This is a genomic window from Vibrio sp. 1401 (assembly GCF_033340295.1).
On sequence record NZ_JAWOWF010000014.1, the window covers coordinates 57,672 to 102,129 of the forward strand.

Below are 44,458 nucleotides of genomic sequence, written 5' to 3' on the forward strand. Positions count from 1 at the left end.
TTAATAAAATTTAATAAAAAGTCACATTTGGCTGGAGATGATGCTACAAACATGGTTATCAATCGATTAAGTAACAGGGAATGTCCTAATGCTACCAAAGCCAAGTTTTTGTCAGTAGTTAGGCACGTAAAAGAGTTCGGTTCAATCAGTGATTTGGATCTGTGTAAAATCTTCGGAGAAACAATATGGAGTGATGGGAGGGAATACCATTCAGCCGCGTTCTCATTCAAGGTTGATAGATACACAGGTAACTGTGAAATCTCACAATACAAAAACCAATAAGGCTTAAGAATTTATAAAGCGGAGTCAGGAAACGGACTCCGCTTTTTTGATCATGGCAATCGTAAAGTCGTGCTCGGAGTACCCCTCAATCAATCGTGTATTCGGACACAGCAACCGACAATAGCGAAAGACACCTTCTTTATTGTGCGACGCTAACATTTTCATGCTGGGTAGTTTGGATTCATCCAACAAGTTAAACACACAACCTTTCTCTGTCGCTCGGAACATTTTATCAATCATTTCAATGGCATGATTTGGGTTGGTGGATTGATAGTTCAATGATCCGGAAGCAAAAACAAAATCGCAACGAGGCAATACCAACGTTGAAAAGTCGCCACATATAAACTTACTTTGCGTACGAAAATCTCGTTTTCTGGCTTCAGAGATAAATTGTTTTTGCTGATCAATGCCAATATAGCTTTGAGGAAGCCCCCCCGTAAGTTCGATAAACGCTAACAAGTCTCCGTAGCCGCACCCAATATCTAAAATACTTGAACCGTCTAACGTTAACCCTCGACACAACGCCTCAAAACGGCTGATCTGACTATACTTATCTGCCCATCCCAGAGTTCGGGCTCTGTCTTTACCAAACTGTCTATATCGCTTTCGATGATAGTGGGCAATCTTAAGTCTATCGAAAAATTTCATCTTTCTTATGCATAAATCGGCAAACTGCCATTTCCTTTCACTTGTCTAATCGCCAGGTGGGTATGAATATCTTTCACATTTTCTAATCGCTGTAACTTTCTAGTAAATGTTTCATAACCAGCGAGATCTTTACTGACCACCTCTAACAGGTAATCATAGGCCCCTGATACGACATGGCATGAGATCACTTCATCCATCTCAACAACGGCATGTTCAAACTCATCAATCGAAGAAGCTTGGTGGTTATTTAAACTCACTTCAACAAATACAGTCATCGCGATGCCTACAGTGTCTCTGGACACAATAGCTCGATAACCACTTATTACACCTTCCTGCTCCAAACGCTTAATGCGTCTTGCACAAGGTGATGCCGATAGCCCTACTTGGTCAGCAAGTTCTGCAGTTGTCAGAGTGGCATCCTTCTGCATTAGGTTGATAAGTTGCCTGTCAATTTTATCCATTTATTCTTCCGTGCCTTTAATCACTAATAATTAACATTTATACGCAATTTATCACCAACATCAAGCCTAATTACGTCAAACTTTGCCTCCCTTTGGCAAGAGTTTTATTCAACAATTAACACATCATTTACAAATGGATATGTCGATAATGATCTTGGGATACGCAGCTATATTAACGACCTTACTGCTTTGGTCTGGTTTCTTTATTTCTTTAAAAGGGGGCGCAATTTCTGCCTTGCAGCCAGCCGATATCGCGTTAGTTCGCTTTCTAATCCCAAGTATAATTTTATTACCATTTGTGATTAAGCATAAACAGTCGCTACGCGTAGTGCCTAAACGCTACCTGGTTGGTGTTGTGGTTGGAAGCGGCCTTCCCTATCTTCTGGTCGTCGGAACGGCTATGCATTTCGCTCCCGTGGCGCACGGCAGTGCATTAGTACCTGGCACTTTGCCATTGTTTGTTTCTGCTATCGCGGTACTTTGTTATCAACAGTCGCTGAGTGCTCACCGCTTAATCGGGCTTTCTACGGTGTTGTTAGGGATTTTCGTATTCCTTCTTTCTAATAGCGGCGCAGAGTACAACTGGTCTCAGTTGCAAGGGCATATCCTGTTTCTAACTGGCAGCATCATGTGGGCTGCTTTCACCATCAGCGCTCGTGTCGCTAATCTTAATGCACACGTCTGTGCAGGATTCGTTGCAATCGCGTCTTTGGCTCTACTCATCATCGCCGTTGGTTTCGGGTGGGTAGACAGTTATTTGGTGGTAACACCGTTCAGCCAGTGGCCATGGAAGGAGTTATTTGGCCACGCGATGCTACAAGGTGTTGGCGCAGGTTTAATCGCTTCTTTCACTTTCATTTATGCAATTAGGATCATCGGTGCCGAAGCCAGCGCAGCTTTTGGTTCATTAACTCCAGTCGTCGCGACACTTCTTGCCGTTCCAATTTTTGGTGAACAACCAGATTCTCTCACTTGGTTAGCGCTGATGTTGGTCACATGCGGCAGTATTGTGGCAAGCCAAATCTTTATGAAAGGTGGAATGAGCCAAACTTATCGCCCACCACTTCACAGATAGCGATGATTTTACAAAAACTTATGCCTTACTATCTTGAATAACAAAATGGCGTTTTGATAGCCTCAGCTTAACTAAAAATTAAAACGCCAATGTGATGCCAGCCACTCATACTAAAGATGAACTGCATAGGTTTCTCAAACCGGGAATGAAACTTTCTACTAATTTCGAATTTGGGCCTAAGGATCAATATACGTATTCCACCACTTATCTTGGGATGAAAGAAAATGCTTATTTGATTCTTGATATACCAATGCGTTTGCTTGAAGAGCAAGTGATGAGAAAACTCCCCAACGCCGATATCATCGTGCGTGGAGTATCAGATACGGAGTTAGGCCATGTCATTGCGTTTAAGTCCAGCGTGCTGACGACGACCGTTCGACCATCCCCCCTTTTGTTTATCCGCATTCCAGGAACATTTGCAACCAAACCAGTTCGGGAACATGAGCGTTACAAGTTGCAAATGGACTGTAACGTTATTCATGCAGGGAATGTCTACGACGGTAGCCTTATCGATTTTTCTCTAGCAGGTGTTGGTATATCAACCTTGATTGAGCCCGAATTCAACGTGGGTGAGAGTGTTACCATCGAATGCCCGTTAAGCCACTATATCGGAGAAGAAAATCGATGTGTCATTGCCAACATTAAGAAATTGGTGAAGGGATGGGTAGTTGGAATTAAGTTTGCCAGTCCCATTGCGATGACTCACGAACTAAAAACAGAGTTACTGGAGCAATCCTTTCTAACCAGTAACGTCTGAACTTACTGCTCGCTAAAGCGCGTCGCCTCAAAGCTGTTGAGTATTCTGTGAACCGTATAGGTCACAAGCAGCGTCGCAACAATAGCAAACAAAATACTGCTCACGCGATACAGCGCACTGAACATTAAGTCACCATCCGGAGTAAGATATTGGCCGAACAAAATGCCTAATGTGGTTAAGCCGCCAAATCCGGCTCCCGAACCGCTAGACTCTTTCACGTGCATATAGCTGAACATCATAGCCCCAATCCAAAGCAATGGGACGATAAACAATAAGGTATCCGACCAATCGTATAATACAAGTTGTCCGACGATACCAAAGGTCACCCCCATCAAGGTCCCCATTGCTCTTTTTCGCGCATACCCTAAAGCACCGTTCCAATGCATAGGAAACAATAAAAGCAAGGTTGTCGCCTGAGCAGACATAGAGTCACTGAGGTCAAATAGCTGGAATACAAGGAAAGACATTGTAGCGATACTCGCCCCCATAAGGGCTTCATGACGCATGCGATGACTCTGTTTAGGCTGCGACGGTTTCGCTGGTGGCTGACGAGGTTCCGCATCGGGAATCAAAAATGTCACCACATAAGCAACGATCACTGAAATAACATTCGCTTGCAGATTGCTAAATATTAGGTCATTTAAGTCAGTGGTTGGATAACTCGCAAAATGCAGCATGATGCTTAAGCTCAGTACGCTGTTCGCTCCAAATAAGAATAAGCTCCCTTTTGACATACAGGCGAATTTATACAGAAACAACCCGAATGCAATGATTGTCATCATGCCAGGGTGCCCACCAAATAACCCACCAAGAACACCAACTTCTAATCCACACACAACCGCTGAAAAAATCAGTTGTCGTGCGGCATGTAGACTCATGACTGGCACCATTCCAAGTAACAGCATCGGGGTTACAGTAAAGAATACGCCATAGTTCCAACCAAATACTTTACATAAAGTGAAACCAATGGTCGCACCAGTTGCAATGCGCAAACACTGACGGAAGTCGTTTTCCGACATGGGGTGGTCCCATAACTTCATATCGCCTCCTCGTTAATAAATATAATGAAGAAGACTCAAGAATTGGATCTGGCACCTCGCTAACCAGCCAGATAATGCGTTTTCTGGCAACAACTGCACGGTTGCTCGTGCCCCTGCTGGAAATGCGCGCTGCTGAGGTTCATCGATAGCTAAATGTAAACGTAAGCGCTGCGCGTCTCTCACCCAACGGTTTGAGTCAGTTGGTGTTGCTAAGCGACCATCCGCATCGAATTGACCCGAGCTGACCCCGGCATCCACACTCGTAATACGAGCTTCAAATACATCACCAGGTAAGCTATCAAAAGCCACTAACGCACGGCTGTTCTGATTAAAGTGTCGTAAACTCTTTTCACGAAAGTCGGCAATGATATCCACGTCATCGGAGACTAAAGCGACAAGAGGTGTACCAGCTGCCGCATAGGCCCCCGTCTCCAGCTGCAAGTTAGCGACAACGCCATCATGTTCCGCCGAGACTTGAGTGTAAGACAGATTAAGTTCCGCTTGTTTTAGCTGGTTTTGCGCCACGCGGATATTCACATTCGTTGCGCCTAAATCACCGCGGTTTACTTCCAACTCTTTTAAACGAGCACGTGCGGCCAGTAAGTTCGCTTTAGCTGCCGTTGCACTGCTCTGTGCGTCATCGCGCTGCTGTTGCGAAGTACCATTACGGTGAAACAGGGTATTAAGACGTTTTGCTTCGCGAACTTTTTGTTCCGCCACGATTTTGCTCGCTTCAACGTCTGCTTTTGCCGCAGCAATAGAAGCATCAAGTTGTTCGTTGTTTTGAATCACACGCTCAAGGTTAAGTTGAGCCTTTTCTACGGCGAGCTGATAAGGCTGGGGATCAATCTGAAATAGTAGATCGCCTTGGCTTATTTCTTGGTTGTTGGCAACATAAAGATGCGTAATCTGCCCACTCACACGGGGGGCCACTTTAGTTACCACACGCGTTGCCATTGCCTGAGGCGTCAACGGCATGGCGAGATCTGCAACTAGAAAATAGGCAAAGACAAGGACAAACGCGACGCAAGAATATTTGATCCAACGTGCGAATTTTTGATCTGGAGTCATAGGCGTTTACTTCTCTTTTTATTCGGTTTTCTGACTTATTCGCTAAGTGAATCAAGCGCATTGTGAGCAATCTGATCAAGAATCAATGAAAGCTGCTGAAGTTCCTGGTCGTTGATGTCCGTTAGGAGCTTGCTTCGAACTTGAAGAATTCGAGCCTCCATTTGCTTTAGTAGGGTTTTCCCCTCTTCTGTGAGGCTAACAATACGTGCTCGCTTATCGTGTTCACAGCAATGGCGAACGATCAGAGATTGCTCTTCTAATAATTTTAATGTTCGCATCAACGACGCTAACTCGATCTCAAGCGCTTCAGCCAAATGCTTCTGACTGATGTTGTCACCCATTCGATAAAGCTTCCATAACGCAGTCCAACGCGGATACGTTAGGTTTAAAGGCTCTAACTCGCGATCTGCAACCATTTTCCACAAACGAGCAACACGAGATAATTTTTCAGCCAGAGAAAGGTCTCGCAAACTGTTGATGTCTTGAATCATAAGATCTACTCAATTACTTAGCGTGCTAAGTAATATAAAATAGTTAGCACGCTAAGTAAATATCTTTTTGTGATTGAAATCACGTTGGGTGTGTCAGTGAAGGGGCAGAAATCTAAGTAACACAACACTATGTTTGAACTTGAAATGCAGCGATGTACACAACAAACGTCGAGACCAATAAAGTCTGATTTGTATAAGAGTAAAAGGGTCAGATACAAAAAAGCACAACCCACTGTCATGGTGTTGTGCTTTTCAGATAATGAATAATTGGGTTATCTCGTAGTGAGCCAATTCCTTATGTTCGCTCAACTAAGAACCGCTGCTTAAAATCCACAAATGCTTCATGGAGCGCATTTTCTTTAATCGGCTTGAGAAGCACGTAATTCGCACCCGATTCCATAAAGGCGTCACTGGTTTCTTTCGCGGTGTCAGCAGTACACGCATAAATTGGCGTGCCTAGTTTTAGCTTTTGTCGGATCTCTTTGGTCGTTTCAATTCCACCAAGATGCGGAAGTTGGTTGTCCATCAGTATCAAATCGTAAGTATGATCTTTTAAGAATTCCATTGCTTCTAACCCATCTTTCGCCCAATCAACCTGCATTTTGTACTTGTTACAAAACGCTTTTAGAATGAATGCGTTAGTATGGTTATCCTCTACCAACAACACTTTGAGACTCTCTGCAAATAGTTCACCTGGCTTAACTCGCAAACTCGAATCAAGAGGGGTGAGTACTCGCTCACGATCTTTCACTGGCATTGTAATGACAAAAGTCGTTCCTAAGCCTTTCTGACTGCGGACTTGAACATCACCTTCCAGCATGTCGACGAGGCTCTTCACAATGGTCAGCCCTAAGCCACTGCCGCCGTATTCTCGAGTCGTTGTTGCTTCTTCTTGAACAAAAGGCTCGAACATTTGGTCGAGTTTGTCAGACTCGATGCCGATACCTGTATCCGTAATTTCCACGACCAGCACGCTATTGTCAGCGCCATAGAACTGCTCAAGTTCAGCATGCAAGCGCACGCTACCCGAGGGCGTAAACTTTACTGAGTTACTGACTAGGTTGAATAAAATTTGGTTCAGACGAACTTGGTCAGTAAAGATTTCAACATTGGGATCTATTTTGTTTTCAATGACAAGGTTGACGCCTTTACTTTCACAAATAGGACGATAAATGTTTTCTAACGTTCGAATTGTATCAGTGAAAGAAAACGGGTGCTTTTGGATATTAAACTTACCCTGCTCAATCTTCGAAAAGTCCAAAATATCATTCAAAACAGCAAGTAAGTGCTCACCACTATGTCGAAGTACGTCAATTTGGTTATTCTGCTCTTCTGTTTCCACAGAGTCTTTTAGCAATTGAGCAACCCCTAAAATTCCATTGATTGGCGTTCGGATCTCATGGCTCATTTTAGCCAGAAAGTCGGCACGGGCTTGAGCAGATTTCTCTGCTTCTTTGCGCGCCAAGTTACTCTGTTTTTCCGCCTCAATTAGCGTGGTAATATCCTGACCTTGAACAATAATACCGCTAATATCTCCATCAACTCGAATCGGCGATAAGTTCCAGCGATATACTTTGTCTCCAATTGGCACATTAACGCCTGTCAACGTAGCTCCCTGAGCCGCCATGCGAAGGTGTGGCATCAACTTTTCTTTGAAACCTTTGAACACTGGGTGCATGGTTTCAACATCGTTTTCCATGACTAACTCTTTGCGTGCTGCCGGATTGATTTGGACAAGCACACCCGATTCAGACCACACCATAATAGGTGATAACGCAAAGTTAAACAGGTCGCGGAAAGAGCGCTTTTGTGCTTCAAGCTCTTCAAAAGTGTTTTCTAGTGTCGAACCAATATGATCGAATTCCTCAATATCTGACCCCTCAAAACGCTCAAATCCTTTTTCTTCACGAGCCGAGCGGGTATATGCCATCAGGGATCCTAACTCTTCAACTACTCGATTCTCGATCCATTCTTTAGTCATTAGCGCAATCATGACCATACCGATAACTGAGGCTAGCATTGCTAGCAGGTGTTGGATTTGCAATGTCACCACGCTCTGATTGTCTTGCACAGTAAGCAAGCACAAGTCAGTCTCGGCGGCATTTACCTCAATAGGGGTTTTGATGATCAATAATTGGTCAAGCTTGTGCTGGGACTCTCGTCGTTTGAGTACGTCAAATATTTGATAAGCCTCATCTCCTACTAATGAGCTTGCCAATGGTGTGTTGTTAGCGACCAACACAACATTGTCGACGTTGCCTTCATTTTTTAACCTTTCCATCAACCCAAAGTTATTATCTAAAACAACAACATTGTAAGAGTACCCCATCACTTCACCGGTTTTAGGTTGTAAAACGGGTACGCGACGAAGTAACAGATGGCGAGTTCCCATCGGGGTCTGTGAGGGTAGATAATACCAGTTGTTGCTAAAGGTCACCTGACTGGCAAGTCGGCTAAGTATCAGATTGTTGATGCCATAGAAATGCGCGTTGCCATCGTCCCAAATAATACCTTGATGATCGGTTAGGAAACGAAACTCTGGTGTATGGGAAGGATCACTCTGGTCAATACTCATGAAAAAGTAATTGAGTGCCTCTTCATCACGTTCTGTATAAAAATCCAATACAACATCACTTTTCGAATTGCTGTTGTGATGAATCTGAATCGCTGCAAAATGGCTATCAAAAATGTTCAGGATCAGGGCAGAGGTCTGCTGCTTGGTTCGGTCGACTTCCTGCCAAATAATCTGCTTCGAGAAGTAATAACTCTGAACAAAGATGCCTAGAATGATCGGAGCAAGTACGAGAATAATTATTTTGGTAATAAGCGTCGACAGTGAGCGACGCTTTCTTGTTTTTGATGTAGTTGTCATCAATTATCTGAGTATCTAAATGCACGTTTTCTTAATGCTTCAATTCTTTCTGGAGAGTCCGATTTGGTAACGACTTCAAAATCACCAGAGTAAACGGTGGGAACTGGCTTTCCTTCTAAATCCCACTTAATGGCCTCAGCCATTGCAATACCTGTATCATCGTTCATACGCATAACGGTAACGTCTAACTCCCCTTTAGAAAGCGCCTCTAACTCTGCTGAACCGCCGCCCCAACCATTGATCATGACATCATCACGACCTAACTCTTTAAGAGCGTCAACAGCACCTAATGCTACATCGGTAGAACACGCGTAAATGAAGTCAACGTCCGGATACTTCTCCAAACTGGCTTTTGCAGCTTCATACCCAGATTGCTTTGTTGCTTTGGTGTAGTAAGCAGATTGTAGTTCAAATTGATTATCGCGGTTCACTTGGTTGATAAAAGTGTTGCCTCTGATGTCACTAATGTAGCCCTCTGAGAAGTAGAGAACACTATAGTGGCTATGTTTAGGGAAACGCTTGCCAAACTCAACGGCCAATTCACGACTTCCTTCTGCGTGGTCGAAACCAACATAAAGAAACGGCTGATGATGTTCCCAATCCCTAACAGGTGTGGTGATATTTTGTAAAATTAACTTGGTTTTCTTTGAATCTAAGACATGCTCAACAAACTTACGATGTCTTGTGGTATCTAGAGTAAAGATCAAGTAATCGGAGTTGCTTTTCAGCGCCTCCATTAAAGACAAACTTTGCTGCTTTATATCTGCATTAGGACGAGTAAACACTTGATTTAGTTGATAGTCGATATCAAGCTTATCTAGGCGTTTTTCAAACGCATCGATGTTTCGAATCCAATAATCAGAGATCTGCTGCCCTGGATAAACAACAGAAATTTTCAGTGGACGCTTTTTGTCTTTTGCTACGGGTACAGGGGTTTCTCTTACCACTTCAGCCAACGCACTAGTTAGCTGCTTCTGTTGTGGAAACTGGTCTAAAAATTCTTGATATGCCCAATACCCATTAAGAACTTGGGTGGCCTGCACATTCGGCGTAAAAGCGGCCATTGAAATCAGGGAGAATACTAACGCTTTTTTCATCTACTGCTCTTTTAGCTTTTTTATGAGCCTAATTCAGCTCTATTCATTACCTAGCCGAGTCATCCTATACTCTTGTAATCTACCTTCCTCTTAGTGTCTGTTTCAATAGTAAATTGGTTCTTGGTCTGAGTGGATGCAAATAAAGTACATTGAGTCGCTTCCTTTGTCTCGATGACGTAGAGACATTTCGCGCTTTTCATACTCGGGACCTTTAAACAGAACACCAGCCCATTATGCGTCAGTTTATTCCTACATGGTACTCCAAAAACAAAAAGAAACCGCCAATGTGACATAGGCGGTTTCCGTGTATCTTTGCGTAGCAAGGGCTTATCAGAGTGCCACTATCTCTAACATCATTTGTTGATGTTCGTCGACGACAATATTTGCTTTTGACATAACGAGCAGCTCTTTTTTCGCTTTAGTTAGTTGCTTAATATAGTACTCTGCTCGCATGGCAAGCGTCTTTGAGTCAAAATCCGATGACCATTCCAATACCAAAGGGCCTTTTCCCTTCAAAGCTTTCGCTCCTTTCCCGGTTTGGTGCTGATTGAATCTTCGTTCAACATCATTGGTAACACCACAATACAACGCGTTGCGGTTATTTCGTATCAGGTAGACACTCCAACGCTGCGTTGTATTTTCCATCATGAAAGCAGTGACTCAACCTTAGCTTTTAATTCATCCAGCTCTTCTTTCAGCTGAGCGACTTCGAGCTCTAGCTGACTTACTCGATCGGAGCTCGAGCTTGAAGCAGACACAGGCGCTGCAAGTTCGGACGCATCAACATCACCACAGAACAAATGCATATAACGCGACTCCCGCTTACCAGCCTCACGTGGTAATTTGACCACTAATGGTCCTTTCTCTTCGCTTGCTAAATGCTCAAGGACCGTTTCCACTTCTTTTACATCATGAAATGTCGCGAGACGATTAGTACGAGTACGAATTTCCCCAGGTGTTTGAGCACCGCGCAAAAGCATACAGCATACAATGCCCTTCTCCTGCTCTGTCAGCTTTAAATCACCAAATTCCGTATTACAGAAACGGTGTTGATACTTGCTGACGCGGCTGTTGAACGCACTTTCGTCACTGACGAGCCTGCGCTCAATAAGAGCATCAACGGCATCGAGTACGTCTGACTCAGAGAGTGACATCACGGGATCACGGTTGCTTTTTTGATTACACGCGTTGGTTAATGCGTTCAGGCTGAGGGGGTAAAGATCTGGGGTAGTGACTTCTTTTTCGATCAAGCAACCAATAACTCGTGCTTCAATTGCCGTTAGCTCAACTTTCATAATGCATTTCCTTATTATTTTTGCATTTGACTTTGTACCTAAATCGCTTCGAAATCATACGCCATAAATTCACACAGCAGTGCAAGAAGCGTTAGCGGTTCAGGTGTTGGTGTCAGGCTAAAGCATAGCGTAAGACCTGACACCCCTTACGAATAGGGTCAGGTATCAATGCTCCGAGAGAATCGGCACTCTCGTCAAATTGCCATCTTGGTCGACCATCATTATTTTTGAACGATTAAGCTCAACTTCGATGATTTCGAGTTGCTCGCGAGCGTTGATATACGCCGTTTTTAACTTTTCAGCCACAGAGCGAGTGACTTGCTCATTATCTTGACTATTTACTTGCTCCGCAGTGTTACCAGAGTCCATATCAAGTTCATCATTTTGCATTCAATGGTGTTGATAATATAGTGAAGGCCACGTTATGACAATGAATCGATGGATTCTACAATGTTGGCCAAAACTCGAAGAAAGCAGCACGATTATATGGACACAACGCAATTGGTTGAGAAATGTTCAACTCTGCATTGCTATTGATCTAAAGACTGTTATGCCACTGGATGTTGTGCTTTAATCGAGGAAGATATTCATAAAATTAGGAAAGAGAACTATGAGTAGCGTATTTGAAATCGTTAACCAAGCTCGTCGTAAAAACAAACTAAAACGTGAGCTTCTTGATAACGAGAAGAAAGTTCGTGATAACCGTAAACGTGTTGATCTTCTAGAAAACCTTCTAGACTACATCAAACCAGAAATGACTCACGATGAAATCGTCGCAATCATCAAAAATATGAAAGCAGACTATGAAGATCGTGTTGATGACCACATCATTAAAAGCGCTGAGATCTCTAAAGCACGTCGTGACATCAGCCGTCGCATTCGTGAGCTGACTGAAGAAGACAAGCAAACTAGCGGCAAAAAATAAACGCGTAAGCTAGATTTTCGAACCCCGAGCAAGAATATCTTCCTCGGGGTTTATTTTTGTCTCTAAACTAACCGCCGTGTACAATCAATCTAACTCTTATTCCTAACGCATTCAGCTTTCTATGTCTTCAACTACGACAAGTACACAACCAACGCTTGCAAAACAATTATTTACGATGACCTGGCCAATGCTATTTGGCGTTCTGTCTTTAATGAGCTTTCAGCTTGTGGATAGTGCGTTTATCGGTCAGCTCGGCGTTTTACCGTTAGCCGCTCAAGGTTTCACTCTGCCTTTGCAAATGGTCATTATCGGTATTCAAGTCGGTCTAGGGATCGCAACGACAGCGGTCATTTCTAAAGCTCTTGGGGCGAATGAAAGTCGGTATGCCAAACAACTTGGCGGATTGGTATTGATGATCGGCTCAATTGGTGTCGCTATTTTTGGCGGGCTAATTTGGCTTTTGCGCTACCCCATTTTAGCTCTATTAAGCGCTCCAGAATCTGTTATGCCGATAATCGACAGTTACTGGCCTTGGTGGTTATTAAGCTCATGGACTGGTGCAGTTTTGTATTTTTACTACAGTATCTGCCGAGCTAATGGCAATACAATGTTACCTGGCACAATGATGATGATAACCAGCGGCGTGAACCTTGTGCTCGATCCGCTATTTATTTTCACGTTTGACTTGGGTATTAACGGAGCGGCAATAGCAACCATCGTCGCTTTTGGGTTTGGTATTTTAGTCGTCGCTCCTCGCGTGAAAAAGAATCACTGGGCAACGACACAATGGCAAGATCTTAACGTAGCCAAAAGTGTTGCATCTATCGGTAACATTATGGGCCCTGCGATGATTAGCCAACTGCTGCCACCGTTGTCTTCCATGCTAGCAACAAAATTATTGGCAAGCTTTGGAACCGCAGCAGTCGCCGCTTGGGCGCTTGGTTCACGCTATGAGTTCTTTGCTATCGTTTCGGTCTTGGCGCTGACAATGTCTATGCCTCCAATGGTTGGACGCTTACTTGGGGCAAAGAACTATGAAGATATCCAAAGGCTCGTCAGTATTGCCGTAAAATTCATTCTAGGTTTCCAACTTTTGATTGCTGCCATTACATTTGCCGTCGCAAACCCACTCGCATTATTGATGACAAGTGATGTGCAAGTGGAGCAAGTCTTGGAAATGCATTTACTGATAGTGCCGATCAGTTTGGGTTCATTAGGGGTTTGTATGCTAATGGTTTCTCTTTGTAATGCATTAGGCAAATCTTACACCGCGCTCACTATTTCAGCGCTGCGCTTGTTTGTCTTTTTCCTACCGTGCTTGTGGGTTGGCGCTCAAATGGATGGAATCCGAGGTTTACTCTTAGGCGCTTGTATCGGCAACCTGTTAGCTGGTGTTTCCGCATACCTAACCTATCGCCAAACCATACGCAAACTCGCAGGCGCTCAAGCCAACGCACAACAATGAATAATCAGAACTAAGCCCCTGAAGTGGGGCTTTATCGTTTTGACGCCTTGTCTAAGTTGAAATGTTAGCTAGGCGAGTTTTAATTCACTAAAGAGCTCAAATAACTGGTTCGATTTATACGGCTTAGGTAAATAAGCATCCATGCCTGCCGCAAAACAGTTGTGGATGTCTTCTTCCAAAACACTCGCAGTGAGTGCGATAATCATTGTTTTTTCACGTCCTGCTTTCTTTTCCCAACGACGAATTTCTTTCGTCGCGGTCAGTCCATCCATCACGGGCATCATGCAGTCCATTAAAATTGCATCGAATTCTTCTCCCTTTGTGATGGCTTCTAACGCTTCTTGACCGTTGCTTGTTATCAAATAGTCATAACCTGCTTTATCCAGAAAGAAACTCGCTATTTTCTGGTTCATCAAGTTATCCTCCGCAATTAAGATCCTCCGATGAGAGCGCGACGCTCGATATTCAGAGCTGACAACATTATTGGTGACATTGTCACTTGATATAGTCTTTTCAACCTTAGCTAAATCATCAATGACATGCTTAAATCGATTGCCAAGGAAAGGTAATGTGAGTACGGCATGTACTTTTTCTGCATTTTCGTAGGGAGTGGATAAATGATGCTGGCAAATAATCACACGGCGAAGATCGTAATTAAATGATAGATTATCCAAGATTTCATCGGTATTAGCGTCGTTACTGTGGCACAGAAATATGACATCAAAGTCATCATTTATCGCTTGCACTTCATTCACATTATTAACACCAAAGAGATTGATTTTCGCTAAGCGACACTCTTTTAATACTTGGTCGGCGTAGTCGTAATTTGAGCAGATCAAAAGCCCTTTATTAATTACCTCCGAACGCCAGCCAAACACCGGAATTGCTTCAACCTCAATCGAGAACTCAAAGCATGTTCCCACTCCTTTTGTAGATGTTGCTACGAGCTTGCCCCCCATCATCGACACAAGCTGACAACAAATAGCCAAACCCAACCCTGTGCCGCCAAATTGCCTCGACACTCCTTCATCTTCCTGAGTAAAGGGTTCAAAAATCGTGGTTAACTTATCTTGATCAATGCCTATTCCGGTATCTTCTACTTTAAACTTCAGCACTCCACGTTCTTTCTCAAGTAACTCCTCATAACTAACATCAACGCATACATGCCCACTTTCGGTAAACTTAACCGCATTCGATACCAGATTCGTAACTACCTGTTTGACACGATGATCATCGACCATCACGCGAATGGGGATATTTTCAGCTAAATTAATACCTAACTTTAGCTGTTTAGATGTTGCTTTGGATTGGAATAAAATCATCGACTGATACACGACTTCTCGGATATCCGCTTCTACTAGTGACAGCTCCAATCGTCCAGACTCTATTTTAGAGAGATCCAATATATCGTTAAGTAAAGTAAGCAGTGTTTGAGATGAGGAGTCAATGTCATCAACAACTTCTTGTTGATGCGAAGACAACTCACTTTGAGAGAGTATTTCTGTCATGCCCATGATCCCGTTAAGGGGCGTGCGGATTTCATGTGACATGTTGGCAAGAAACACAGATTTTGCACGATTAGCCGATACTGCTGACTCTTTTGCATGCAGTATTTCTTCAGTTTGTCTCTGCATTTCTTCAACCACTCGATTCACTTGCTGAGCAAAAATGGTCAGTTCATCACTTCCATCAACTTTGACTTTTGTTTGCTTCTCTTCGGAGTTGATCAACGCGTTTAAAGTATGAATGATCGCATCGAGTTTGCTGTTAACGCGGAACCAAGTACTAAATCCGAGCCAACAAAGCAGGATAACCACTAAGGCAACGCCAAAACTGATCATGGCTATATTGGCCTTTTGTTCATGAACCTGCGTGAGAAGCGACTGCTCAGTTTGTTTGGTGAACCCATCGATGAGCACTTGTAAGCGCTGCACACGAAAATCGAGTTCTTTTAAATACGCGGCGTAGTCACTTTGTGACATGTCTCCTGATATTAATTGTCCGCGAGACGCCAAGTTTCTCTGATATCTCGGCGAAGTAAACAAGCCAAGCAATTTATCCACTTGCTCGTATGACCCACCTAAGTTTAAAAACGCATCCAAATTTTGCTGCTGTCGGTCAATCGCCTGATAAAACATGCTTTGACTTAGCCGACTCTTAGGGTCTTGGACTAAACGGTTCGTCAGCCAAGCTTCTTTCTGTGTCCAAAAAGAGAGCTGAGCAAGGTAGGCAATAAAATTTTGCATGCGAATGCCATCGTCACTGCCATACCATTGATGATTTTGCAACAAAGAGCGCGACATATTTTGGAGCTGTTGAAATGTCCAATCACCCAGGTCGTCCATCTCACTCAATCTACCTGACAATACCCCCAGCATGGCTTCTTTCAGTTCATCAGCATACTCAGCAGTATTAGGGTTACTCACAAACTTTTGATGCAAAGAAGAAATAACTTCACCTTGTTCTTCAATATTAATGGCTGCAGAGACTTGAAGATCAGGCTGTCGGCGTACTTTCTCTATGGAGTAAATAAAGTGGGAGGCCTTGGATATCAATTGGAAACCTTGAATATTGCTAACCGTTTGATTGAGACGGCTCACGCGCAACGCATTATCAGAAAACTGCTGAACTGCAAACACCACTATTACCACAGCGGGTAATAGTGCGAGGAGTGCTAAGCGTGTTTTTATTGATAATCTCAACATCCATCAGCCTAATGGTTGATTTCATCCGTTTATTTAATATTAGACTAGTTTCTTGCATTGAAAGGCATATACGACATTGTTACTTTCAAACAACATTCACCTACCTGGATTATGGTTATTGTGAGTATTTTATCATCGGCTAATGAAGTGGAAATTGTGATTCAAGTCATATTTTTTGATCTTAAAGTTGGATGCAAACAATAAAGTTTCACTCACAACTAAGAGTCGCCTCACTTTTCAGGAAATCATCTATTGTATGTTTACCTATTGAGTTGCCTTATCGAGTCAAATCACACAAAAATGCAAAATATCCATTTTTGTCAACAAAACTAATTTGAAAGCAAACGTTATCATCGCAAAAAAAGTAAGTTACTTTCTAAATGTCAATACGTGAAAACCACTGCTTTAGTCACATTAATCCACCACTAACGTCCCCTTAAGTAGTGTTTTACACTGGATTTAATTTTCCTAGCAGAATAAGGACTCCGACCTTAGAATCCGCACACATAACTATTACAACCCGATTACATAACCCACCACACTCTTGCACGCTGCCGAAGAGGCAACAGCAGAGAGTATGGTTAGCCCCCAAAACGTGAAAGGTCTAATACAACAATGAGTCCAGAGAAATATCTCCAAGACTGGCAAACTAGCCAAACGATTGCTGAATCTATTTCCCCTCTAATTGGTAAGCTATATCGTCAAAAAGGAATCGAAGTGGTTCTGTTTGGTAAAACGCTTATTAATGCTACTACTATAGACATTCTCAAAACTCATCGCGTTGCAAGACGTTATACCGGTAACCCACTTTCGCTTGAGCACACGATGCCTATTATTCAAGCGCTTTGTGAAATGAGCATTTCTTCATGCCGTGTCGATGTTGGCCAATTGGCAACTATGTACTGGAATGAACATGACGATACAAGCTCTCTAAACGATTTCCTTATCACTGCACTTGATGGCGCTCGCGACGCAGATTCTTCATTGAAAGCGCGTGATGTGGTTCTTTACGGGTTTGGTCGCATTGGTCGACTACTTACTCGCCTTCTCATTGAGAAAAGTGGTCCAGGTTACCCACTAAGACTACGTGCGATTGTGGTTCGTGGCGGTAAAAAAGGCGATTTGGAGAAGCGTGCTAGCTTGCTGCGTCGTGACTCAGTTCACGGTCAGTTCAACGGTAGCATTGTTATCGATGAAGAGCGTAAAGCACTGATCGTTAACGGCAACTACATCCAAATCATCTACGCAAATAACCCAAGCGAAGTGGATTACTCAGCTTTCGGTATCAATAACGCGCTAGTTGTTGATAACACAGGTGTTTGGCGTGATTCTGAAGGCCTGAGCCAACACTTAGCGTGTAAAGGCGCAGAGAAAGTACTGCTAACAGCACCAGGTAAAGGTGACATCAAAAACGTTGTATTCGGTGTAAATGAGTCGGTAATTAAAGAAGATGACACCATCATCTCTGCGGCAAGCTGTACAACAAATGCAATCACGCCAGTCCTTAAGGCTCTGAACGATAAATATGGTGTTCTTTCTGGCCATATTGAAACCGTGCACTCATACACAAACGACCAAAATTTGATCGACAACTTCCACTCTGGTGACCGTCGCGGACGTAGTGCTTCACTAAACATGGTTCTGACTTCAACAGGTGCGGCAAAAGCAGTTGCTAAAGCATTGCCAGAGCTTGCAGGCAAGCTAACAGGCAACGCGATTCGCGTACCGACACCAAACGTATCTATGGCAGTCGCTAATCTAAACTTAGGTGAAGACGTAGACCGTGATTCACTGAACGATTACTTGCGTGAAATGGCGTTGAACTCTGAGCTTTCGGCACAGATTGACTACACCGATTCAACAGAAATTGTATCAACTGACTTAGTTGGTTCTCGTCATGCAGGCGTCGTAGATGGTCAAGCGACTATCGCACAAGACAAGCGTTGTGTACTTTACATCTGGTACGACAACGAATTCGGTTACAGCTGCCAAGTTGTGCACTGTATGGAACAAATGATGGGTGTTCGTTACCAAACATTCCCTCGATAGGTGAACTTTGCTCCACAACGTTAACCACATAGCGTAGCGGACAATATCTCATATTTGTTCTAAATAATAAGCGCCATGCGCATTACTAATATTTTTCCCCGTTTATACGCCTGATCACCCTCAGGCGTTTTTTCGTTTCATTCATTTGACACTCTCCGGACAAAGTGAACGTCAGCATTCATGTTTTGTTCATGTTCACAGCATTAATCTGAGCACATAAATTACAGAGAGGTCATGATTATGAATCGGATTATTGTAACTGCACTAGCACTGATTACCGGCTTTTTTACATTAGTATTTAGCTTGATTATTGCGATTCCGTTGACCATCGCAGCATTAATTACCGGCAAGCGTATTGAAAAGCGCGTCAAGAAAATGCAGAGAGAAATGCACGAAGAATATGAGTTTAATACAGGTAAAGCAGATGCGATTGAAGGTGAATTTGAAGAGGTTCGCCGGTAAGTAAATAAGATTTAGATGAGTTTCTCTCCCCCGACAGCTCCTGAGAAACTTCTTGCTTTCACCCTGTCCTTAAAATGGCAGGGTGCTTTTTTGAAAAGCACAATATTGAATAAGCACCTAGCGGTTTATTGCTTTATCTTTTTGTTGTAGGAGGCTGTGTAACCAGCCTCCCATAAATCACCATCGACACCAGAGTATGGGTTGGATTCTTTCGGAGCGCCGCTTAGGCAAGCATCTTTGCCTTCCTTCTTAATTTCATCGATGTGATTTAAAACAAAGTCAAAGTGTTTAGGATCAGCCTTTTGTAGTAACCCGTACAAAAGGCCAAAGCCAAGCATCGTAAATACAAACAGTTCAAAAAACACCCAAATGCTCTTTGTTGAAAAGAATATCCAAGCAACGCTGCAAACACTGGTCAAAATTACTACTGGAGCTAAATCTACTATTCTTTGCATATTGCTCTCACCTTCTAAACGGTCATGGAGTCTCTACCCCTTTCATAGGGTAAGTAAGAGGAAAGTCCGTTTTTATCCAATAAAGCACTCTCGACTTAATATGCAACACTGTTAGTATTAACGTTAAGTGGCTATCGTTCTCATTATAACAATGCGTTGGAAAGTAGCTTTCACAGCAAATGAGAATATGAACCAAAGTAACACTATTGATAATATTAATTTTAGCAACGTTTAGCGTCAGAATTACGTAAATTGTGTAAGGGTTACTGAGAGTAGACAAAAAAGCAGCCACACGGGCTGCTTTTAGTATTTCTGTCTTGCGAGCTTGTCTATACCGTTACGACCACTCTAAGAGCCAGCAGCATGAGTACTACCCCTGACAAACGATCAATCAACACTGCCTTAGAGCGAATTCTGTCAACGACTTTAGAGCTCGATAGCACTAGGGTAATAAAGGTGTACCAAAGCCCATCCACAACAAACGGCGTGGCAACAATGATCATCTGATTACTCAAATCATTACCGAGCGCGACAAACTGACTGAATAATGCGATAAAAAACAAAGCAATTTTGGGACTTAAAATCGAGATAAAAAAGCCTTCTCGCGCAGACTGGATTACCGTTGTCTCCTCACCTGACTCCAACTTCGCAGCCACACCACCTTTTGAACGCAAAGCATTAAACCCTAAATACGCAAGATATGCCGCACCCACAAGGCTAATCGTCTTGAACAGCATCGGGCTTTGCTGCAAAACAACAGCGAGACCAATCAAGGTAATAAACGCATATATACCAATGCCAAACGCATGAGCCCAAGCCGTAGCTAATCCATTGATACGTCCACCAGCCAACGAGTGCTTAGCGACAATAGCTAAGCTGGGACCTGGTGACATAGCCCCTAATAAACACACGGTAAAAAGTGATAACCAAACTGTTAGTGTCATAAGAATCTCCCCTCTTTGAAGCTCACTCTATCAACGGAAGAGGTATAATTAGAAATCAAAGTTATTCATACTAATCATGACTTCAAGTCATAGCTAAACGGTGTACGTGTTAGCGAATGGAATATTCAGAAATTTGCATTACTGAGCGAATCTCTTCTCGCACCCATTTATGCGCAGGATCCGTGTCGTATTTGGGGTGCCACATTAACCAATATTGATGAATGGGTGTTTCGAGTGGTAATGCTTTATGGGTTAAGTCCCAATGCTTAGCGAGGTTAACGGCAATATGTTCAGGAGCCACCATCAGGTGCTCACTTGCAACTAAGCGATTGATCGCAGCAGAGAAGAATGGAACCTTAAAGGTAACGTGGCGGGTGTGCCCTAGCTCTTTCAATGCTAAATCAGTGTAGGAATCTTTGTCTCCGCCGCCAGTCACTTTGATGTGTGAATATGAAATCAAGTCTTCAATACTGATCTGGTCCTGCTTTGCTAACGGATGAGAAGATTTCATCAAACAAACTGATGAATCCTCACCAATTTTAACGCTCGACACACTCTGTGGTTTTTCTGGATACATAGAAGACGCGATATGGATGCCCGTCTCATGAAGTTTATCAAGAAAGTTGGGTTGCCACAGTCGGTACGCCATATCTAGCTGTGGCGCTTGTTCACCCAAGTGAGAGGCAATATCGGGCAATACGTATTGCGCCACGTAGTCACTAGAAGCAATAACAAGCTCACCTTGCCACTGCCGCGGCTCAAAAGGTTGGTCATCGAGTAAATGGTCAAACTCAGCCAGTAATGCATCAAGCTTTGATTTTAACGCTATTGCTCGTGGCGTTGGTATCAGTTGATTACCTTGACGAATAAGCAGTGGGTCACCACACAGATCGCGCAATTGTGCAAGCTGTCGACTGACGGCAGACTGCGTAATGTGCAAACGGTCTGCGGTCCGGCTGACATGACACTCCTCTAAAAGTACATGCAAGGATCTAAGTAGATTCAAATTAATGTTGTTTAACATATTCGCTCAGAAGGGTTTTCAACATGGCATCCATTCATGGTCACTTCACAAACAGGTTCCCAGTCGTGTTAAAGAATTCAGCTAAGACGGTATGAGTCATCAGGTTTCGAAGCTCTGGATATCGTTGAATTTGATCTCTGATTTCGTTCAAGCGAGCCATCGTAGGCACTTCGACAAAAACCATCATGTCCGTCTCACCGCTGATCGCATGACACCATTTTACGCCATCAATTTTGTATAACTCGTCCGCGTATGATTCGCAATAATACGTAGAGGTTGATTTATCGAACTTTAAGGCAAAATAGGCGCAAATCGAATCCCCACCCGAAGGTGCAATTTCAGCGTGATACCCTAGAATCACTTTGTCATGCTCTAGCTTACGAATACGGGCCGTTACCGCAGAACGAGAAAGGTTTACTTTATCCGCAATTTCAGTCACCGACAGCCGAGCGTTGTGCCTGAGCAGATCCACAATCTTATGATCAAACTTGTCCATACCGTTACCAAGCTTTCCTTATTTTTCTCATTCTATACCGATTCTAACTGCATAAGAAACCAACATTTTGTTGGAATTATTTAAAACAACCGTCATATTGACGGTTTAGTAAATCATTTTGTTATTAACATTTTGGATATGCTATTTGGCGGGCATGAGATGAGTGCTGTTATCCATTTCAACAGAAAATAGATAACACATTGAAATCAAATTCCCAACTTAAGTACTCAGCACATAAATAGCATCGCTTAAACACATAAAACGAAATAACCAGAAGCCACAAGCTTTTTCGTAATAAGCCTCATAACATTGGATGAATCAATTCGCATGGAAGAGCTCAAAAAAGACATTTCACTCACATCAGGTATCGCACAGTTATCCACCACATTAATGGGAACTGGGCTGTTTATGATCCCGGCTATCGCAGCAGGTATAGCTGGCCATTTTTCACTATGGGCTTGGATTTTATTGTTCATCGCGATTTGTCCTATTGCGCTGACTTTTGCTCAACTGGGTAAACGATACCCCAACGCGGGCGGAACAGCCTTTTTTGTACGCAAAGCCTTTAACGCCAAGCTGGAAAGTAGTGTCGCTTGGCTATTTGTTAGTGTCATTCCGGTAGGGGTTCCGGCCGCGATTGCACTCGCCGCAGGCTTTCTACAACAAATATTGCCAGAGCCTATTAGCAACAATCTGTTTGCACAAGTTCTCACGGTAGTACTTCTTGTGTTCGTCAACTTGATGGGCACAAAATCATCAGGTCATTTACAAACTCTTATTGCTTTGAGTGTCTTCGCACTTGTTGGCGCATTTTTATGGAAAGGCGACGTTAATAGCGCCGATCTTGTGATGCCCGCCATCACACAAGAGTCAATTTGGCCTATTACCGCAGCGTTAGGCGTGATGTTCTGGTGTTTTGTTGGCATAGAGGCTTTTGCCCATATGGGGGAAGAGTTCAAAAACCCTCAAAGAGATTTCCCTATTGCCATTGTGGTCGGTTGTTTTGTAGCAGGGGCTACCTATTGGGCATGCTCTGTCGTTATTTTAAAATTTGGCGCGTATGGCAACGCTCAATTTGATAACGCATCCATCCCCTGGCTTAGTGCCCAACTACTAGGCGATGGAGCCAAATGGATAATCAGCTTGATAGGTTTCTCCGCTTGTTTCGCGAGCGTTAACTTATACACACAGAGCCTAGCGCGAATGGTCTGGGCTCAAGCTCGGGAACATCGTCCTTCTAGTCCACTAGCCAAGATTTCGCGTCGTGGTGTCCCTTTCTCAGCCACCATATTAGTTGGCGGTATATTATTGATATCTTGTGTGATAGGAACCCTATCACAGCTCGATCTGGAGTTTTTCCTAAAACTCGCAAACAGTGTATTCGTTCTGGTTTACATGTTGGCGATGTTAGCCGCTTTTAAATTGCTTCGAGGATTTGGTAAAACACTTGCGGGACTGTCCCTACTGCTTTGTACCGGTGTTTTTATATGTTTAGGCTGGTCAATGTTTTATGCACTTGGCATTTTTACTCTACTTTTACTGCCTTGGAAACAGTGGCGACATAAGCGACAAACACGTGTAGTTGAATAGTCATCGCTTCCCATTTCGAAATATGTGAGCTAAACGTTGGATACCAGCGTCTATGTTCTCTACCGCGATATTGCCGTAACCAAGCACGGCACCATGCCAGTGACGTGCTTGAAAATCTGGGTATTCATAATAGCTCAAAGGTCGCAAGATGATCCCTTCATGCTCTGCTAGTTTCGTAAAACGCTGCTCATCCATACCGTCTTGCCATTTCAACGTAATATGAAGCCCCGCCGCTTGGCTAACGACGCAAACACGGTCGCCAAAATGCTGTTGAATGGATAAATGCATCTGTTCATGCTTAGTTTTGTACAGTCGACGCATTTTTCGAATATGACGTAATAACCCACCTTCAGTAATAAAATCTGCCAATGCTTCTTGTGTATGCGTCGGCGAATCACCACTTAACGCATCCTTAACCACCAAACATTGCTCTACTAAACGTTCAGGAGCTACAAGGTAGCCAAGCCGCAATCCGTTAAACATCACTTTACTGAAGGAACCCACATACAACACACGCTCATCTCGACCCATTTGAGCCGCTAGCCCCTGTAAGCTGGTATAGGGACGATGAGCAAACTGGAATTCGCTGTCATAATCGTCTTCGATGATCCAACGTGACTGTTCGACTGCCCAGTTGATGATCTTCCCTCTTTGCTCAGTATTGAGTGTGGTGCCCATCGGATATTGATTGCTTGGGGTGATATACAGGGCATCGGCATCGCTTGTGGTCACCGCTTCCACATCAAAACCTAATGTCTCTCTTACGAACAAAGGCTCAAATTGATAGTTTTGGAACTGAATCAACTTCCGCATTTGCGCGTAACCTGGTTGCTCCATCAGAACCTTATCACCTTGTTTGAGCACTACCATCGTCGCAATCGACAACGCTTGCTGCGCCCCAGAGGTAATAATAATGCGCTCTGGAGAACAATTCACTGAACGGCTTGATGCGAGGTAGTCAGCTAAAGCACAGCGCAATGCCCAACTACCCTGAATATCTTGATTCCCCAACAAGCAAGTACGAGACATATGGCGAGTGAGTAACTTTTGCCATTGCGCCATCGGAAATGCGTCCAAATCCGGCACACCCGGTGCAAATGCGCGGTTGATATCAAAGTGAGCTTTCGGTGATGAGTCTCTCTGAACTGAACTAGGTTCAGGCAAGTACTGCTCTGGCAGTTCTACGGCAACATAAAAGCCAGAACCTTTTTGGCTGTTCAAGTACCCTTCCGCCACTAACTGTTCGTAGGCAGAAATCACGGTATTCCTACTTAGATTAAGCTCTTGTGAAAGCTTCCGCGTAGAAGGCAGCTTCCCATTCTTCACCCACAGTCCTTGAACAATTTTCTTGCGAATAGCCAAAAACAACGCTTGCTGACGCGTTCCTTCACTGTCTTTTAAATGTAGGTCACCGATATCAATCAAAGACAAACTGGATCCATCCATTAGTTAAAACTGGCTCTCTTTAAGCTACCAGTTAAACGCTACATTGCAATCAAAGAATGAGGATAAATCGCTCGTAATCGTGAGCAAGCAAGGAGAGAAAATGCTATCCAACACCAATAGAACGGAAATTAAGAAAGGCGCACATAAAGCCGTCTCTGATGTTAGCAAACTGCACGCCATCATAGATGAAAGCCTAATCGCTCATATTGCGATAACCAACGAGTCAGGCCCTGTGGTCATCCCTATGCTGGCATGGCGTGTCGATGATTACGTGTATATCCATGGTGCCAACAACAGTCGACTGTTACGCTCACTCAAACAAGGAGTGCAAACGTGCTTAACCTTTACTTTGTTTGATGGTTGGGTATTGGCTCGAAGTGCGTTTCACCACAGTGCGCATTATCGCAGTGCTGTGGTCTTTGGCCAGTTTGAGGTGGTGGAAGATAACCAAGAGAAAGACAGGTTGCTGAATCACTTTATTGAACAGATCGCTCCGGGGAGAACAGAACAAATCCGTTTGAGTAATGAAAAAGAACTCAAAGCCACCATGCTGCTGCGTATTCCACTCACAGAAGCATCAGTGAAAATCAGCAATTTTGGCGTCAACGACGATGCGGAAGACATGGACATCCCTGTTTGGGCAGGTGTCCTACCCTACCGAACCGTCGTAGGTCCACTGCAAGCTTGTGACGATTTGTATGAAGGTATCGCAGAGCCAGACTACCGCAGTGCCTACTCTAACCGTTGGCAGGAATAAGCACCGTAAAACGTGCGCCGCCTAAGTGACTCTCGCCGACAGAAAGCTCCCACCCCAGTTGCCGCGCTGCACTGGTAGCGATGGCAAGCCCTAAACCAAAGCCTTTCATGTCGGCGTTGCGGCTTTTGTCTAAGCGCGAAAATGGCATAAATACTTCTTCTCGCATCGCCTCAGGGATGCCCGGACCATCGTCCTCAATATCGATGCTCCAGCAATCCGCTACCGTTCGAATCGTCACCTCAACGCAGGACTCACCATAACGCTTGGCGTTTTGCAGTAAATTATCGAGGACAAGGTTACCCAAAGTAGGCTGAAAGTGAATCAATTGGTTCGCGAGTTTATTTTCTGCTCTCAACATGGCGGACTCTAAGCCTAGGTAATTCATGCGGCTTTTACACCAAAGTGGCAGTTCCATGGTTTCAACAGAATCGATCCATGAGTGGTTTTTCACACTCAAGCGAGACAGCATGACAATGTCGGATGTTAAATCCGTCACGACATCAACGTATCGTTCAATATCGTCATGTAACTCTGCCTGCATTTCACCACTCGTGCGTCGAGCTAAATCCGTCGCTAGCTGAATACGACTCAGCGGAGTGCGCACTTCATGAGGAATAGCTTGAGTAAAGATGTGTGTTTGGCGCACTCGTCTCTCAATCTCTTCAGACATGCAGTTGAAGCCTTGGGCGAGCTCTTTCACGGGTTGCGAAAATTGCTTTAGCTCGACTCGCGTATTCAACTCACCAGAACCAAATTGTTGTTGCGCAGCCGTTAGTTGCCGAATTTGGCGGTCAAGACGTCGTACAGGTATGTAAACCATAATGCCTAAACTGCATACAACAACCAAAAGTAGAGTAAGTATAAATACAATCTCAGAATCTTCATTCCAATCAACGTGTGGGCTAAAGAAATCCGTTTTTTCTTTGAAAACTAAACTCTTCGAAGTGTTAGGCAAAGGGAATACCGCAGCATAGGTACTGCCATCAATAAGATAAACAGGTATCCCTTGCATACGGTACAGCAGATTACAATCTCGACAAGGCGGTGATCCGTCCCAGTTTTCAACCAATGTTAAATCAAAGATAAAGAAATCTTGCTTGCCGTTTTCGGTTAACTTCTTGTAGAGAGAATCCGGAGTGCCTCGTTGCTCAATGTATTGATCGACAAAATAAGCACCGTCACTCAAAAAAACACCGACTTCTGTTTTGCGCATGTACTCTTCCCCCATAAAGAGAAACAAAGCAACAGTCAGCGCAAGGCCAGTTACTAACCCCACATATAGACGAGTAAACAGGGAAAACATGCGTCATTTACCTGTCAGCATGTAGCCGTGGTGACGTATGGTTTTAATGGTAGCCGTATGGATATGAGCCTTAGAGAATTTCTTCCTTAGTGAGGATATACGCATATCAATCGAACGATCAGTAATACAGTATTCAATGCCTCGGGCAAGACGGCAACATGATTCACGAGATACTGGCTTATCGACATTCAGCATCAGGAGCTCTAAAATTTCAAACTCAGAACTCGTTAAACCAATATCTTTTTGCAAATAAAATGCTTGGGAGCGACGAAGACAAAGACTAATGCCATATCGGCTCAGCTTTTCTTCTTCAACGATATCAACTTGACGACAATAGCGACGCAACGCTGCTTCAATACGGGCGAGCAAAATATTACCTTTTATCGGTTTGGTAAGGTAATCATCAGCACCGAACTTAAATAAGCTCACCTCGCTCATTTCATCATCGGTCGCAGTCAAAACAATGATAATACCATGATAAAACTTACGCGCCTCTTGGCATATTTCTGCGCCATTTTTTCCTGGTAACATCAAATCTAACAGCACTAGGTCCGGCTTGAGCCCCTTAATCGTTTCTAATGCATTTTGACCGTTATCGATGACAGTTACCGTATATCCTTCGGCTTCGAGGTACATTTTGGTTAATCGAGCAATCTCTGAGTCGTCTTCTACCAGTAAGATTGTATTACCCACCATGAATCATTTACTCCACCAATATGATGGAGGGAGTATATCGCTCGTCCTATACTGCGCAACCTACTTAAATGATAATTTTAATAAAACGCAGGCTTACATACGCTTACAAACCATACATATACGATAATCCTAATCATTCTATACCCCTAAAGCCATGCAATAACCTGAGGTTTTATTCATTATCAGAATATAGCTTCACATAGAAAATAAAATTCGGAATAAAAATCCACTATATTTTTAAATATATCGAATAATAGGTCTTACCAAAAAATAATATCAACATATATGACTTAGTTTGCTTATATAGACAGGACTTTATGTTGCTTCTAAGTTTCTTGCTCTAATAAAGTCTACGAGTAACATGAAATGAGATATTCCAAATTAACACCTTTAGCCATATTCTGCGCGATAAGTCTAACTGCTTGTGGCGGCAGTGAATCTAATCCGAAACCATCGAAAACAACACCTCCACCACCACCAATGCCAACATTGAGCACTGTCACAATCCCAACTGTCGTTTCTACAGAGTTTCCAGCCAAGTTAAAAGTGGCTGCTGATTCGGGCTTCACCCACTATGTGAAAATCTCCCTTTCCGAAGCAAACAACAACGATACATTTCACATTGTGGCTGTTGATGACGGTGCGAATAATGAAAAAATCTTTCGTGCAGCCAAAATCATCCAACACCTTCTCACAAACCAACCAGACTCTAAGTACGGTGCTGACAAGTCTCGTATCGCTAAGACATTAGCCGAGCGTGATGCCACACTAATGCTGACCGAAAACGACGAACAGAATGATGAGATGTTAACCAAAATCTTTATCAACGAACTGATTCGCCAAGACAAATTGAACGATGCAGTTGCAAACTCGGGCTTAGCACACTCTTTTGATACGAGTTCTCTAGAAAAGTTTGTTGTAAGCATGATGGTACTTAGCGAAGATGATATGGATACACTTGTCACATCTATCGCGTCAACATTAGTAACTAGTAAAGAAACACCAAACTGGCTAAGGAATAGCCAATCTTTAATGTATCGAGAACTGACAGTTGAAGGCGATTGCCATTACATGAGTAATTTTGCCGATTACTGCGCCAATCTTGGCAAAAAAGCCGAACGAGACGCCGCTTTTGAAGAAATTTTACACTTGGTCCAAGCGCAAGGTATTGCACCTAACACGGAGACTGCGGCACTGCAAAATGACATTCAAGCTCATGCGTTAACAATCTATAACGATATTAAATCGGGCAAACCGACGGTGTGGCGCCCTACTCAGTATGACTGGGACGATTGGAAATCGGACGACTTCGATCCTGAAAGTGTTAAACAAACGGGCCCTTCATATTCTCACGAATATTTTGCTGCCGCTTTTGAAGCTTACATGGGTGTAGCAAAAGCAAACGGACATGGTTTAGATGGCTACCAAGCGTTAACGCGTGAAGAAATGCAAACCCAAGATCCACAAGCCGTTGATTGGATCAGTGGCTTATTCCACGGATACTTGCAATATACCGCGAATATCGACTCTGCGGGCGTCAAGCTCTACACAGAAAAGACAAATCCAGGCACAGTACCTACCTTCCGTATGGCTCCCAACAAAGACGGTTTGATAGAAGCGTACACCTACAAATCTCAGTGGTTAACAAAAGTGAAGATCATTGGCGACGACGCGATGAATGTGATCGGTAATGATCAAAACAATACTTTTGAAGGCAACAGCAAAGACAACAGCATTTATGGTGAAGGCGGTATCAACACCTATATCGTGCCACACAAACTGGCGGAATGTACTGTTATCAAAGCAAAGAGCGTTTCTGTTGAGTGCCCAAATACAGGCACTGACGAGTTGTACGACATTCAGAACATCCAATTCACCGACCAAACCCTAGATGTAACCAAGCTATAAACAATGAAAAACATGAAGAAACTTATTTTATTCGCTCCCTTGCTCCTTGTTGGTTGTGGTGGCCTAGCCGTCATGGATCGTACTGATGCCGTAAAAGCACAACCAGAAATGCTGATCAAAACCGACGGTGATTTTTGGGGATTCGGTGCGGATGGCCATTTTGATTTTGCTGGTAAGTACAAAGGCAAGTATTCACGCAGTGCTTCTAACTCAAGTTGGTTTAACCGTATCTCTTTCAAAGAAGGTTCAATGGGCGCAGAAGTGACTCGTATCGACAGCGGGGAAACTTGGCTTTTGAACTGCACTGGAGGCGGTATGTCGGTTAACTACATGGGCGTCGATTTTGGTGGGAATGATCCTTACACCTGTGACATTACTCAAGATGGTAAAAAAGTCGGTGAGTTTGCGATGGAGCCAAAATCCGCTCTCATCGACATCAGCTTTGAGAAAAAAGAGACAGGCGTAGTGCGTATTGGTAGCACCCAATTTAATGTAGAAACTGTACATACTAGTCCTGACGCCATGATGGCGGTAGACATTCCATTGGGTTATAGCTTTAAGGAAGGCACACAAGAAATTGCCGCTGTGCAGACGAACGGTACCATTGCGGTACAGATGCTCCCTGAACTTAGCGAACAAAAAAAGGATGTAATTGCCATCGGCGCTGTTGCAAGTGCACTAAGTTGGCGTCCTAAGAAATAGCCACCACATAAAACGACACAAAAAAATAACAAAGCCCTCAACTTTGAGGGCTTTTATTGCTTGTACTCATAGAGATAAGTGGAGCACTACTTCTCTAATCTTCCCGTATACTGCTTGGGCGTTAATCCACGATGTTTCTTAAACATACGATTGAAGCTCGCCACATTGGTGTAACCAAGGCGCGTGGCAATGTCATCAATACTCACGCGCTTACTCAACAAACCAGCTGCAATATTACTCAATACATAGCCAGAAACCGTCGAAAAATTGAGCCCTAATTTATGCAAACGACGTTGAAACTGCTGTTCAGATAAATCAAGCAGAGAAGACACGCGCTCTAACGTTGGCAATCCATAATGGCTGCTGTAGTTCACTACTTCATAAATCACTTTCAACTCGTCTTCTGGATCGGGCATATTAAGCAAATCATCCAAGTCGGAAAAACTCATCGCTAGACGGCTGTCTTCTCGATGGCTCACTTGGCGGGAGGCTAATCGGTCATCTCCCGGGATCCATATCTCTGTTTTTGGCTGACTCCATTCCACCTCGCAGCCGAAATATTCCCGGTATCGCTCAGTATTTTTTCTCGAGCCTGAAACCTTGACACGTAAAGGCTGGTAATCTTTGCCAAGAAATTCGCGTAACACCTTAATCATAAATACCGCACAGCGGATACTATCGTGCACCTTTACTGACGTTTCTATAAACGGGTTGTGGTAAGTCCATTTGATGATTTTACCCGACTGTTCGCCAGCAAAAAACGCCCCTGATTGTAGATTGCTCACACCATAATTCACTCGCCGAATGGTACTGGCTAAATCATTGCCGGAGAATAACCAGCGTCCCACTGGCCCTAGCTTTTGCAGTTCAATACCCCGGCTGAGACTCAACACCACATCCGGGTCAGCACTGGCTTGTTCAACACAACGATACCATTCCGCAACGGCTTTTAGCGGGATCAGTGTCATTGGGTTACGAAACACCGATACTGGGATTCCTAACTCATCCGAGTCCAAATTGTATTTAGATAACGCGAGGTTATGCATGTTTAGAATGCCCATCGCGCGAATAAACCGAACCGTTTTCATAACCAATTACATCAAATTTAATCCTATAGTGATTGAATCTGTCACAAAGAAAGCCGCAAATCAAATTCAGATCACAATACGCCAACAGTTTGATAGAGGAGTGTTTAATGAGTTTACTGAGTGTCCCATTTGTCGGTACAGGCGCAGATACGGCGTTACATGTTGTCGCTGCTGTCGTTTTAATTGCGAGTGTCGCGGGCGCGTGTTACGGCTTTTGGAAAATCCATGAATTGCCTATCAATAAAGCACACAGCAAAGACCATCATCAGATAGGGCTCATCACTGCGCTGACCTGGATAGGGTTTGTCTGGCACTGGGTTTGGGTGCTAGCCGTGATCTTTGCATTTGTTGATATGGAAAAAGCCATCATCAATCTGCGTGATACATGGAAAAGTAAACCGCAAACAGAAACACAGCCAAAAGAGGAAGCATAATGTTAGAAGGTTTAGCGGTATGGGCTCTCTTCATCTATCTGCTGCGTTTGGTTGGCATGCCTTGGAACAAAGCAACCAAATCGTTCGCTTATCTTGGCGGCTTGGGTTGGCTAATGTTCGTCTGGGTAGGTTTGATTAACTTCACCCCGATGGATTTATCCGGCGGTTCTGTCGTGCAGTCACCACACATCCAATTGCGTCCAGATTCAACCAATGTAAAAGGTAAAGTTGACCACATTTACATTGAGCCGAATCAGAAAGTTAAAGAAGGTCAGCTCATTTATGAACTTGACCCAACGCAATACAAAATCGCATTAAATCAAGCGAACGTATCCGCTGATTCTGCTCGCGTTGCATTAGCTACGGCAAAAGGCGACATCGAGATTGAAGAAGCTAACCACGAGGCGCTAGTGCAAGATCTAGAAACATCCAAGAGCCAGTTGGAAGCGGCGAAAGTTGACTACAAATTGCAGAAAAAAATGCTAGATCGTTATGTTGAGCAAAACCGAGTGGTGCACAACACCATCACGGAAAGCGATATCGACAAACAATCGAGTGCGGTTGATATGGCACGTCACAACGTGTTGACCCTTGAGTCTCAAATCAAGAAGAAACAAGTCGATATTTCCCGTGCAAAACTGGCGATTCATAAATCGGAACTTGCAGTTGAAACCAAACAAGCCGAACTGCGCCAAGCTGAAGAGCAAATTGCAAAAGCGCAATGGGATTTGAATAGCACAAAAGTTCATGCCCCAACAGATGGCTTTGTCACCAACTTTATCCTGCGTGAAGGTCAGCGTGTATCGATGATGCCGCGTATCAACATGTACACTAACGAGAAGTACGTGCTGATGCGAGTCAACCACCAGGCGATTCGTAACATCAAACCGGGTCAACCTGCGGAATTCTCCTCTTCGGTTTATCCAGGTAAGATCTTCTCAGCGACGGTCGAGGGCATTGTTGAGGCAACAGGTGAATCACAAGGTAATCTACTGGGTTTCGATGATTCCGTACGTGTCACCACTGGAAAGAACTTACAGAACAAACACCACTTTGTTCGTCTTAAGGTTGATGAGCCAGAAGGTTACGACATCCCTGTTGGCTCTGTTGGCCTCGCATGGGTCAGCGGTGAAAAACCGATAGGCTTCATGGCCTTCTTAGATGTGATTCGCGGGATCATCATCCGAATGAAGTCTCAACTGTACTTCTTCTACTCTATCTAAACTCGCAAACCGCCAGTTACGCTGGCGGTTTTCTTTTCATTTGTATCCAAACATATCCTTTTCCCGTATAACAATTAGTTAGTAAATAGCGGAGAAGATTCATGTCGGTAAAGGAAAGAAGCCTACCTATCCATCGCATCTCAAGATTCAGCAAGTTCGCTTCACTTGCTACCCGTGTCGCAGGCAATGTGATTGCAGAAGGCACGAAGCAGATAGCCAAAGGCAACAAACCAAAAGCGAAAGACCTCTTGCTGACGCCACAGAACATCGCGCGTTTAACCGACCAACTTGCTCACCTACGTGGCGCTGCAATGAAGCTTGGACAAATGCTCTCAATGGATGCTGGTGATGTTTTAGAACCTGAACTCGCCGATATTCTTTCCCGTCTTCGTTCCAACGCAGACCCAATGCCTGCAAAACAACTCAACGCAGTAATGGAAAGTTCGCTGGGAACGAATTGGAAAGCTGAGTTTCTGTCATTTAACTTCAAACCAATCGCCAGTGCATCAATAGGACAAGTGCACCAAGCCTACAGCGATGCGGGCGATAACCTAGCCGTCAAAGTGCAATATCCGGGCATACGGAAAAGTATCGATAGCGACGTCGATAATGTCGGTACACTGCTCAAGGTCGTTGGGTTGATTCCCGAGTCTGTCGACTACAAAGGATTGCTCGAAGAAGCGAAAAAGCAGCTACATGATGAAGCCGATTACGCACGAGAGGCACAATTTGCCATTCGTTATCATGACGCTTTGAAGGAGCACCCTCATTTTGTGGTGCCCAAGATTCATACTGAAAGTTGCTCAGACTCCGTTCTCGCGATGGAATTCATTGATGGCAGCCCGATTGAGAAAATCGAACATTATGATCAGAGTACGCGAGATTTTGTCATGCACAGCCTACTCGAATTACTGTTTCGAGAGCTGTTCGAATTTAAGATGGTACAAACCGATCCAAATTTCGCCAACTACTTATATATCGAAAACACTCGTCAAATCGGCTTGCTAGATTTCGGGGCCACTCGCGAGTACAGCGAGCGGTTCAGCACTGGTTATCGCCAAGCTTTCGCATCTGTCGTTAACAATGACGAACAAGGCTTGAATGATGCGCTTGAACAAATAGGCTTCTTCAGCCAAACCATCCTTCCAGACCAACGCCAAGCGATTCTCGATCTAGTGAAAATGGCATGTGAACCTATGTTGGTCGATGAGCCCTATGATTTCAAAGCCAGCGGCTTAGCACAAAAGCTTCGCGAGGCTGGCACCATTCTAAGCATGGAGCAAGAATACTGGCATACTCCACCAGCAGATGCCCTATTTTTACACAGAAAAATCGGCGGAATGTACTTGCTGGCAGCCCGTATTGGCGCAAAAGTGAACATTCGCCAATTGGTACAGCCATATCTCACCATCAACAGCGAATAGCCTATTGTTTTTCTGTTACTTTCAAGTACCTTGAGCAAGGTTAAGATGCATAGTTGTGCATCTCAATAACATGCCATACTTCCATAAAACGAATTAACTATCGGGGTACTCGGTGAGCAAGTTTCAAGATCTCTCCACTCTAATCCAGCAAATTGGCCAAGCCGAAGAAGCGGATCAAGTCGCAACGCTCAATGAATCTATTGAAGCGGGCCTCGAGCCCGGCGCGGTTGCCCTGATTCTAGAAGCCTTTCCAATCGACGATCGTGTTCGCTTATGGCGAGCTTTACCACTAGAGCTACATATCGACGTGTTAACGGAAATGCGTGCGGACGTACGTTTCTCTATCATCAACGCGTTATCTGAAGTCGAGCTAAAACTCACTCTCGCTAAACTCGACAACTTATCGCTCATCGAATGGGCCGATTCGTTGCCAGAGTCGATCATCAACGAAGCACTCTCGTTGATAGAAAAAGATGAGTTGGAACTTTACGATCAAGCAAACGAGTATGCTGATGAAGAACTCGGCCACTGGGCTGAACGTAAGATCATCACTCTGCCCTTCAACATTACGATTGGGACAGCTAAGCAGTTAATGGAGCGCTATAGCTACGACACGCCTCAACAGGTGTATCTGATTAATCGTAATAAACAGTATCGTGGAACGGTCAACTACTTCGATATCTTGCGTGGTGACCCCGATACTCGCTTAAAAACACTCGTTATTGAGGCTGTGACGGTTCTAGACAGTAAAATGATGCTTCCTGAAGCGGTAGAGGCATTAGAACACAGCACACTGCCCGCTCTCCCTGTAACTGATGCAGACCAAACACTGATCGGTGAAGTCGATTGGCAGTTTGCATTGAGTACACAGCGTGAAATCTACGAAGCACGTTTGATGGCCGGTACAGGTATGGATGAAGGCGATGACTTGTTTGCGCCAGTATTAAAAAGCTCGCAAAAGCGCGGTGTTTGGTTAGGCATCAATTTGCTTACTGCGATTTTGGCGTCTGTCACTATCGGACTATTTGAAGATGTAATTGCGCAGGTGGTGGCTTTGGCGGTGCTCATGCCAATTGTTGCATCCATGGGGGGCATTGCTGGCAGCCAAACGCTCACTCTAATGATTCGTGCGATGGCGCTTAATCAGATCACCCCAGGTAACCGTTTCAAGCTATTGAAAAATGAGTTGGGTATTGGCTCTCTGAACGGCATTGCTTGGGCGTTAATCATCGGCGGGCTCGCCGGATTGTGGTTTCAATCTCCGGTTCTAGGTGGGACCATCGCGCTGGCCATTATCGTCAATATTATTACCGCAGCTTTATTTGGTGTGCTGATTCCCATCATTCTGGATAAGTTTAAATTGGACCCCGCTTTGGCTGGCTCGGTGATTCTAACAACAGTGACAGATGTAGTTGGTTTTTTCGCCTTTTTAGGAACGGCGAGTTTAGTCATGCTTTAAAAGGTTCATTGTTTATTAATCAATCATTAGCATAATAGAGTCAAATTGCATAACGCAGTTGCAAATTGCAAACACACTCAAACTTTAAGCAACGCATGTCACAGAAACTACGTATTTTAGGGCATATTAAAGTTGGCACAGTAACTGCATTATATAAATCGACCCTTCTTAAGCCGAGGGTCACCTAGCCAACTGACGTTGTTAGTGAACTTGATTTTGTTCACATGTATATAAGCCAATCGCACTCTTTGCGGTTGGCTATTTTTTTATGTGGCTATTGCCCTCTTATCCTCTGACCGAGCTCGGTTGTACTTTTCTTACCCACAACAGATTGTTTACTGTTTATAAAATTCAAATATTCGCCCACTAAACCATTAGAAATGCCAGCTTCAACAAAAATAAATCACCTACATAAAATAAAACCAAGAAAACACACCCAAGAAAAGAACAAATAACGTCCAAACCAAAAACCTCATCATGAAATCGTTTTCTTTTCATAGAAATCGACTGAACAATCCAGAGTTATAGATAAATTTAATCCATAAAAACAAATAGCAATTCAAAACATTCATTTCACATAGAAAACCTGTCTATAAATCATAGAAAATACGTAAAATCAAAATTTCCACCTTTAGAATTTAAAAATCAAACCATTGTTATTAACAGAAAAAATACACATCAAAAACAAAGCAAACGTTTAAATTGCAATTTTATCATTGACTATTAAATTTACATCACGATAATACGCGCCGTTTGCCTGAAAATCAGGTGCTATAATTTAATATTTCAATGTGCGGAGGTAATAATGGCTGGAGACAATAACTACAGTCTTGGACCAGTTCCTAACACGGCCAGAAAAGGCGTGGCGTCACTTACAATGGTGATGTTAGGACTCACTTTTTTCTCCGCAAGTATGTGGACTGGGGGTTCTCTCGGTACTGGGCTCTCCTTTAATGATTTTTTCCTCGCTGTTCTCATCGGTAACCTAATCCTCGGTATTTACACTTCTTTCCTCGGTTACATCGGCGCTTCTACTGGTCTCTCTACTCACCTTCTTGCTCGTTTCTCTTTTGGTTCTAAAGGCTCTTGGCTTCCTTCTGCTCTTCTTGGCGGTACTCAAGTTGGGTGGTTTGGAGTTGGTGTCGCGATGTTTGCGATTCCGGTGCACAAAGCAACGGGCATCGATACCAATACTTTGATCCTCGTCTCCGGTTTGCTCATGACCGCGACCGTTTACTTTGGCATCTCCGCACTGATGGTGTTGTCAGCAATTGCCGTTCCTGCCATTGCGCTACTTGGCGGCTACTCTGTCATCGAGGCAGTAAATAGTGTTGGCGGTATAAGCGAACTACAACAGGTTCAACCAACCGAGCCACTCGATTTTTCAATAGCTCTCGCGATGGTTGTCGGCTCTTTTGTCAGTGCTGGTACATTAACGGCGGATTTCGTACGCTTTGGTAAAAAGCCGCGCAGCGCCGTGATGATCACCATGGTGGCATTTTTCATCGGTAACTCGTTAATGTTTATCTTTGGCGCGGCAGGTGCGTCGGTGACGGGTCAATCAGACATCTCTGAAGTGATGATCGCGCAAGGTCTTCTTATTCCAGCTATCATCGTTCTTGGCTTGAACATCTGGACGACCAACGACAACGCGCTCTACGCATCGGGTCTTGGATTTTCCAACATCACAGGCTTACCAAGTAAATACATCTCAATGGCGAACGGTCTTGTTGGCACACTTTGCGCTCTCTGGCTCTACAATAACTTTGTTGGCTGGCTGACCTTCTTATCTTTGGCAATTCCACCGATTGGCGGTGTGATCATCGCTGACTTCTTCACGAACCGTAAACGCTACGCAAACTTTGAAGCCGCCCAATTCCAAAACGTTAACTGGGCTGGCATTATCGCTGTCGTGATTGGCGTTGGTGCGGGACACTTCCTGCCTGGCGTAGTGCCGATTAACGCTGTACTTGGCGGCGCAATTAGCTTCCTGATTCTTAATCCTGTTCTCAACAAAAAAGCACTGGCTACACAGCCAGCGTAAGGAACCATCATGACAACACTACTGATCAAAAACGTAACGCTAAAAGGACAAGAAGGTCTGCAGCAAATTTTGATTGAAGATGGTCAATTCAAGCGCATTGAAAGCAACGATGTGGAGCTTAGTCATAACGGTGACATCATCGATGCTGAAGGCGGTATGGCGATTGCGCCTTTCTGCGAGCCACACATTCACTTAGATACAACTCAAACCGCAGGTGAGCCAAGCTGGAACATTTCTGGCACATTGTTTGAGGGTATTGAACGTTGGGCTGAGCGCAAAGAAATGCTGTCGATTGAAGACGTGAAAGCGCGCGCAAAACAAACCTTAAAATGGCAGATAGCAAACGGCGTACAACACGTTCGTACCCACGTCGATGTTTCAGACCCTACCCTAATTGCCCTAAAAGCGATGGTAGAAGTGCGTGAAGAGATGAAAGAATGGGTAGATATCCAAATCGTCGCCTTCCCGCAGGAAGGAATTCTCTCTTACCCAAATGGCAAAGAGCTGCTAGAAGAAGCCGTCAAATTAGGTGCGGACGTGATTGGCGCGATTCCACACTTTGAATTCACACGCGAATATGGCATTGAATCGCTGCACTACGTATTCGAGTTAGCGAAAAAATACGACCGCCTGATCGACGTGCATTGTGATGAAATCGATGACGAACAATCTCGGTTCGTTGAAACACTGGCAGCATTAGCGCACAAGTTTGATATGGGGAATAAAGTCACGGCCAGTCACACCACAGCGATGGGTTCCTACAACGGTGCATACGCATCTCGCCTGTTCCGTTTATTACGCATGTCCGGTATCAACTTCGTGGCAAATCCATTGGTGAACATTCACTTACAAGGACGTTTTGATGATTACCCAAAACGTCGCGGCGTAACACGAGTGAAAGAGATGCTGAATGCCAACATCAACGTCTGCTTTGGACACGATGATGTATTTGACCCTTGGTACCCACTAGGCACTGCAAACATGCTGCAAGTACTGCATATGGGTCTGCACGTGTGTCAGGTGATGGGTTACGACCAAATCAACAACTCACTGGATCTGATCAGCACCAATTCAGCACGTACACTGAACATTCAAGATAAGCACGGCATTGAAGAAGGCAAACCAGGTAGTTTACTGATTCTTCCCGCAGAAAATGGTTTTGACGCAGTACGTCGCCAAGTGCCGGTTCGCTACTCTGTTCGTCACGGTAAAGTGATTGCAGAAACACAGCCTGCAACAACTCATATTCATCTTGAACAAGCAGAGCAAGTAACGTTCAAACGCTAAAAAGATCGGCGAAACTAAAAAGGCCTGACGACATCGTCAGACCTTTTTTCTACTGGTAAACATCACTGCTCGCTCTGTCTATTCTTGTCTCATAAACCACTGAACACATTGAAAGGCCATATAAAACGGCTCAGTACCAAACGTTGCACAAGGTTCTGGTGGCTGAATCTCAATTACACCATCGCACTTGGAAATTATTCTAAGCGTTGGGCATACTTCTGACTTCATTTTAGTTGTAGATATGAACCATGACGTCATTAAGCCAGATAGAACCGCAATTTTTGGAATTTATGCAGCAAGAGATGCAAGTAGATGCAGCTCATGATCTTAAACACGTAAAACGCGTGGTCAAAACAGCGAAACAGCTCTGCAAAGAAGAAAATGCAGACATCGCGATTGTATTACCGGCTGCCTATTTGCATGATTGCTTTACTTACCCGAAAGATCACCCAAATCGCAAAGAGAGCTCAATCATCGCAGCCAAAAAAGCGGTCGCATTTTTAGAGAGTATCGATTATCCGCAGCAATATCATGATGCCATTGCTCATGCGATAGAGGCACACAGCTTTAGCGCAAACATCAGGCCAAATACGTTAGAAGCCAAAATCGTCCAAGATGCCGACCGTCTGGACGCTTTAGGCGCAATTGGCGTGACGCGATGCATTCAAGTCAGCACTCAATTTAACGCGCAACTTTACAACGACAGCGATATATTTGCCGAAGAACGTGAACTTAACGATAAACAATTCACTCTGGATCACTTTCAGACCAAGTTATTCAAAATCGCTGAAACTATGAACACAGAGTCAGCAAGACGCGAAGCGCAAAAACGCAAAACCTTTATGCAAACGTACCTAGAGCAGTTACACGACGAGGTAACAGCGTAAATGTCAGAAAGCTATACGTTAATTAAAGAGCTTAAACGCCAACTAAAGTTAGCTGGGCTGCATTATGCGGATGTTGCACAACACCTTGATTTAAGTGAAGGAAGCGTCAAACGTTTACTCGCTGAAGGTCAACACATTAGTCTTGAACGCTTAGAACGCATTTGCCAATTGATTGGTTTAGAAATGGCGGAACTGTTTAAGCTCGCGGCTGCGCACAATAAAGGTCTAGAGTCGCTAACGTTAGAGCAAGAAAAGCAGTTGGTTGATGATAAAGCCCTGCTACTCGTGGCAATCTGTGTTGTAAATGGCTATCAGTTTGAGCAAATCGTTCAGCAATACACCTTCAATGAGTTGGAACTGGTGCAAAAGCTTGCTCATTTGGATCGTCTGAACATCATCGACTTACAGCCAAATAACAAAATTCGTTTGCGTATATCTCCGACATTTAAGTGGCAGATGGGCGGCCCTATTCAACGGTTCTTCCAACAGCAAGTTCAAGACGCCTTTTTCCAAAGCTACTTTTCTGGTGAAGATGAAAAGTTCTCCATGGCAACAGGACTGATCAGTGTACCAAGCAACAAGAAGCTACAACAGAAACTGCAAAAGGTCATCGATGAGTTTTATCAGGCTTGCCAAAATGATAGCTCTCTCGATATGGACGAAAAGCACGGCACCTCTCTGATTATTGCGATGCGTCGTTGGACGTTCCCTTTGTTTGAACCATGGGAAAGAAAACCTGCTCAGAAGTCTCGGAATTAGTAACTCAATAAACGAATGGAAATGAAAGTAACGAATTTCGTTACTTTTGGTGGCATACAACGTCACTTGAAAGAGAAAGCTGGTTTAATCGTTCATTGAGCATAAAGTGCTCCCATCTCATTCGACTTTGTTTAATCAGGGCCCGTATGTTTTTCTCAAAACGCTTTTTTCCTTACTTTGTGACGCAATGCCTTGGCGCACTCAATGACAACATCTACAAAAACGTTCTGTTATTGATGGTGACATACAGCCAAATTGATAACCTACCAATATCCGTCAATCTATTCGTTAATTTGGCGGCAGGCTTATTCATCCTACCTTTCTTTCTATTCTCAGCGCATGCTGGTGCCGTCGCTGACAGCATGGACAAAGCCAAATTAATCCGACGTCTAAAGCTCATCGAGCTGGCTATCATGTCTTGCGCAGCAACCGCTATTGCCACCCAAAGTGCCATGCTGATGCTGGTTCTGCTGTTTATGACAGGCACTCAATCGGCCTATTTTGGTCCCGTGAAATACGCCTTGTTACCACAAGCGCTCAAACCAAATGAGCTTGTTAAAGGAAATGCTTGGGTTGAAATGGGCACGTTTCTTTCGATTCTTATAGGTACGCTTAGCGCAGGCCTGCTGCTAGCCATTCCTAATGGTACCTTGATTGCTTCTTGTACCGTGATTGCCTTGTCTTTGCTTGGGTTCATGAGCAGCGTGAATATTCCAACGATGCCTAGCCAATCGAATGACAAAGCGAAATTTGAACCGATTTCTGGTTTAAAGAACACGTTAAAAGTGGCAAAAAAACAGAGAGGCATCTGGATGTCTATTCTTGCCATCAGTTGGTTCTGGTTCATGGGTGCGACTTACCTAACTCAATTCCCTAACTTCGCACGCGAACATTTGTTCGCAGATAGCACTGTCGTTTCTTTACTGTTGGCATTGTTTTCGATTGGTATCGCGACAGGCTCTTGGTTGTGTGAAAAACTTTCTTTCAACCACGTTGAGCTTGGTATTTTGCCATTCGGTATCCTTGGTCTGACAGTCTTTGGCGTCGACTTGCTATGGGCAGTCCCAAGTTATCCATCACTTCCGGTGCACTTTTATGATGTGCAAAGCTTCGTTGCTGAATCAAAACATCTGCGCGTCATGATTGACCTGTTCCTTGTTGGTGTAAGCGGCGGTGTCTTTATTGTTCCTCTTTATGCGTTCATCCAATCGCGTTCAAACAAAAGGGAGTGTGCACGTGCCATTGCTGCTAACAACATCATGAATGCGTTGTTTATGGTGGTGTCTGCTTTGGTTTCGATCGTTGTACTCAGCGTACTAGAGCTTTCTATTGTGGAACTGTTTGCCATGATGGCAATAGGTAACTTTTTCGTGGCGATCTATGTATATCGCCAAGTACCGGAATTTACACAACGCTTTATCAGTTATTTACTCAGCCATTGTATGTATCGTGTGTCCGTAAAGGGGCGCCAACATATTCCTGAACAAGGTGCTGCGTTAATCGTGGCTAACCATGTTAGCTATGTCGATGCATTGATTTTGATGGGAACCTCTACTCGCCCGGTTCGTTTTGTGATGGACAAGTCCATCAGCGAGCTACCTGTTCTTAAATATGTATTCCGTCATGCCGGTGTTATCCCGATCTGTTCTCCACGTAAGTGTGCCGACACTTACCGACGAGCATTTGAACAGATTGAACAAGCACTTAACGACGGTGAGGTTGTCTGTATCTTCCCTGAGGGTCGTTTAACGTCTAACGGTCAATTGGGTGAGTTTCGCCCTGGTGTGGAAAAAATCCTTGAACGTAACCCTGTTCCTGTCATCCCTATGGCGTTAAAAGGGCTTTGGGGTTCTTTTTTCAGCCACAAAGGCGGACATGCTCTCACAAAACGACCGACTCGTTTTTGGTCAAAAGTGGATGTTGTAATCGGTGAAGTGTTAAGTCCTGCGTCTTTAAATCGTCATCAATTGCAACAACAAGTACAGGATTTACTGGGCTGAGTCGCTTGCTACAGCAGTCAAACTTTGCAGCAAAACGTAAATATGCACCACAAAGCACAAGTAGTTTCTTGTCAATTAGAGTAGGATATTACGACGTCATAAATCTAGGAGGTATTATGAAAATCATCATCTTACATGGTCTTTATATGCATGGGCTGGTCATGCAGCCTCTTAGCCAAAAGCTGAGAAAACTCGGATACGAAACGCAAGTACTCAGCTATAACACTGTTGCTATCGATGAGTCTTCACTGTTTGATTCTATTGATCATTCGCTTAATCCACTGACCACAAACGTCCTCGTGGGACACAGCTTGGGAGGCTTGATGATTAAGCGCTATCTCGCCAACAGAAAACCGAGCACTAACTTAATCTCTCATGTTGTCGCTATCGGTTCGCCTCTGAAAGGCGCGTCCATTGTAGGTCGAATTCAAGATCTCGGATTGGGTGCAATTTTAGGCAATTCGCCACACCACGGATTAAACAAACATGATGACGCTTGGGATTTCCCTCAAAAACTCGGCAGTATCGCAGGAACGATGCCGATTGGCGCTCGCCCATTGTTGATCCGTAATGACAACACCATGTCGGACGGTACGGTTACCGTAGAAGAGACAAGACTGGACGGTATGCAAGATCATATCGAAGTGAAGCAAACGCATACGAGCCTGATTTACAACACCTTCGTGCCGCAGCAGATTGATCACTTTATTCACACAGATTATTTCCGTCGATAGCACACTTTTCCATCATACAGATGGAATCGACTTTCCAAGCTATTCAGTTCGCAGTACTATCCTAGCTCCACTTCTTCACAACTTGGATGAAGTGGTACATTTTTAATTGTTCTCAGGGCGGGGCGAAATTCCCCACCGGCGGTATACTTTTTCAAGTGAGCCCGCGAGCGCTCGATTCGTCGAGGTCAGCAGATCTGGTGAGATGCCAGAGCCGACGGTTATAGTCCGGATGAAAGAGAATAAGAATACACCAGCATAGCGAGTCAGATTGCTAAGAATGCTGGTGCACTTCTTTTTGATCGTATTTTACGGCGATCTCTCATACCGCCCTGATTCTGGTGAAATTTAGGAGTTAACCATGAATCAGTCATCACTACTTGCCGAATTCGGCGACCCAATTACTCGCGTTGAAAACGCACTTATCGCTTTAAAAGAAGGCCGTGGCGTACTGCTTCTTGATGATGAAGATCGCGAAAACGAAGGCGATATCATTTATTCAGTCGAGCACCTCACTAACGAGCAAATGGCATTGATGATCCGCGAATGTAGCGGCATCGTTTGTTTGTGCTTAACAGATGTTCAAGCAGACAAACTGGAACTGCCTCCAATGGTGGTAAACAACAACAGCGCAAACCAAACCGCATTTACGGTTTCTATTGAAGCGAAAGTTGGTGTAACAACGGGTGTTTCAGCAGCAGACCGCGTAACGACCATTAAAACGGCGGCAAACCCGCACGCAAAACCGGAAGATCTTGCTCGCCCGGGTCACGTATTCCCTCTGCGCGCACGTCCAGGTGGTGTAATGACTCGCCGTGGTCACACAGAAGGTACGATTGATCTGATGCAAATGGCAGGGCTTCAACCCGCTGGCGTACTGTGTGAAGTGACCAATCCAGATGGCACGATGGCAAAGGCACCGGAGATCGTAGCATTCGGTCGCCTCCACAACATGCCGGTACTGACGATTGAAGATATGGTAATGTACCTGAACCAGTTCGAGTTGAAACTGGCATAGTCAGATCTCAGTGACCCGTCCTGATATGGGTTGACACTTTTTAACTAAAACGCTCGATGTACTTCATCGGGCGTTTTGTATTTTAAAG

40 protein-coding genes and 1 riboswitch are annotated in these 44,458 nt (G+C 44.1%); of the genes, 21 read left to right on the top strand and 19 right to left on the bottom strand.

Going from position 1 to position 44,458, the window contains the following annotated elements; all coding sequences use genetic code 11:
* Positions 1-306: 306 nt before the first annotated feature.
* A complete protein-coding gene (locus R7Z77_RS09635; RefSeq protein WP_017819884.1) occupies positions 307-930 on the bottom strand; it encodes a class I SAM-dependent methyltransferase in 624 nt (207 codons plus the stop codon).
* 5 nt (positions 931-935) lie between these two features.
* A complete protein-coding gene (locus tag R7Z77_RS09640; protein ID WP_005373581.1) occupies positions 936-1,391 on the bottom strand; it encodes an Lrp/AsnC family transcriptional regulator in 456 nt (151 codons plus the stop codon).
* A gap of 148 nt (positions 1,392-1,539) precedes the next feature.
* Here R7Z77_RS09640 and R7Z77_RS09645 point away from each other — a divergent pair, with 148 nt between their 5' ends.
* Both R7Z77_RS09645 and R7Z77_RS09650 read left to right on the top strand, forming a co-directional pair.
* Complete coding sequence (locus R7Z77_RS09645; protein ID WP_064354860.1) at positions 1,540-2,466, top strand: DMT family transporter; 927 nt, start codon at positions 1,540-1,542, stop codon at positions 2,464-2,466.
* Positions 2,467-2,560: 94 nt separating this feature from the next.
* A complete protein-coding gene (locus tag R7Z77_RS09650; RefSeq protein ID WP_054576118.1) occupies positions 2,561-3,223 on the top strand; it encodes a flagellar brake protein in 663 nt (220 codons plus the stop codon).
* A gap of 2 nt (positions 3,224-3,225) precedes the next feature.
* Here R7Z77_RS09650 and R7Z77_RS09655 read toward each other — a convergent pair whose 3' ends face one another.
* The 8 genes from R7Z77_RS09655 to R7Z77_RS09690 form a co-directional block, all read right to left on the bottom strand.
* A complete protein-coding gene (locus R7Z77_RS09655; RefSeq protein WP_017635179.1) occupies positions 3,226-4,263 on the bottom strand; it encodes a DUF2955 domain-containing protein in 1,038 nt (345 codons plus the stop codon).
* Between the two features lie 12 nt (positions 4,264-4,275).
* Positions 4,276-5,334: an HlyD family secretion protein gene (locus R7Z77_RS09660; protein ID WP_005373588.1), complete on the bottom strand. Its 1,059-nt coding sequence runs from the start codon at positions 5,332-5,334 to the stop codon at positions 4,276-4,278.
* A 35-nt stretch (positions 5,335-5,369) separates the two neighbouring features.
* Entirely contained in the window at positions 5,370-5,825 is a 456-nt protein-coding gene (gene slyA, locus R7Z77_RS09665; protein ID WP_017635177.1) for a transcriptional regulator SlyA, read from the bottom strand.
* A 295-nt stretch (positions 5,826-6,120) separates the two neighbouring features.
* Positions 6,121-8,697 (bottom strand): quorum-sensing autoinducer 2 sensor kinase/phosphatase LuxQ, encoded by a 2,577-nt coding sequence (luxQ, locus tag R7Z77_RS09670; protein ID WP_017635176.1) that lies wholly within the window; start codon positions 8,695-8,697, stop codon positions 6,121-6,123.
* Positions 8,697-9,794 carry an autoinducer 2-binding periplasmic protein LuxP gene (locus R7Z77_RS09675; protein WP_104980502.1) on the bottom strand — a complete coding sequence of 366 codons (1,098 nt, stop codon included), beginning with the start codon at positions 9,792-9,794 and terminating at the stop codon, positions 8,697-8,699. Before R7Z77_RS09675 ends, luxQ begins: the two co-directional genes overlap by 1 nt.
* A 330-nt stretch (positions 9,795-10,124) precedes the next feature.
* Positions 10,125-10,442: a GIY-YIG nuclease family protein gene (locus R7Z77_RS09680; protein ID WP_005373593.1), complete on the bottom strand. Its 318-nt coding sequence runs from the start codon at positions 10,440-10,442 to the stop codon at positions 10,125-10,127.
* The gene (locus R7Z77_RS09685) at positions 10,439-11,089 is read right to left on the bottom strand and encodes a YceH family protein (protein WP_213960684.1); all 651 of its coding nucleotides are present in this window, start codon (positions 11,087-11,089) and stop codon (positions 10,439-10,441) included. The genes R7Z77_RS09680 and R7Z77_RS09685 overlap by 4 nt, the downstream gene beginning before the upstream one ends.
* A gap of 165 nt (positions 11,090-11,254) precedes the next feature.
* A complete protein-coding gene (locus R7Z77_RS09690) occupies positions 11,255-11,458 on the bottom strand; it encodes a hypothetical protein (RefSeq protein WP_031777159.1) in 204 nt (67 codons plus the stop codon).
* Between the two features lie 241 nt (positions 11,459-11,699).
* Here R7Z77_RS09690 and R7Z77_RS09695 point away from each other — a divergent pair, with 241 nt between their 5' ends.
* Both R7Z77_RS09695 and R7Z77_RS09700 read left to right on the top strand, forming a co-directional pair.
* Positions 11,700-12,014: a DUF496 family protein gene (locus R7Z77_RS09695; RefSeq protein ID WP_005373603.1), complete on the top strand. Its 315-nt coding sequence runs from the start codon at positions 11,700-11,702 to the stop codon at positions 12,012-12,014.
* Positions 12,015-12,135: 121 nt separating this feature from the next.
* A complete protein-coding gene (locus tag R7Z77_RS09700; protein WP_025767935.1) occupies positions 12,136-13,479 on the top strand; it encodes an MATE family efflux transporter in 1,344 nt (447 codons plus the stop codon).
* A gap of 68 nt (positions 13,480-13,547) precedes the next feature.
* Here the strand turns inward: R7Z77_RS09700 and R7Z77_RS09705 are convergent, their stop codons facing one another.
* A complete protein-coding gene (locus R7Z77_RS09705; RefSeq protein ID WP_136976708.1) occupies positions 13,548-16,184 on the bottom strand; it encodes an ATP-binding protein in 2,637 nt (878 codons plus the stop codon).
* Between the two features lie 615 nt (positions 16,185-16,799).
* Between R7Z77_RS09705 and R7Z77_RS09710 the strand changes: the two genes are divergently transcribed.
* Both R7Z77_RS09710 and R7Z77_RS09715 read left to right on the top strand, forming a co-directional pair.
* Complete coding sequence (locus tag R7Z77_RS09710) at positions 16,800-18,233, top strand: glyceraldehyde-3-phosphate dehydrogenase (protein ID WP_025767937.1); 1,434 nt, start codon at positions 16,800-16,802, stop codon at positions 18,231-18,233.
* Positions 18,234-18,473: 240 nt separating this feature from the next.
* Positions 18,474-18,695, top strand: coding sequence for a hypothetical protein (locus R7Z77_RS09715; protein ID WP_005373607.1), 222 nt, complete (start codon positions 18,474-18,476; stop codon positions 18,693-18,695).
* Between the two features lie 125 nt (positions 18,696-18,820).
* Here the strand turns inward: R7Z77_RS09715 and R7Z77_RS09720 are convergent, their stop codons facing one another.
* From R7Z77_RS09720 to R7Z77_RS09735, 4 genes are all read right to left on the bottom strand, one after another.
* Positions 18,821-19,150: a hypothetical protein gene (locus R7Z77_RS09720; RefSeq protein WP_005373609.1), complete on the bottom strand. Its 330-nt coding sequence runs from the start codon at positions 19,148-19,150 to the stop codon at positions 18,821-18,823.
* Between the two features lie 329 nt (positions 19,151-19,479).
* Entirely contained in the window at positions 19,480-20,094 is a 615-nt protein-coding gene (locus R7Z77_RS09725; RefSeq protein ID WP_005373611.1) for a LysE family translocator, read from the bottom strand.
* A 109-nt stretch (positions 20,095-20,203) separates the two neighbouring features.
* Complete coding sequence (locus R7Z77_RS09730; RefSeq protein ID WP_017819875.1) at positions 20,204-21,118, bottom strand: LysR family transcriptional regulator; 915 nt, start codon at positions 21,116-21,118, stop codon at positions 20,204-20,206.
* 40 nt (positions 21,119-21,158) lie between these two features.
* Positions 21,159-21,614: an Lrp/AsnC family transcriptional regulator gene (locus R7Z77_RS09735; protein WP_005373615.1), complete on the bottom strand. Its 456-nt coding sequence runs from the start codon at positions 21,612-21,614 to the stop codon at positions 21,159-21,161.
* A 327-nt stretch (positions 21,615-21,941) separates the two neighbouring features.
* Between R7Z77_RS09735 and yjeH the strand changes: the two genes are divergently transcribed.
* Positions 21,942-23,204: an L-methionine/branched-chain amino acid transporter gene (gene yjeH / locus R7Z77_RS09740; protein ID WP_017635168.1), complete on the top strand. Its 1,263-nt coding sequence runs from the start codon at positions 21,942-21,944 to the stop codon at positions 23,202-23,204.
* Here yjeH and R7Z77_RS09745 read toward each other — a convergent pair whose 3' ends face one another.
* A complete protein-coding gene (locus R7Z77_RS09745) occupies positions 23,205-24,650 on the bottom strand; it encodes a PLP-dependent aminotransferase family protein (RefSeq protein WP_213967934.1) in 1,446 nt (481 codons plus the stop codon).
* Positions 24,651-24,750: 100 nt separating this feature from the next.
* Between R7Z77_RS09745 and R7Z77_RS09750 the strand changes: the two genes are divergently transcribed.
* Positions 24,751-25,407, top strand: a complete 657-nt coding sequence (locus R7Z77_RS09750; RefSeq protein ID WP_064354862.1) for a pyridoxamine 5'-phosphate oxidase family protein — start codon at positions 24,751-24,753, stop codon at positions 25,405-25,407.
* Here the strand turns inward: R7Z77_RS09750 and R7Z77_RS09755 are convergent.
* Both R7Z77_RS09755 and R7Z77_RS09760 read right to left on the bottom strand, forming a co-directional pair.
* Positions 25,388-26,710 carry an ATP-binding protein gene (locus tag R7Z77_RS09755; protein ID WP_005373622.1) on the bottom strand — a complete coding sequence of 441 codons (1,323 nt, stop codon included), beginning with the start codon at positions 26,708-26,710 and terminating at the stop codon, positions 25,388-25,390. The two genes, R7Z77_RS09750 and R7Z77_RS09755, sit on opposite strands and share 20 nt — an antisense overlap.
* Positions 26,711-26,713: 3 nt before the next feature.
* On the bottom strand, positions 26,714-27,406 hold the full coding sequence (locus R7Z77_RS09760) for a response regulator transcription factor (protein WP_005373624.1): 693 nt from the start codon (positions 27,404-27,406) through the stop codon (positions 26,714-26,716).
* A gap of 366 nt (positions 27,407-27,772) precedes the next feature.
* Here R7Z77_RS09760 and R7Z77_RS09765 point away from each other — a divergent pair, with 366 nt between their 5' ends.
* A complete protein-coding gene (locus R7Z77_RS09765) occupies positions 27,773-29,314 on the top strand; it encodes a hypothetical protein (protein ID WP_213907771.1) in 1,542 nt (513 codons plus the stop codon).
* Between the two features lie 12 nt (positions 29,315-29,326).
* The gene (locus tag R7Z77_RS09770; protein ID WP_053307228.1) at positions 29,327-30,016 is read left to right on the top strand and encodes a hypothetical protein; all 690 of its coding nucleotides are present in this window, start codon (positions 29,327-29,329) and stop codon (positions 30,014-30,016) included.
* 86 nt (positions 30,017-30,102) lie between these two features.
* Here R7Z77_RS09770 and R7Z77_RS09775 read toward each other — a convergent pair whose 3' ends face one another.
* Positions 30,103-31,104, bottom strand: a complete 1,002-nt coding sequence (locus tag R7Z77_RS09775; RefSeq protein WP_005373633.1) for an AraC family transcriptional regulator — start codon at positions 31,102-31,104, stop codon at positions 30,103-30,105.
* Positions 31,105-31,211: 107 nt separating this feature from the next.
* Here R7Z77_RS09775 and R7Z77_RS09780 point away from each other — a divergent pair, with 107 nt between their 5' ends.
* The 11 genes from R7Z77_RS09780 (at position 31,212) to ribB (ending at position 44,370) form a co-directional block, all read left to right on the top strand.
* The gene (locus R7Z77_RS09780; protein ID WP_017635162.1) at positions 31,212-31,538 is read left to right on the top strand and encodes an MFS transporter; all 327 of its coding nucleotides are present in this window, start codon (positions 31,212-31,214) and stop codon (positions 31,536-31,538) included.
* Positions 31,538-32,761, top strand: coding sequence for an HlyD family secretion protein (locus R7Z77_RS09785; RefSeq protein WP_213967935.1), 1,224 nt, complete (start codon positions 31,538-31,540; stop codon positions 32,759-32,761). The genes R7Z77_RS09780 and R7Z77_RS09785 overlap by 1 nt, the downstream gene beginning before the upstream one ends.
* Before the next feature lie 101 nt (positions 32,762-32,862).
* A complete protein-coding gene (locus tag R7Z77_RS09790; protein ID WP_213967936.1) occupies positions 32,863-34,185 on the top strand; it encodes an ABC1 kinase family protein in 1,323 nt (440 codons plus the stop codon).
* A gap of 112 nt (positions 34,186-34,297) precedes the next feature.
* Positions 34,298-35,644, top strand: coding sequence for a magnesium transporter (locus R7Z77_RS09795; RefSeq protein WP_005373641.1), 1,347 nt, complete (start codon positions 34,298-34,300; stop codon positions 35,642-35,644).
* Positions 35,645-36,449: 805 nt separating this feature from the next.
* Entirely contained in the window at positions 36,450-37,688 is a 1,239-nt protein-coding gene (codB, locus tag R7Z77_RS09800) for a cytosine permease (protein ID WP_064354865.1), read from the top strand.
* Between the two features lie 9 nt (positions 37,689-37,697).
* Positions 37,698-38,975 carry a cytosine deaminase gene (locus R7Z77_RS09805; protein WP_064354866.1) on the top strand — a complete coding sequence of 426 codons (1,278 nt, stop codon included), beginning with the start codon at positions 37,698-37,700 and terminating at the stop codon, positions 38,973-38,975.
* Positions 38,976-39,223: 248 nt separating this feature from the next.
* Positions 39,224-39,862: an HD domain-containing protein gene (locus tag R7Z77_RS09810; protein ID WP_017819864.1), complete on the top strand. Its 639-nt coding sequence runs from the start codon at positions 39,224-39,226 to the stop codon at positions 39,860-39,862.
* On the top strand, positions 39,863-40,621 hold the full coding sequence (locus tag R7Z77_RS09815; protein WP_064354867.1) for a helix-turn-helix domain-containing protein: 759 nt from the start codon (positions 39,863-39,865) through the stop codon (positions 40,619-40,621). It begins immediately after the preceding gene.
* Between the two features lie 146 nt (positions 40,622-40,767).
* Positions 40,768-42,621 (top strand): MFS transporter, encoded by a 1,854-nt coding sequence (locus tag R7Z77_RS09820; RefSeq protein WP_025767948.1) that lies wholly within the window; start codon positions 40,768-40,770, stop codon positions 42,619-42,621.
* A 116-nt stretch (positions 42,622-42,737) separates the two neighbouring features.
* Positions 42,738-43,355, top strand: coding sequence for a hypothetical protein (locus R7Z77_RS09825; RefSeq protein WP_064354868.1), 618 nt, complete (start codon positions 42,738-42,740; stop codon positions 43,353-43,355).
* Positions 43,356-43,459: 104 nt separating this feature from the next.
* A riboswitch (FMN riboswitch) is annotated at positions 43,460-43,600 on the top strand.
* A 113-nt stretch (positions 43,601-43,713) separates the two neighbouring features.
* Positions 43,714-44,370 carry a 3,4-dihydroxy-2-butanone-4-phosphate synthase gene (ribB, locus tag R7Z77_RS09830; RefSeq protein ID WP_005385579.1) on the top strand — a complete coding sequence of 219 codons (657 nt, stop codon included), beginning with the start codon at positions 43,714-43,716 and terminating at the stop codon, positions 44,368-44,370.
* Positions 44,371-44,458: the final 88 nt, after the last annotated feature.

What these genes read in the sequence shown, in the direction of transcription:
- R7Z77_RS09635 (WP_017819884.1), bottom strand. Translation starts at nt 930, where the DNA reads ATGAAATTTTTCGATAGACTTAAGATTGCCCACTATCATCGAAAGCGA.
- R7Z77_RS09640 (WP_005373581.1), bottom strand. Translation starts at nt 1,391, where the DNA reads ATGGATAAAATTGACAGGCAACTTATCAACCTAATGCAGAAGGATGCC.
- R7Z77_RS09645 (WP_064354860.1), top strand. Translation starts at nt 1,540, where the DNA reads ATGATCTTGGGATACGCAGCTATATTAACGACCTTACTGCTTTGGTCT.
- R7Z77_RS09650 (WP_054576118.1), top strand. Translation starts at nt 2,561, where the DNA reads ATGCCAGCCACTCATACTAAAGATGAACTGCATAGGTTTCTCAAACCG.
- R7Z77_RS09655 (WP_017635179.1), bottom strand. Translation starts at nt 4,263, where the DNA reads ATGAAGTTATGGGACCACCCCATGTCGGAAAACGACTTCCGTCAGTGT.
- R7Z77_RS09660 (WP_005373588.1), bottom strand. Translation starts at nt 5,334, where the DNA reads ATGACTCCAGATCAAAAATTCGCACGTTGGATCAAATATTCTTGCGTC.
- slyA (WP_017635177.1), bottom strand. Translation starts at nt 5,825, where the DNA reads ATGATTCAAGACATCAACAGTTTGCGAGACCTTTCTCTGGCTGAAAAA.
- luxQ (WP_017635176.1), bottom strand. Translation starts at nt 8,697, where the DNA reads ATGACAACTACATCAAAAACAAGAAAGCGTCGCTCACTGTCGACGCTT.
- R7Z77_RS09675 (WP_104980502.1), bottom strand. Translation starts at nt 9,794, where the DNA reads ATGAAAAAAGCGTTAGTATTCTCCCTGATTTCAATGGCCGCTTTTACG.
- R7Z77_RS09680 (WP_005373593.1), bottom strand. Translation starts at nt 10,442, where the DNA reads ATGATGGAAAATACAACGCAGCGTTGGAGTGTCTACCTGATACGAAAT.
- R7Z77_RS09685 (WP_213960684.1), bottom strand. Translation starts at nt 11,089, where the DNA reads ATGAAAGTTGAGCTAACGGCAATTGAAGCACGAGTTATTGGTTGCTTG.
- R7Z77_RS09690 (WP_031777159.1), bottom strand. Translation starts at nt 11,458, where the DNA reads ATGGACTCTGGTAACACTGCGGAGCAAGTAAATAGTCAAGATAATGAG.
- R7Z77_RS09695 (WP_005373603.1), top strand. Translation starts at nt 11,700, where the DNA reads ATGAGTAGCGTATTTGAAATCGTTAACCAAGCTCGTCGTAAAAACAAA.
- R7Z77_RS09700 (WP_025767935.1), top strand. Translation starts at nt 12,136, where the DNA reads ATGTCTTCAACTACGACAAGTACACAACCAACGCTTGCAAAACAATTA.
- R7Z77_RS09705 (WP_136976708.1), bottom strand. Translation starts at nt 16,184, where the DNA reads ATGTTGAGATTATCAATAAAAACACGCTTAGCACTCCTCGCACTATTA.
- R7Z77_RS09710 (WP_025767937.1), top strand. Translation starts at nt 16,800, where the DNA reads ATGAGTCCAGAGAAATATCTCCAAGACTGGCAAACTAGCCAAACGATT.
- R7Z77_RS09715 (WP_005373607.1), top strand. Translation starts at nt 18,474, where the DNA reads ATGAATCGGATTATTGTAACTGCACTAGCACTGATTACCGGCTTTTTT.
- R7Z77_RS09720 (WP_005373609.1), bottom strand. Translation starts at nt 19,150, where the DNA reads ATGCAAAGAATAGTAGATTTAGCTCCAGTAGTAATTTTGACCAGTGTT.
- R7Z77_RS09725 (WP_005373611.1), bottom strand. Translation starts at nt 20,094, where the DNA reads ATGACACTAACAGTTTGGTTATCACTTTTTACCGTGTGTTTATTAGGG.
- R7Z77_RS09730 (WP_017819875.1), bottom strand. Translation starts at nt 21,118, where the DNA reads ATGTTAAACAACATTAATTTGAATCTACTTAGATCCTTGCATGTACTT.
- R7Z77_RS09735 (WP_005373615.1), bottom strand. Translation starts at nt 21,614, where the DNA reads ATGGACAAGTTTGATCATAAGATTGTGGATCTGCTCAGGCACAACGCT.
- yjeH (WP_017635168.1), top strand. Translation starts at nt 21,942, where the DNA reads ATGGAAGAGCTCAAAAAAGACATTTCACTCACATCAGGTATCGCACAG.
- R7Z77_RS09745 (WP_213967934.1), bottom strand. Translation starts at nt 24,650, where the DNA reads ATGGATGGATCCAGTTTGTCTTTGATTGATATCGGTGACCTACATTTA.
- R7Z77_RS09750 (WP_064354862.1), top strand. Translation starts at nt 24,751, where the DNA reads ATGCTATCCAACACCAATAGAACGGAAATTAAGAAAGGCGCACATAAA.
- R7Z77_RS09755 (WP_005373622.1), bottom strand. Translation starts at nt 26,710, where the DNA reads ATGTTTTCCCTGTTTACTCGTCTATATGTGGGGTTAGTAACTGGCCTT.
- R7Z77_RS09760 (WP_005373624.1), bottom strand. Translation starts at nt 27,406, where the DNA reads ATGGTGGGTAATACAATCTTACTGGTAGAAGACGACTCAGAGATTGCT.
- R7Z77_RS09765 (WP_213907771.1), top strand. Translation starts at nt 27,773, where the DNA reads ATGAGATATTCCAAATTAACACCTTTAGCCATATTCTGCGCGATAAGT.
- R7Z77_RS09770 (WP_053307228.1), top strand. Translation starts at nt 29,327, where the DNA reads ATGAAGAAACTTATTTTATTCGCTCCCTTGCTCCTTGTTGGTTGTGGT.
- R7Z77_RS09775 (WP_005373633.1), bottom strand. Translation starts at nt 31,104, where the DNA reads ATGAAAACGGTTCGGTTTATTCGCGCGATGGGCATTCTAAACATGCAT.
- R7Z77_RS09780 (WP_017635162.1), top strand. Translation starts at nt 31,212, where the DNA reads ATGAGTTTACTGAGTGTCCCATTTGTCGGTACAGGCGCAGATACGGCG.
- R7Z77_RS09785 (WP_213967935.1), top strand. Translation starts at nt 31,538, where the DNA reads ATGTTAGAAGGTTTAGCGGTATGGGCTCTCTTCATCTATCTGCTGCGT.
- R7Z77_RS09790 (WP_213967936.1), top strand. Translation starts at nt 32,863, where the DNA reads ATGTCGGTAAAGGAAAGAAGCCTACCTATCCATCGCATCTCAAGATTC.
- codB (WP_064354865.1), top strand. Translation starts at nt 36,450, where the DNA reads ATGGCTGGAGACAATAACTACAGTCTTGGACCAGTTCCTAACACGGCC.
- R7Z77_RS09805 (WP_064354866.1), top strand. Translation starts at nt 37,698, where the DNA reads ATGACAACACTACTGATCAAAAACGTAACGCTAAAAGGACAAGAAGGT.
- R7Z77_RS09810 (WP_017819864.1), top strand. Translation starts at nt 39,224, where the DNA reads ATGACGTCATTAAGCCAGATAGAACCGCAATTTTTGGAATTTATGCAG.
- R7Z77_RS09815 (WP_064354867.1), top strand. Translation starts at nt 39,863, where the DNA reads ATGTCAGAAAGCTATACGTTAATTAAAGAGCTTAAACGCCAACTAAAG.
- R7Z77_RS09820 (WP_025767948.1), top strand. Translation starts at nt 40,768, where the DNA reads ATGTTTTTCTCAAAACGCTTTTTTCCTTACTTTGTGACGCAATGCCTT.
- R7Z77_RS09825 (WP_064354868.1), top strand. Translation starts at nt 42,738, where the DNA reads ATGAAAATCATCATCTTACATGGTCTTTATATGCATGGGCTGGTCATG.
- ribB (WP_005385579.1), top strand. Translation starts at nt 43,714, where the DNA reads ATGAATCAGTCATCACTACTTGCCGAATTCGGCGACCCAATTACTCGC.